The organism is Novosphingobium sp. (assembly GCF_040079535.1).
Lineage (GTDB): Bacteria > Pseudomonadota > Alphaproteobacteria > Sphingomonadales > Sphingomonadaceae > Novosphingobium.
This window is the reverse complement of the sequence record NZ_JBEBKB010000002.1, coordinates 57,672-112,379: the sequence shown is the minus strand read 5'-3', so window position 1 is coordinate 112,379 and position 54,708 is coordinate 57,672. Positions and strand designations below refer to the sequence as shown.

Below are 54,708 nucleotides of genomic sequence, written 5' to 3'. Positions count from 1 at the left end.
TACTTGGCCAACTTTGCCGATCAGCGCATGAAGATGTGACGCCTGCATAGTTGCTGGTCCGGTCAAAATTCTAACCCGAAGCCGCTTCGCCCATTGGCCGGACATAGACCCGCGTAACCACCGGAAACTGCCGGGCAACGGCAGCTTCGATATCGCGCACGGTCTGTTCCACGTCACGCGCAGTGATCGAGTCTTCAAAATCGGCGCTGATCACGCTGACCACCATTTCGGGCGCTTGATGCACGGTCAGCACTTCATGCACTTTGCGAACCCCGGCGTGGCTGGCTGCACAAGCGCGGATTGCCTCTACCAGCGCTGGATCAGCGCTTTCCCCAATCAGCAGCCCCTTGGCCTCAACAATCAGCACGATCGCAATCGCGGCCAGGATCAGCCCGATCATCACCGATGCCACCCCATCCCAGATCGGATTTCCGGTCCACTGCGCCAGCGCAATGCCCAGCGCCGCCACCAGCAGCCCAGCCAGCGCACCGGCATTTTCCAGCAGCACCACCAATGTTGGGGCATCCTTGGTATCCTTGAGCGCGCGGATCATGCTTTTATCGCCGCGGGTGGCATTGAACGCTCGCAGCGCTTCCCAGGTTGACCAGCTTTCTAAAGCTGCGGCCACGCCCAGCACGATAAACGCAATTCCTACCTCGCTGCTCGGCTCAGGGTGCAGCAAATGCAGTATGCCTTCATACAGCGATACTCCGGCGCCCAGCGCGAAAACCAGCACGGCTACTACGAAAGACCAGAAATACAGCTCGCGGCCATAGCCCAGCGGATGCAACCCATCGGCGCCCTTGTGGCTGCGCCTGGATCCGTAAAGCAGCAACACGTGATTGGTTGAATCGACCAGGCTGTGGACGCCTTCGGTTATCATCGCGGATGATCCGGTGATCCCGGCCGCGACGAATTTGGCGATCGCAATCCCGACGTTCGCCGCCAGCGCCGTGATGATTACCCGCGTGCCGCCATGCCCAGCCATGCAAAAATTCCTTAGAGCCACCCCATCCGGCGAAAGCGCAGGAACAAGCCCCCGCAGATCCCCAGAATTACCGCCCAGACCGCGGGATAGCCCCACTTGCTGTGTAATTCGGGCATGTAATCGAAATTCATCCCATAGATACCGGCAATCGCAGTGGGCACTGCAAGAATGGCTGCCCACGAAGCCAGCTGGCGGGTCATATCGCCTTGCCGGTGCTGCTCAAGCAGGCTGGCGGTTTCAACGATGCTGGCCAGCGTATCGCGCAGGCCTGCCATCCGGGCCAGACTGCGGCGGACATGGTCAAGCACATCGCGGAACCAGATCCGCGCGCCCTGATCGATCACCGGCAGTTCGGTTGCGGTCAGCCGTTCGCATACTTCCTCCATCGGCCCGACAATCCGGGCAAAACGGCGAAACTGCCGGCGCAGGCGGAAAATCCGGCGGATCGTGGAAGGCTCAGGAAACTGGTCGATCGCGTGTTCTTCCATGTCCTGCACGCTTTCCTCGTATTTCTCGAGGATCGGCTGATAGCCATCGACGATGAAATCAAGGATCGCATGGGCAACATAGTCTGGCCCTTCGATCAAACGCTCGCCATCGGACTCCAGCCGGCGGCGAAGGTTGGTGTGGGCCCGGGTCGATCCAATCCGCACGGTCACCACGAAATGCGGGCCAAGGAAGATCGCGGTCTGGCCATAGACGATGTTCTCCCCTGTTTCGAGCGCAGCAGTGCGCGCGATGATGAACAGTTGGTGCCCATAGCTCTCGATTTTGGGCATCTGGTTGGGATTAAGCGCATCTTCCACGGCCAGCGGGTGCAGCCCAAACTGGGTGCGAACCAGTTCCATCTCGTGATCGGTGGGATCGGCCAGTCCAACCCAGTCAAATTCGTGTCGGCCGGGTGCGGGCTGATCGTGGCCATCAAGCTCAAGGGCGTTTCCAAGGGGTTTGCCGCCTGAATATCGGCGGGCTGCTACGATTGTCATGCCTCTATTTGGCAAAGCAGGTTGACGCTGGCAATCCCGGCTTCATGATGTTAAGCGCACAGTTAATACTGACAGCAATGTCAATTGATGGGAGAACATGGCCATGAATGCGATGGCGCCGATCGAGCAATGCGTTGACATGATCATAGTCGGCGCCGGAATTTCCGGCATCGGCATGGCCGTGCATATGGCCAAGGACTGCCCGGGCAAAACCGTTGCCATCCTTGATCGCCGCGATCAGATCGGTGGAACCTGGGATCTGTTCCGTTATCCCGGCATCCGCAGCGATAGCGATATGCACACCCTGGGCTTTTCCTTCGCGCCGTGGAAACACGAAAAATCGATCGCCGATGCACCGGCAATTCTCGAATACCTCAATGACATCGCCGATCAGTATGGCCTGCGTGAAAAGATGCGCTTTGGCCAGAAAGTGGTCTCGGCCGATTGGGACAGCAAGACCGCCCGCTGGACGGTGGTGACCGAGGACGCAAATGGCCAGTCGCAGCGACTGCAGGGGCGGTTCCTGTTTCTGGGTTCCGGTTATTACGACTACGACGAACCCTTTGACGCCGGCTTCAAGGGCCGATCAAAATTCAAGGGCACGATCATCCATCCGCAGTTCTGGCCGAAGGACTTTGACTATCAGGGCAAAAAGGTGGTGGTGATCGGATCGGGCGCGACGGCGGTTACAATCCTCCCGGCAATGGCCCATTCTGGCGCAGCGCATGTTACCCAGTTGCAGCGGACACCAACTTATATGGTCAGCCGTCCCGCGCGCGATGGGATTGCCAATGGCCTGCGCAAGGTGCTGCCGGAAAAGCTGGCCTATGCGATCACCCGCTTCAAGAACATCACCATGCAGGACATGATGTTCAAGCGGGTCCGCAGCAACCCCGAAAAGGCCAAGGCATTCCTGCTGGCGGAAACCGCCAAGAACCTTGGCCCGAACTACAATGAGACCGATTTCGTTCCTCCCTACAATCCCTGGGAGCAACGGCTGTGCCTGGTGCCCGATGCCGATTTCTTCAGCGCAATCAATCAGGGCAAGGCCAGCGTGGTAACCGGCCACATCGACAGCTTTGATGCCGCCGGGATCAAGCTTAAATCGGGCGAACACATCGAAGCCGATGTGATCGTTACCGCAACCGGCCTTAAACTGGCGGTAGCCGGCAAGATCGCAATTGCAGTGGATGGCAAGCCGGTCGATTTCGGCAAGGCGTTCTATTACCGCAACTGCATGTTCTCAAATGTCCCCAACATGGCGGCGGTGTTCGGCTATATCAACGCCAGCTGGACTTTGCGGGTCGATATCATTGGTGAATACATTACCCGGCTGCTCAAGCAGATGGACACCTATGGCGCCGTTGCGGCCACCCCGGTGCTTGCTGCCGATTCCGGCCTTGAACCCGACGATGTCTTTTCAGGCTTCTCATCGGGCTATCTCGATCGCGGCAAGGACATGATGCCAAAGAATGCACCCAGCCTGCCTTGGCGGCTCAACCAGGATTACAAGCGCGACAGACAGGACATGCGCCAGGCACCGATTGATGATGGGGTGTTGCAGTTCACCCGGGCAAGGGAACTGGCCGATATCTGAACGGGATCTCGCAGTGATCTAGAAATTGCGCGGCACCGCTTTATCACCTAGCCTAACGGTATGACCGCACCGACCCGCATCTGGAAAGCCGCCCTGCTCGTCATTGGTGACGAAATTCTTTCGGGCCGAACGCAAGACAAGAACATCGCCCAGGTTGCAACCTGGCTGAATGTCCAGGGCATCAGACTGGGCGAAGTGCGCGTCGTGGCGGATAGTACCGATGCGATCGTTGAAGCCGTAAACACCTTGCGCAACCGCAATGATTATCTGTTCACCACCGGCGGGATCGGCCCCACCCATGATGACATCACCGTCGATGCTGTGGCGCAGGCGCTGGGCGTGGACGTGGTGATCCATCCTGAAGCCCGTGCGATCCTGGAACGCTATTATGAAACGCGCGGCGGATTGAACGAAGCGCGGCTGCGGATGGCCCGCGTACCCGATGGGGCAGCGTTGATACCCAACCGCATGTCTGGCGCGCCCGGGATCCAGATCGGCAACGTGTTCCTGATGGCCGGGGTTCCCTCGATCACCGCCGGCATGCTCGATGCGCTGACCGGCGAACTTGAAGGCGGCGCTGCGCTGCTCAGCGAAACTGTTGGCAGCTGGGTTGCGGAAAGCGAAGTGGCAGATTTGCTGCGCGAAACCGAGCGTTCGCACGAAGGCGTCGCGATCGGCAGCTACCCGTTCTTCCGCGAAGGCCGGGTGGGGGCGAACTTCGTGGTGCGATCCGTCGAACCGGCATTGCTCGATGCAGCCTGCGAAGCGCTGGTGGTGGGCCTGCGCGCGCTGGGGCGCGATGCTGTGCCGGGCGGCATTTAGCTGTTCCTGCACCAAAGCCCCACTGGCGCAGCGCTTGATTGGCGGCTATTGGCACACAGGGTTTGGCTGCCACGCTGGCAACGAATGACCAGATTCGGAACGCTTTTCATGACGCTCGCCGCTGCATCGCTATCAATCGCTGGCTGCGCGCATGCTCCTGTCAATCAGACCATCGCCGCGTTCGAGGCGAATCTGGCTGGCCACGCCAGCGCCACGGCTGCACTACAGCAATGGTGCGATCAGCGTGCAATTGCGCCAGGCGAAACGATCGCAGTCCAGTTCGTAACGGGCGCCGATGAAGCCCCGCCCGCCGATATCCGCACGATCCTTGGCCTTAGCCCGGATGCACCGCTGGGCTATCGGCATGTCCGGCTGGTTTGCGGCCCGCACGTGCTATCGGATGCACACAACTGGTTTGTACCTTCCCGGCTGACTGCGGATATGAACCGCCAGCTGGCCGAGACGCAGGTGCCGTTTGGGCGAATCGCTGCCAGCCTCAATTTCGCGCGGCTACCGCTGGACGCCGCGCGGCGGGGCGATCCGGGCTGCCCGGAAAATGCTATTTCTACCCACCGCGCGCGGCTGATCTTGCCTGATGGCCAGCCATTGGCCTTCGTGGTTGAATGCTACAGCGAAGCCAATCTGGGCCAGTCCGCTAGCGACTAAGGCACTTGCGCGGCGCGCCATCGGCGATGCTGCGCGCGGCTGCATTCTGCCCGGACTGGGGCCGCACCTGCGCAATCACGCATGCTTTTTTAAGATCGATCACCACCAACAGATGGGTCTGCTTGGCCGAATCTTCTGGATCTTCACTGATCTTGTTGCGGACGATCAGCATGGCCGGGTCAGACCCATCGGCACCCCCACGCGCGCGCCATTCAGCCGCATCGCCCAGCGTATTGAACCCGCCTGAACCAAGCGCGAATAGGTTCAGTTTGACCGGCGGCTTGCCCCGCCGCAGCAACACCAGATCGTCGCGGGCATCACCATAGTCAACTTGCAAGTCATAGCCGCCAATGCCTTTGCACCGGGAGATCGACCAGTCCTCGCCCTCGCCGCTTTCAACCAGCTTGCAATCCTTGAACGACGTGTAGGCTGACACCGGTCCGGCCAGCGGCGGCGCTTCGCTGCTCGCGGTTGCTGCGGGCTCGGCGCTGGCTGCAACGCCGGGCTTGGCGCTCGGCCCAGTCTGGGGATCTGGCTGCGCATCTTGTGAGCAGGCGGCCAGCAAGGCCAGCGACAAAACCAGGATCGGATTTCTCATCACGCAAACTTGCCACAAACGAAAAGGGCCGGAAAGCGCAATGCTTCCCGGCCCCTTGCTCGTTGCCGATGCGGGGTGCTTACGCGCCCTGCACTTCGCCCAGATCGATCTTCAGGCCGGGGCCCATCGATGAGGACAGGCCGACCTTCTGAAGATACTTGCCCTTGGCGCCGGCTGGCTTTGATTTGACCACCGCATCAACGAAGGCATCGAAATTGGCCTTCAAGGCTTCGTTCGAGAACGACAGCTTGCCGATCCCGCCGTGGATGATCCCGGCTTTTTCGACGCGGTATTCGATCTGGCCGCCCTTGGCAGCCTTGACCGCTTCGGCGACGTTCGGGGTAACCGTACCCAGCTTGGGGTTCGGCATCAGGCCCTTGGGGCCCAGCACCTTGCCGAGACGACCAACCACACCCATCATGTCGGGCGTCGCGATCACGCGGCCATAATCGAGGTTACCGGCCTGCATGTCTTCCAGCAGGTCTTCAGCGCCGACCTTGTCAGCACCGGCGGCGAGCGCCTTTTCGGCGTTTTCACCGCGCGCGAAGACCGCAACCTTGACATCCTTGCCGGTGCCCGAAGGCAGCACGACCATGCCGCGGACCATCTGGTCAGCGTGGCGCGGATCGACGCCCAGGTTCAGCGAAACCTCAAGGCTTTCGTCAAACTTGGTGGTCTTGAGGTCTTTCAGCAGCTGGATCGCGGCATCGACGCCGTAGATCTGCTGGTTATTGCCCAATTTCGCGGACAGGCTCTTCGCCTTCTTGGTCAACTTTGTCATGGACTTAGCCCTCCACCACTTCGAGACCCATCGAACGCGCAGAGCCTTCGATGATCTTGGTCGCCTGTTCGATCGTGTTGGCTGAAAGGTCAGCCATCTTCACCTGGGCAATTTCAGCCAGCTGCGAACGCGTGATCGTTCCGCCCGAAACCTTGCCCGGCTCTTTCGAACCAGACTTGAGGCCAGCGGCCTTCTTGATCAGGAACGAAGCCGGCGGGGTCTTGGTAACGAACGTAAAGCTGCGATCCGCATAGACCGTGATGATCGTGGGGATCGGCATCGACGCTTCAAGGTCCTGCGTCGCGGCGTTGAAAGCCTTGCAGAATTCCATGATGTTCACACCGCGCTGACCCAGCGCAGGGCCGATCGGCGGGGATGGAGTTGCCTTGCCGGCGGGCACCTGCAACTTGATATAGCCTTCAATCTTCTTGGCCACGATGGGCCTCCTTTCTTCCTGTTGCCGCCGCAGTGCGGAGGCTCAGAGTGAGCGGTCAAACAAAAGGCCTGAAAGCCTTCCTCCCGCACGGAATCGCCCAGCCAAAGCCAAACGAAGGCGCGCGACTAGGGCAAGCCGCGCGCAAATGCAAGCATTCTGGCGCCGGCTTACTTGACCAGTTCGACCTGTTCGAAGTCCAGCTCCACCGGGGTGGCCCGGCCAAAGATGCTGACCGATACCTTGACCCGGTTCTTGTCGAAATCGAGCTCTTCGACAATTCCGGTGAAGGTGTTGAACGGCCCATCGAGCACTTTGACAGCATCGCCGATTTCGTAATCGACGCTGATATGCTTCTTCGGTTCTGCGGCGGCCGCATCGCGCGCGCCAAAATAGCGGGCGGCCTCACGATCGGTGATCGGCTGCGGCTTGCCGCCGATTCCCAGGAACCCGGTAACCTTGGGCGTGTTCTTGACCAGGTGGTAAACATCGTCGTTCATGGTCAGCTGGGCCAGCACATAGCCCGGCATGGTCTTGCGTTCGACCTGAACCTTCTTGCCGCGCTTCACTTCGGTGACGGTTTCGTGCGGCACTTCGACCGCTGCAACCAGCGACGCCAGTCCAAGGCGCTCAGCCTCAGACAGGATCGCTTCCTTCACCTTGTTTTCAAAACCGGAATAGGCGTGGATGATATACCAACGAGCCATGATCAATGCGTCTCTATCGTTAGCGGGCCGGCCGATCAGGCCAGCGAGAGGAGGAACTGGACGACTTTGCCAAACAGCGAATCGATACCCAGAAAGAAAATGGCCAGGACCACCATCATGATCCCGACGAAAATCGCGGTAGTGGTGGTTTCCTGACGGCTGGGCCAGACCACCTTTTTTGCTTCGGCCTGAACCTGGCGCATGAATTCGCCGGGATTGATCTTTGCCATGGGGCCTGTCTTTCGCTTGTCAAACCATTCGCGCCTTCCACCTAGGCCTCATCGCCGCCCCGGCCGCGGTGGCCGGGAGGGGCGAATATGTACTCCTATGTCGGAAGACACTGCCGCACTTAGCTATCGTTGAAGACGATTGCAAGGGAGCGCAGGTTTGGCGCGGTTGCAAGTCGGCCAATTGGGCCATTGCGGTGCAACCGCGCCGGGTGGGTGCGATACGTCTCAGCTCCGCACGGCATTCGTGCTGGCTGGGACGACGCGGATCGCGGCAGCCTTGCGGTCAACCAGATAGCGCTTTGCCGCGGCCTGGATATCCGCCGGGGTGATCGAGCGCAGCACGGCTTCACGCTGGCGGCGGCGATCAAGCCGCTCGGGCCAGCTTTGGGCATAATTGACCAGCCCAGCCCAACCTTCATTCAGTACATTGCCCCGCGCATAGCCAGAAAGGACCGGTTCGCGCGCGCGGTTGAGCAGATCGGCACCGATCAGTCCGGCGCTCATTTCAGCGGCAATCTGGCGAAATGCCTGGTCAATCCGGTCCATATCACCCGGTGCGGAAGTTGCGAACAGCGTGATGTGCCCATAGCCTGGATAGATCGATTGAGTGAAAGAGACGCCTTTGGGGGTGTAAGTTGCTCCAAGTTTTTCGCGAACCAGATCAAGCGCTTTGAGGCTCATCGCCTGCGCCAGAAGTTCCCGGGTCAGCGAATCCTTTAGATCATGGTCATCGGTGGTTGGCCAGCTGATCGAAATGGCGCCCTGGTTGGCCTGACCGGTGTGGGTCAGGGTGGTGGTGCCGCTCGCCTTGAATGCCAGCGGATGACCGGTGTATGCGATATGCTTGCGCGGGGCACGACTGGGCAATGCCCCCAAAGTCCGGCCAACAGCGGCAACTACGGCTTCCTCATCGAAATCGCCAACCAACGCCAGCGAGACCGGACCGTTGGCTAGCTGCGGAGCAACCACCGCCTCCATGTCATCAAAAGTCAGCTTCGAGAGTGCCGCTGGCGTAGGTACGCCAAACCTGCCGTCCCCCCCGGTCAGCACATAGTTCTGCGCCATCGACCAGACCTGGATTGGCTGTGCGGACCATGCTTGACCAATCGTCTGTGCAGCCGGCCCCCATTGTGCAGCCGTCTCAGGCCGGAAGCCGGCTGCGCTAACTTGCGCAGCCAAAAGCTTGAGCTGAAGGTCAAGATCCTTGGCCGCCACCGCGCCACTGGCAGTGAGGGCATCATTGGTCACGCCAAGACCAAGCGACACCTGATGGCCAGCCACAATTTTGCGCAGCTCAGTTGCGTCATGTGCTTTGAGGCCATCCGCCGGCATCAGCAGATTGGCCGCGATAAACAGGCCGGGCTTATCGACCGGGAATGCCGTTGTCCCCTGACCGACATCCATCGAGAAAGAAACTTTGCCAGCCGCCCAGTCGGTCCGCTTGAGATTAAGCTGCAATCCATTCGCAAAGGTGACGGTGCGAATGCCCAGGTCGGCAATCCGTTTATCGGATACGACTGTGCCGGGTGTTCCGAAACTGTCATAGGCAAAGGCCTTGGTGACCGCTTCGGTGGGGGCGGTCACCGCGACTCGAGAACTTGCGTCAAGCAGCGTCGTGATCGCAGGTGCAGGATTGTCGATCGCCGACTTGGCGGAAACGTGTACCAAGGTTGGCCCGCCTTGCCAGGCTTCACGGAAGGCCGCAGTCACGGATTCGGAGTTAATCGATTGGACAATCGAATTGTAGGAGGCCAGATCGAAATCGGGCGAAGTAAAGACTGCGTTCTCGAAAGACTGAGCCGCCAGGGCTTCGGCAATTGATGCATTGCTGCGCCCCGCTTGCTGCGCGACTGCATTGGTCAGCAAAGATAGGTAGTTCGCCTTGATTTCATCAACTTCACTGGCGGTGAAACCGTGTTGATTCGCCCGGCGCATTTCCTGTTCGCCGATTGCCAGTGCCTCGCTCCAGTTCCCGTCGCGCGCGATCACATATAGCCCGAAAGTAGAAGCGTTGCGCGCGATGTCTTGGCGCTGGAATAGCGCGCCCAGGATCGGGCTTTTCGGGGTCTGTGCGATCGCTTGAAAGCGGTTGGAAATCGCAGCCCCTGCGATCGTTTCAAGCAGCTTCCTGCGTTCCTCATCAACACTATTGGCAGGCGCCGCATAGGCCCGGGCGCGCTCGAACATTACGATTTCAGCTATCGCCGGATCGGTGAAGCTTCCGATAATCGGACCCTTGGGCTGGGATACCGGCCCGCGATAATCGCGCCCGGCCTTGCCCATCGGCTTCCAGCCCCCGAAGGCGGCGGTGATTTTCCTCTGCATTTCGGCAGGGTCGACATCCCCAACGATCACCAGCGTAGAATTCTCTGGCCGGTAGAAGGCCTGGTAGAAGGCCCTCAGATCCTTCGCCGTGATCTTGCGGATCTGATCCGGGTCTGCCGGGACCGCACCCCCCAGCCGATTGCCGGGAAATTCGGTGTTCAGCACATTCGCCAAGCGCCGGCGGTTGGCATCATTGCGCACGCTCGCTTCCGACACCAGGATGCCGCGTTCGCGATCGACCGCGCCCGGTGCAATGGTCAATCGGCCCGCCACCTCGCGCATCATCAGCAATGCCGCATCAAGGGTTTCCACTTTCGCATTGGGCAGATCGAGCTTGTAGGTTGTGTGGTCAAAACCGGTTTCGGCATTGGTGTCTGCACCAAATGAAAGGCCGAGGCGTTCGAGCATCGGGACCAGCTTGCCTTCGGGAATGTTCCTCGAGCCGTTGAAGGCCATGTGCTCTACAAAGTGGGCCGCGCCGCGCTGGGCATCGGATTCGTCCTTGGTTCCGGCATCAATCCCGAACCGTACCGACACCGCGCCCTTGGGGCTTTGGTGACGTTTGATTGCATAGCGCATCCCGTTGGGCAGTGTGCCGAACACCACATCCGGATCGCCTGGCAGGTCCTTGCTGGCTATCCCCCAGCCCGGCACACCAGTGGTTGCCTGATTACCGATCCCGGTGCCTTCGACCGGCGAATTGGCAACGATCGGCGCGGATGAAAACAACAGGCTTGCCGCTGCAATCGCGACGAGTGAAGGGCAATATTTCAAAAATCGGGTCATGGGCAGGACTTCCCTTGGCGCAGGTATGAAGCTGATCCTGCAGCATCTCGCATTGGCGTGCAACACGTAAGGCAGTGCACTCTCAACAAATTTTCAGTAAATTCAGCGCGCCAGGTTCACGGCTCTTTTCGCCCCTACCGCGTCACCACCTCTGCCCCCAGCGGCGCAACCCGGTGTGCCAGGATCCAGTGGCGGCCGCGTTTTACTTCGACGAAGCCATAGGGCAGGCGTTCCGGATCTTGCTGGCCCATGTACCAGAACCAATCGGCATGGGTGGCGGGTTCATAGCTGTAGGTGTCAACCGGCTTGCCGGCAAAGCGGTTCAGCCGGTGGAACGGATCGCGAAAGAAATCACCGCCTTCCTGGATCGTCATCATGTGGATCCCGGGCAGCGCAAAGTTGCAGTTGATCAGCGCGTCAAGCCGCACCACGGCATAACCGCAGATGTGTTCCTGCGCATTATAGCCCCACTCGCCGCGTTCGGTGACCATGAAGCTGGCGATCCGGCTGCCGCGCGGAAGGTCATCCAGCGCGCGCAGCATCTCGGTGGTTTCGCGGGCATCGCGGCTCCAATCCATCGTGGTATAGCCCAGCCGCACCAGAAACAGCGAAGCTGAGGCCAGCACCAGCCAGCGCGGAGCCTTCCAGGCCAAAGTCAGGCAGCCCACCATCAGCCCGGCCGAAATCATCCGCGCATCAACCAGATCGCCGCCAAAGATGTGGCGCGGCATCACCAGCGACGCCGCCAGCATCATGCATGTGGCCCAGCCCAGCCGCCAATCCCAGCGTTTGAACCAGACCGCGCCAGCCAGCAGGGCAACGATGAACAACGCGCTGGCATAATCAAACCACTGCACCGTGCCGCGCATCGCCTGTTTCCAGATCGCCCATTTGTAGATTTCCGGACGCGGGCCATAAGAAGGCGGCTTGCCCACCGATCCGCCTGCAAGCAGCGCCAGCAGCGGGAAGAACAGCGGCCAAGGGGCCAGAAAAGCCCGCCAGGACTTATCCTTGTGCCATTCATAGCCGAACACCATCAGGCCCAGGATCCCCCAGCCCGAAACGTGCGCCAGCCACACCGCCAGCCCGATCGGAATAAACAGCGGCGCGCGCCAGCTTTTTCCGTCAAGCTTCACCCACAGCGCAAAGGCAAACAATGCTCCGGCCTGGGCGAGCCCGAAGTTCAGAAAGCCAAGGAACATCGATGGCGACCAGATCAGTGCAAATGCCAGCATAGATCCGATCCCGATTCGGCCCCGCAGGCTCCATTCCGCGGCAAGTATGCTCAGCCCGGTCAGAAATGGCAGCGATGCTGCGATGTACCAACCCGCGGTTTCCAGTGTCATCTTCGTGGAAAGCGGCTGGATCACCAGATCGGCCCCCAGATTGCCCATCCAGTGCCAGTTGAAGCCATAATATTGCTGCAGAAACGGGCTTTCGGCGCGGGTCAGCATGATGTGAAAGCGCGCCAGGTGTGCTGGGTAATCAACCATTTGCGGATAGCTGCTGGTCAGAAACGGCACGCAGGCCAATACGGAAAGCAGCACACCCAGCACCAGCATGCCCCATCTGCCCGGCTCCGCCTTAAGCCAGCGCAGCGCAGCGTAGCCGCGCGGTGGCGCGGCAGGCGGCTGGCTATCTGGGCGGATCGTATCCAAGCGCGGTCGGTTCCGGTGTTGGAGGGGAAAGCGGGCGAACTAGTGCTGCTTGCCCGTGCGATCAAGCCGAAGCAAGAGGCTGCCGGGTACGCGCGCAACAATCACCGCGCCTGCGGGCAACCCGGCCGGCTCTGCTTCACCCAGATACCATAGATATTCGGCCTGCTGCGCCGGGGCGAAAGCGGCAAGATCTGGCCGTTCCCCGGGGTTCAGCCGAACCCGTTGCGAAGGATCGGCAAAGCCGGTTTGGGCCGCGCGCAGTTTCAGCATGTGAATACCGTCCTGCACGAAATGCGAATTGACCAGGGCATCGCGCCGCAGCACGGCATAGCTTGGCGCATGTTCAAACGGGTTGCGCGCCCATTGGCCTTCGTCTCCGGCCACTGCGGCGGCCACGATTGCCCCGCGGGGCAGGGCATCCAGCACCCCAAGCCTGGCATCAAGCTGTTGCGATTCGGCTTGCCAGGCCAAAGTGGTTGCCGCCAGCCTGGCCAGAAACAGGCTGGACACGCCCAGCAGCAACCAGCGCGGCGCTGCCCAATCAATCGCCAATACACCGATCATCAGCGCGGCGGCGATCAGCCGCAGATCGGCATAGTCTCCGCCAGCCAAATGGCGCGGCACCAGCAGCGTCAAGAGCGTCAGGGCCAGGCCTGCCCAACCCAGCCGCGGATCGATCCGCCGGTGCCGCACAGCCAAACCAATCGCTGCGATCAGCAGCAGCAGTGCCAGGAAATCCAGCATGAATACCCGGTCGCGCAGCGCCTCGATCCAGATCCCCACTTTGTAGTTCAGCAGCGGCGTTCCATAACTGGCTATCCCGCTGCCCCCACCGTTGCCCAGCACAATCGGCACCAATGGCAAGGCCAGTGGCCAGCCCGCCAACAGCGATTGTAGGCTTTTTTTGTGGCTCCATTGATAGCCAGCCACCAATAGCCCCAGCACGCCCCAACCGGCCAGATGGCACAGCCAGGTCAGCCCGCCCCAGACCAGCATCGCCGCCCAGCGCCAGCGCTTTCCCGTCAGGCGGATCCACGCCGCCAGACCGAACAGGGCCATAGCCAGTGCCAGGCAGAAATTGGCAAAACCCATCGACAGTGCCGGTGACCAGATCGTGGCCATGGCCAACACCGCGCCGATCCCGATACGCCGCCGCAGGGTCCATTCAACCGCAACAATGCCCAGCCCGGTCAGCGTGGGTATCATCGCGGAAAGCAGCCACGCGGCGCGTTCCAGTCCCAATACCGGGGCAAGCATGGCGATCAGCAGGTCGATCCCCAGATTGCCTCCCAGGCGCCATTCAAACAGATAGTGGCGGGCCAGATCGGCGCTGCGCCCGGCATCCAGCATCACGTGGTAGCGCGCCAGATGCGATGCGAAATCGCCTTGCTGGGGATAGTGCGAGACAAAAAACGGCAACGCGGAAAGCGCAGCCAGAACCAGGCCGAAAATCAGGCTCTGACGCGGTGCGATTGCGATCACTTCGGGGAAAGTGCTGGCAGGAGTGGAGGGACTCGAACCCACGGCCCTCGGTTTTGGAGACCGATGCTCTACCAACTGAGCTACACTCCTGCAGGCAGCGCGTGCCCATAAGGCCAAGACTGCCGGATGACAAGCGGTCTGGGACGGTTCATACAAGAAACACCGTGCATGCACCAGTCACGCCTTCGCCGCTAGACCCACAGCAGCTTTTGCTGGCCTATCGCAGCGGGATTTTCCCGATGGCGGATGCGCGTGATGATGCAGAGGTGTTTTGGGTTGAGCCGCGGCGGCGCGCGATCCTGCCACTAGACGGGTTTCACTGTTCCCATTCGCTGGCCAAAGTGCTGCGCAACGATCGCTTTGAGGTGACCTGCAATCGCGCCTTTTCTGCCGTCATCGCGCATTGCGCCGGCCCGCGACGCGACGCCGATGATACCTGGATCAGCCACCGGATCGAGGCAACCTATGCCCGGCTCTACGAAATGGGCCAGGCCCATTCGATCGAATGCTGGCTGGAGGGCGATCTGGTTGGCGGCCTATACGGGGTTGGGTTTGACCGGGTGTTTTGCGGCGAATCGATGTTCAGCTGTAAGACCGATGCTTCGAAAGTTGCCATGGCCTGGCTGGTCGCCGCGCTGCGCCGGGGTGGCTGCCAGCTGCTCGATTGCCAGTTCCTGACTAGCCATCTTGCCTCGATGGGGGCCGTGGAAATCAGCCAGAGCGAATATCTGGCGCTGCTCCGCGCTGCTCAGATTTCGACGGAGGGGGCCACGGCAGCAGATGGTTTTGGTGCAGGTTTGGGCGCTGGTGCTGCGCCGGGACTGCCGGCCGGGTTTGCCGCGCTGCTGGCAGATGCGGCCGGTGCGGGTGCACTTTCCTCACCGGGAAACTTCATCGCGCAATCCTTCACCCAAACATCGTAGATCGGATGCTCAACAACATTGAGCGACGGTGAATTCTTGAACAGCCAACCTGAGAAAACCTTGCGCCAGGTCAGCGGCTGATCGGCGCGCTCGCGCTCTTCCACGAAAACCTGGATGAACGCCCCCACTTCAGGCGGACGCTCCCACGGCAACGATCGCTCGCAACTGGCCAGTTTGACCATGACATTACCGACCCGCTTGACCTCTCCGGTCCTGAGCACAAGATCCTGGCTGAGGTTGTTGCGCTTGTTAAGCAAGCCAATCGTGGCCACCCGGTCCTTGACCGGGGTGCCATATTCGCTTTCGACCACTGCCGCAGTGGCATTTCCGGTTACGCCCTTGGGCACTTCGGTTGCGTTTGCTTCGGCCGCATCATCCCCGCCCTTGCAAGCAGCCAGCGCAAGCAGCGCCATCGCCAGGGCAGTCCGCCGCATCGAATCAGCCCTCCAGCGAGCCTTGACGAATGTCGTCATCCGGCGACCATGCCTCATAACCTGCTGCCGGCGCCGCCTTGGCCCGGGCCGGGCGATAGGCCTGCGCCGTACCGGTTGCGTTGGGGCTGTAATCGGCTTCCCAAACCTTGGGCGCGGGAAGGTTCGATTCTGGGAGCGAATCAAACGATCCGTGCAACCAGCCGTGCCATTCTGCCGGAACCCGGCTGGCATCGTTGGCACCGTTATAGATCACCCAGCGGCGTTCCTGCCCGGCACGCGGGTGGCCTTTGGGATATGGTTTTTTGGCACGGAAATAGCGGTTGCCCAAGGCATCACTGCCCAGTTCATCGCCGGTCATCGCCGAATTGAACATGGTTGAGAAGGTCGCGCCGTCCCACCAGGTGAAGATCTTGCCGAAGAAACCCATCGCCAGCGCCTAGCGGAATTGGGTGGCAGGCGGCAAGAGGATTGCTAGGGATTGAATATGGAATTGACCCACCGCCTGGCAACTGAGGCCGATCTCGCTGTGCTTGACGCCTTGATGGCCCGCGCGATCGGCCAATTGCAGCACGGTCTGATCAGCCCGCAGCAGATCGCGGTCAGCCACAAGACCATGGGGCTAGACCGGCAATTGGTGGCCGATCGCACCTATTTCATCGCGCTGGCGGATGGGCAGATTGCCGGATGTGGCGGATGGTCGTGGCGGGGCACGCTGTTTGGCGGAGATGACAGCATCGTCCGGCGCGATCCGCGCCCGCTGGATCCGGCAACCGATGCCGCCAAAGTTCGCGCGATGTATACCGATCCCGCTTTTGCCCAGCGCGGGGTCGGAGCTTTTGTGCTGCGCCTGTGCGAAAATGCCGCGCGGGCCGCTGGATTCAAACGGGTAGAACTGATGGCCTCGCTTTCTGGTGCGCGGCTCTACCGCAAGGCCGGCTACATTGTGGCTGAAGAGACCGCCAGCCCGGCAGTAGATGGCATTACCGTGCCGTTGCTGCGGATGGAAAAGGCTTTATAGGGCCGCCAATGCACAGTTACCCCGCCCCCGCCCGCCTGCTGGTCGAAAACATGGCCGCTGCCGCCGCCCAGGATCCAGCGCGCGCAGTGGCGTTTCAGGGTGCACCCGGGTGCAACGGGCACAGGGCCGCGTTGGAGGCTGATCCCGCCTGCCTGCCGCTGCCCTGTTTCAGTTTTGAAGATGCGCTGGATGCGGTCAAGGAAGGCCAGGCCGCCCGCGCAATCATCCCGATCGAAAATTCGCAGCACGGGCGGGTTGCCGATATCCACTTTCTGCTGCCCGAAAGTGGACTGCACATAGTTGGCGAGCATTTCATGGCGATCCACCACGCGCTGATGGCGCTGGGCAATGGGCCGTTCACGGCCGCATATTCGCATCCGCAGGCGCTGGGCCAATCGCGGCGTTATCTGCGGGCCCGGGCGATTGTGCCGATGTCCTATGCCGATACCGCAGGCGCCGCCGCGCTGGTGGCCGAGATGCGCGACCCGCAGGCCTGCGCGGTGGCCCCAGCAATCGCGGCCGGGCTGTATGGCCTGAAGATCATTGATGAGCGCGTTGAAGACGCGGCTGATAATATGACCCGCTTTGTCATGTTGGCGCGCGAGCCGCTGGATCCTGCCAGCATCGGCGATGCCCCCGCGATGACCACATTTGTGTTCGAAGTGAAGAATATCCCCGCCGCGCTGTACAAGGCGATGGGCGGCTTTGCCACCAACGGCGTCAACATGACCAAGCTTGAAAGCTATCAACGCGGCGCCAGCTTTTCGGCAACCACGTTCTATGCCGATATCCTGGGCGCGCCGGGTGATCCAGCAGTGGACCGCGCCCTTGAAGAGCTGGCTTTCCACTGCAAGGAACTGCGCATTTTGGGTACATATCGCCAGGAACGTGTGCGCGGCTGATCTGTTTCTGGCAATTTTCTGCCGGAATTACTTACGCATACTTGCCCGGTGACTTGCGCCGTGCCACCACTGCCAGCGTGAGCGCGACAGAGCCAGCCATCAAGGGAGCACAAGCTGCAACGGATGCCGCACAGGCCTGGAAAGAGGTGCGCGGCGATCCGGGCATCCAGTTCGGTCCGCTGGATATCGATCTACCCCCGCCCAGCCCGATACCGGAGGTCAGCGGCAGCGGGCCCGGTGGGCCGGCTGCACCGCCCGAACCCAGCCAAGCCAACGAATGGCTGCGTTCTATTTTCGAACCAATCGGCAAAGCGCTGGGGATCGCCTGGCCGGTGATGCAATGGGTGCTGGTCGGCCTGGCGGTACTGATCATTCTTTACGGGGTCTGGCGCCTTATCCAGCCGTGGCTTCAGCAGCGCGAAACGGCCCGCGCCGAAGCCGAAGCCGAGGCGGCTGCCTGGGTGCCTGACCGGGAGCAGGCCGAGGCGCTGATGGATGAGGCCGATGCTTTGGCCGCCGCCGGAAAATTTGCCGAAGCCACCCATTTGCTGCTGATGCGCAGTGTCGATCACATCGCCGCAGCCCGCCCTGAATGGATCCATCCAGCCAGCACGACGCGCGAAATTTCGGCCATCGCGGGCCTGTCCGATCACGCCCGCGGCGCCTTTGCCGGTATTGCCCAACGGGTTGAACGCAGCCTGTTCGCCTTGCGTATCCTGGATCAAACCGATTGGCTGGCCGCGCGCGCCGCCTATTCCGATTTTGCGCTGGCTCCGTTGGCTGGGGAGGCGAGCGGGTGAGCAGCCGCAGCGCCAGTCCGTTCAGCCGCGGCGCCGGGGCATTGTTGGCCTTGGCCGGGATCATCGGCTTTGTGCTGGTGCTGTGGGCCATGGGCCATGCGATGGACCAGCCGCCCACCACCACCCAGGAAGCAACATCGCGGGGCCGCGGGTTCGATGGCTATGCCGCGATGGCCCAGTATCTGGAAAAACGCGGCTTCAAAGTGGATCCGCTGCAAGACGATGCAATGGTCGGCGAAAGCGGCCTGCTGGTGCTGACCCCGCCGCATCAGGCCGATCTCAAGCTGTTGGAACGGATGGTATCGCGCCACCGCTCGGTTGGACCAACCCTGGTGATCACGCCAAAATGGAAACTGATGGGCACACCGCAAGTGGTGCCCAAGGGCAAGTACAAGGGGCAGCTGGTCGAAACGCTTGATGCCAAGGTCCCGCAATGGCCCGGCTGGTATGATGAGCTGACACTTGATCTTTATCCGCTCAGCGAAGGGCCCAAACCGGGCGGCTGGCAAGGGTTTGGTGTTTCGGGCAGTGTTCCGGTGACAGAGTGGGTGATTTCGGCCGAAGGTGATGGGCTGATCCCGCTGGTGCGCGATCCCTATACCGACCGTGTCCTGGCCGGGTACATCGCCGATGGCGGTGATTATCCGGCGCTGCACGAGGCGGCGGGTGACTTTGGCTATGATGCGGATACGGACAAGGGCGTAGAGCTATACCCGCTGGTGATCGTGTTTGAACCAGACCTGCTCAACAATTACGGCTTTGCCAAGCGTGACAGTGCGGTGCTGACCGAACGGCTGGTGCGCGCGATGCTGGGGCCCAATAACAAGCGGATCATGTTTGATCTTATGCTCAACGGTTATGGCGCCCCGCCCAAGGGGCCCAGCCTGATCAAGCAGGCCTTCAAGCCGCCATTCCTGGCCGCCACGATCTGTTTGATCCTGGCAGTGATGGTGGCGTTCTGGCGGGCCTTGCACCGCTTTGGCCCAGCACTGCTGGCCTCACGTTCGATTGCGTTCGGCAAGCGCGCGCTGGTTGCCAATGCAGCCGGGCTGATCCAGCGGGCGCGGCGGCTCCACTTGCTGGGCCCGCCCTATGCCGATGCCGCGCGTGAACGGCTGATCCGGGCGCTGGCATTGCCGGCGCGGCTTGATCCGCACGAAGCGGAACTGGCGATTGACCGGGCGCTGGCAGTGCGTGCACCCGCGCTTGAGCCTTTTTCCAACGTGGCCGCACGCTTGCGCGGCGCCCGCCGTCCGGCCGATCTGATCGCTGCCGCGCGGCAACTTCATTCGCTTGAAAGGACCCTGATGCGATGACTGCGAAACCCATGACACTGGCCGAAGTCAATCATCTGGCCGCGCAGATCAGAGGCCAGGTTGCCAAGGCTGTGATCGGTCAGACTGCGACGGTCGACGCGCTGCTGATTGCCTTGCTGGCACAAGGGCACATCCTGCTGGAAGGTCCGCCGGGCACCGCCAAGACATTTCTGGCGCAGACTTTTGCGGCCACGCTGGGCCTCGATTTCGGGCGGATCCAGTTTACCCCAGATCTGATGCCGGGTGATATTCTGGGTTCTAACCTGTTCAATTTTCAGACCAGCAAATTCACCCTGACCCAGGGTCCGATTTTCTGCGAATTGTTGCTGGCGGATGAAATCAATCGCACCCCGCCCAAGACCCAGGCCGCGCTGCTTGAAGCGATGCAGGAACGCCGGGTTACGCTGGATGGAACGGCGCACCCCTTGCCGGCCAACTTCATGGTGGTGGCAACCCAGAATCCGATTGAGAACCAGGGGGTATATCCGCTGCCCGAGGCTCAGCTGGACCGGTTTTTGTTCAAGCTGTTGGTGCCCTATCCCGATCCCGCCGAAGAGGCCCGGATCATCACCACTTTCGGCCAACGTTCGGGCCCGCAAACCCCGGCCAGCCTGGGGGTCGAACAAGTGACTGATGCCGCCGGGATCACTGCCGCAGCGGCAGCTGTGAAGACCATTACGCTGGCCGAAAGTGTGGTCGATTACATCGTTCGGCTGATCCGGGCGACCCGCGAAAGCGCCGATCTGGCATCGGGTGCCAGCCCGCGCGCCGGGGTTCTGCTGGCCAATGCGGCGCGCGCACGCGCCGCATTGGAAGCGCGCGATTATGTGTTGCCAGATGATGTCAAGGCGCTGGCCACCCCGGTGCTGCGCCACCGCCTGCTGCTGTCGCCTGCTGCCGAGATTGAGGGCAAGCAGGTTGAAGCGCTGGTCGGTGAACTGGTTGAGGCGACCGAGGCACCCCGGTAACCTTGATGAGCACCCGTTCCGCCTTGGTCCCAACCGGACGCGCCGCCCTGCTGGTCGCGGCGGCAGCTCCGGTCGCCTTGCTGGTGGCAGTCATGGTCCCGGCGCTGTGGGCCATGGCGCCGCTGATCGGCACCTTGGTGATCGCGATGGTAGTGATTGATGCACTGGCCGCCGGTTCGCTGAGATCGGTCAGGGTCAGCATGGCCGATGATTTCGAAGTTGGCGCAGCCGGCCCGATTGATCTGACGGCAGAATTTTCTAGCGGACTGCGCGGCCATGTTGAAGCCGCTTTGGCCAGCGATGCCCGGCTGTTTCCGGCCGGCCGGGCGCTGGCCGATCTGGCAAAGCAAAGCGCCCGCAGTTGGACGGGCCGCATTACCCTTACCCCGCAGCGCCGCGGCACTGGCGAGATTGAGCAGGTCTGGCTGCGCTGGACCGGACCGCTGGGGCTGGGCGCGCGTCAGGCGCAGCAGCCGGTTGCCCGCGCAGTGCGGGTCTGGCCCAATCTTTCGCCGGTTCGTTCGCCCGCGATGCAGGCCTTTTTGCGCAACTTCGAAGTGGGCCTGATCGCGCGGCGGATCCGCGGCGAGGGCACCATGTTTGAAGCCCTGGCCGAATACCAGCCTGGTATGGACAAACGCCGGATCGACTGGAAATCGAGCGCGCGCCATGCCCATCTATATGCCAAGGAGTTTGAGGCTGAGCGCAACAACCAGATCGTTTTCGCGTTTGATTGCGGGCAGGCGATGTGCGAGCCGGTTGGCGGTCAGAACGATGCCATGCCGCGGATTGATCGCGCCGTCACCGCGGCGCTGACCACCGCCTATGCCGCGCTGAAAAGCGGCGACAAGGTGGCGCTCTTTGGCTTTGCCGCGCGGCCGCAGCTGTTCACTCCGTTCGCATCGGATGCGCGCGAATTTTACCGCCTCCAGGTGGCTGCTGCCGGGCTGGACTATATGCCGCAAGAGCCAAATTTCACGCTGGCCTTGGCCACCCTGGCCGGGCAGCTAAAGCGGCGCAGCATGATCGTGGTCTTTTCCGATTTCACGGATCCAACCAGCGCAGAGCTGATGATCGAGAGCATCAGCCGGCTGACAGCGCGGCATCTGGTCCTGTTCGTGACGATGCACGACGAGGAACTGGCCGAGATCGCCAGTGCTGCGCCAAATGAAGTAGGCACGCTGGCGATGGCGGTCAGCGCCGATGGCCTGCTGCGCCAGCGCGCGCTGGTGCTGGGCAAGCTGCGCGCGATCGGAGTGCAGGTGGTTGAGGCGCCCTATGCCCAGATCGGCACCCGCCTGCTCGATCGCTACCTTTCAATCAAGCGGCGCGGAGCGATCGGGTGAAGGGGAACAGACCATGAGCGTGGTTGCTGGCCGAAACGATGCCGCGATTGCCGCTGCTGCCTTGCGCTCAGATCGGTTTCGGATCGAGCGAGAGGCCGATTGGAAGCGGCTGGAAGATATCCTTGACCGGATGGAGCGCGGACGCATTTCGCGGTTGGCCGATGAAGATCTACTGGAACTTCCCGTGTTGTACCGCACGGTTGCATCCAGCCTGTCGGTCGCGCGGGAGACTTCGCTGGATGCAGCAACGCTGGCCTATCTTGAAACACTGGTCCAGCGCGCCTGGTTTCTGGTCTATGGCCCGCGCACCAGCCTGCTGGGTTGGCTCCGGCGCTTTTTTGGCGGCGAATGGAGCCGCAGTGTCCGGGCGATCTGGCCAGAAATACTGGTGGCGCTGATCTTGATGGTGGCGGGCACGGCAGTTGGCTGGCTGCTTTGCGCCGCAGACCCGCAATGGTACTATTCGCTGGTTCCCGGCCAATTTCTGGACGTTCGCCAGCCCGGCGCAAGCCGTGAGGTTTTGCTGGGCACACTGTTTGGCAATCAGGACCAACCGCAATTGTCGGTGATGGCGGCCTATTTGTTCAACAACAATGCCGGGGTTGCGATCACCTGCTTCGCGCTGGGCTTTGCCTTTGGCGTGCCGCCAATACTGCTGCTGATCCAGAACACCACCCCGCTGGGGGCGATGCTATGGCTTTACAACGGTCAGGGTCTGACGCTTGATCTGATCGGCTGGATTTCAATCCATGGCACCACCGAGCTGTTCGCAATTCTGCTGGCGGGCGCTTCCGGGCTGCACATCGGCCGTTCGATGGCCTTTCCCGGCGATCTTTCGGTGCTGGATGCCGCGGCCAAGGCCGGTCAGCGCGCCTCGGTGGTGATGGCCGGTGTGCTGATCATGATGGCGATTGCCGGCTTGCTTGAAGGCTTTGCTCGGCAGCTGATTGATAACACCCCGGCCCGGCTAGCGGTAGGATATGGGATTCTGGCTTTCTGGGTGGTCTATTTCTTCCTGTTCCGCCGCGTGCCGCCGGCCAGCGAGGCAATATGAGCCAGCCCCGCCCCGATCGGCGCGATCGGCGCCGCACCATGATCACCCCCGAAGGCATTGCGCTCCCGATCACGCTCGCCAGTCGCGGATCGCGGTTTGGCGCGCTGATGATCGATCTGATAGTGATGACACTGGGTTTCACCGCATTCAACCTGCTACTGGGTTTGATTGCAGCTCTGCTGGATCTGGCTGACGGCAAGGGCCCGTCCAAATCGCCCAAGAGCGATCCGTTGTTCGATTTCCTGAATGTCGCGGCTTTCATGCTGCTGTTCCTGTTTCGCCATGGCTATTTCCTGATTTTCGAGCTGGGCCCGCGCGGATCGACGCCGGGCAAGCGTATGCTGGGGATCCGCGTGGCCGCGCGCGACGGCGGGCGGCTTACCACGGAGATGGTGCTGGCCCGCAATCTGCTGCGCGATATTGAACTGTTCCTGCCAATCGGCGCGCTGGCCAGTCTGGCAGGCGGGGGGACCGGCAATGCAGTTATTCTGCTGTGGCTGTTGCTGTTCGCACTGCTGCCATTCATCAACCGCGACCGGCTGCGAGCGGGCGATCTGGTCGCGGGCAGCTGGGTGGTTGAGCGGCCCAGGCAAAAGCTGGAAGCCGTGATGAGCTCTGGCCAGACCGCAGCCACCGGCACCAGCCAGACGACCGGGGCCAGCTATCGCTTTTCCGATGCGGAACTGGCGATTTACGGCGAGCTTGAATTGCAGACGCTCGAACGCGTGCTGCGCGAAAATCGGCACGAAGCAATGATCGCGGTGCACGAGGCGATCTGCCGCAAGATCGGCTGGAACCCGGGCGCCGGCGATGAACGTGCCTTCCTTGAAGTCTACTACACCCAGCTTCGGAACCGGCTGGAATCCGGCATGCGGATGGGCAAACGCAAGGCCAGCAAGCATGAATGATGCGCCGCCATACAAGATCAGGGAGGACGATCTGACCGAGCCTGAAATTGCCGCGCTGTTGCGGCTGCATCTGGCTGAAATGCAATCGTGGTCTCCGCCCGAAAGCGTCCATGCCATGCCGATTGACCGACTTCGGCAAAGCGACGTCACCTTCTTTTCGGCATGGGATGGCGCAAAACTGGCCGCTTGCGGCGCAATCAAACAGCTGGATGCGGGCCATGGCGAGCTCAAATCGATGCGCGCCGATCCGGCCTGGCGCGGGCGCGGTGCGGGCAAGGCGGTGCTGCACCATTTGCTGCAGGTGGCGCGCGATCGAGGCTATGACCGCGTCAGCCTTGAAACTGGTAAGCCAGACATGTTCCTGCCCGCACGCCAGCTATACGAAAGCCACGGCTTTGCTAAATGCCTTCCGTTCGGCAAATACGTCGAAGATGATTTCAGCCTCTGCATGACATTGGAACTATGACCCAGATCACCCTGCGCCCCGCCGTTCCTGCCGATGTTCCAGCGCTATCAGCACTGGCCATCGCTGCGTTCAAGGCCAAGTTCGCGCAGCTTTACAGCGCGCGGGATTTGGCCGCCTTTCTTGACGAGAACCTTGCCGAAGGCCCGATTGCAAAGGGCCTGGCCGATCCCGCCAGCCTCTATCGCCTGGCCGAAGCGGACGGGCGGCTGATCGGCTTTGCCAAGGTTGGCCTGACCTGCGGTTTTCCCGGCCACGCCCGCGGACAAACCGTGATGGAACTGAAACAGCTTTACACCGCCGCCGACGCCACTGGAATGGGCATCGGGCGCCAGTTGATGGACTGGGCCATGGACCAGTTCGCACAGCGCGGCGCAGATGAAGTGCAGCTTTCGGTCTACAGCGAAAACCACGGCGCGCACCGCTTTTACGAACGCTATGGCTTTGCCAAAGTGGCCGACATCACTTTCAAGGTTGGCGAGCAGTACGATCCCGAATTTTTGATGGCGAAAATGCTCTGAAACAATTGCATTTACCCAATTTTAGCGTGCTGCTGGCAATTTGCGCAGAATGGATAACACTTCGCCCACCCCGCTGCAGGTTGTCCTGCAGCCCCCATCCGGTTGGGCCGGAGACGATGGGCTAACCCCGATCGACCGCATTCTTGATGCGGTTCGCAGCCATCTTGGGATGGAAATTGCCTTTGCCTCGCGGATTCACGATGGCCTTCGCGAATTTACCCACATAAGGGCCGATTGCCCGGTTCCGGTTGCACCCGGTGTAGCCGAGCCGCTGGAACAAACACTGTGCCAGGCGGTGCTGGATGGGCGTTTGCCAGCCTTGATCCACGATGCCAGCCAGCACGAAGCCGCATTGCCCTTGCCGATCACCAAAGCGTTGCCTGTCGGCTCGCACCTCAATGTCCCGATAACCCTCAGCGACGGTCAGATATACGGCACCTTTTGCTGTGTCAGCCGGATCCCCGATCTTAGCCTGACCGAGCGTGATATGGCCACATTGCGGGCCTTTGCGCAGCTGGCCTCGCAGCAGATCGAAGGCGATCTGCACCAACAGCGCAGCCGATCCAGCACAACCGCGCGGATTGCAGCGGTTATCGCGACCGATACGCTGACCATCCTGCATCAGCCGATCCATGAGCTGCGCAGTGGCCGGCCCGTTGGCGTAGAATGCCTTGCCCGTTTTGCCGATGCAGCAGAGCGCGGCCCGGACCGCTGGTTTGCGGAAGCCGCGCAAGTTGGCCTTGGGCAAGAGCTTGAATTGCTGGCAGTGCGAGCCGCGCTTAAAACCCTGCCGCATGTGCCATCAGATTGCTATGTTGCGGTCAACGTTTCGCCTGAAACCGTGATCGGCGGGGCGCTGCGCGAACTGGTCAGCTGCGCCAGCCGCGACCGGTTGGTGATCGAAGTTACCGAACATGACGCCGTTGGTGATTATTCCGCGCTTGGCGCCGAGCTGGACTGGCTGCGCGGCTATGCCCGGATCGCGGTCGACGATGTTGGATCGGGCTACGCGGGGCTTCGCCATATTGTTGAACTGAAGCCCGATATCCTCAAACTGGACATGAGCCTGACCCGCCAGATCGATACCGATCCGGCCCGGCGCGCCTTGGCCCATGCCCTGGTTTGTTTTGCCCGTGAAATCGGCTGCAAACTGGTTGCCGAAGGCATTGAAACCGAAGCCGAGCGCGCGGCGCTGGCCCGGCTCGAAGTGCCGCTGGCGCAAGGTTATCTGTTCAGCCGTCCGATGCCCGTAGTCGCCGCGCAGCAATTGCTGCTGGGCGAACGCGAACCTGCGCCGCTGGCCCGGTTGACCGATCCGCAAACTGGCCAAAGGCATCAACGGCGCGCCTGAACCGGCGTTTGCGCTGCCCAAGCCCTGCCCCTATACAGGCACCATGTCATCGATCAGACCCTGGCGCGATATCGCGCGGCGCACGTCCCGGCAGATCATGGTTGGCCGCGTGCCGGTGGGCGGCGATGCACCGATCACGGTGCAGACCATGACCAACACGCTGACCAGCGATGCCGCAGCAACCATCGCCCAGATCAAGCGCTGCGAAGATGCCGGGGCCGATCTGATCCGGGTTTCCTGCCCGGATGAAGCCAGCACCGCAGCGCTGCGGCAGATTGTTCGCGCTGCTGAAGTGCCGATCGTCGCCGATATCCATTTTCACTACAAACGCGCCCTGGAAGCAGCCGATGCCGGCGCGGCCTGCTTGCGGATCAATCCCGGCAATATCGGATCTTCCCAGCGCGTCGCCGAAGTGGTCCGTGCCGCCCGCGCCAATGGCTGTGCAATCCGGATCGGGGTCAATGCCGGCAGTCTTGAAAAGGACCTGCTTGAAAAATACGGTGAGCCCTGCCCCGAAGCCCTGGTTGAAAGCGCGCTTGATCATATCAAGCTGCTGCAAGATCACGATTTTCATGAATTCAAGGTCGCGGTAAAGGCCAGCGACGTGTTTCTGGCTGTAGCCGCCTATATGCAATTGGCCGATGCCGTTGATTGCCCGCTCCACCTGGGGATTACCGAGGCCGGCGGGCTGATTGGCGGAACGGTGAAATCGAGCATCGGGATCGGCAACATGTTGTGGGCCGGGATCGGCGATACGATCCGGGTTTCACTATCGGCAGAGCCCGAAGAGGAAGTGCGGGTTGGCTATGAAATACTCAAAAGCCTGGGCCTGCGCACCCGCGGGGTAAGGGTGGTTTCATGCCCCAGTTGCGCACGCCAGGGTTTTGATGTGATCCGCACGGTTGAAAAGCTTGAAGACGCCTTGCAACACATCAAGACCCCGATGAGCCTTTCGGTGCTGGGCTGCGTGGTCAACGGTCCGGGCGAAGCGCGCGAAACCGATATTGGCATCACTGGCGGCGGCAACGGCAAACATATGGTCTATCTTTCAGGCGTGACCGACCATCATGTTCAGGACGCCGATATGATCGCGCATATTGTGGGGTTGGTTGAAGCCAAAGCGGCCGAGATCGAGGCCGGAAAATCGGTGAGCATGGACGTGACCCACGGCAAGGCGGCTTAATGGTGGCAGTAGTCCAATGGCTGAAGGATCTGTGGCAGGCCCTTCTCCAAACCGCGATCGACTGCAGGCGGATCTGGCGGATGGCACCTTGGATTCCGCTGTTGGTGGTGGTCCCGGAATTCATCCAGCACTGTGTTGAAATCAACATCGGAATGTTTGCCAGCAGGGATGCGGCGCGCGCGCTGGGCGCTGATCCGCAGCGCTTGCTGTTCGGATATGTCAAAGTGGCAGGACTGGTGGCGGCGACATTGGCTGCGGCAGGATTTTGGGCCAGACACCAGGGCGGCAAGGTCCTCTGGCGCGCTGCGGCAATTGCCGTGGCCTTGAATGTTGCTGCTACTGGGGTGATGGCCGGATTGGAATTTGCCGTGCCGGATTGGACCAGCCTGGACATTGCGCTGTCGATTGCCACTTTGCCGTTGCTGGTCCTGCTGGTCGGCGCACTGTTTGGAGACCGCGCGATGACCTTGCCCCAGGCCTATCGCAGCGGCTGGCTGATCGCGGTGCGGTTGCTTGTTCTGGTAGCGGCTGGCTGGATACCGCTTTCGCAATTGCACCGGTTCAACCACCTGTGGGCAATGGGGCAAGCGCAGCCATTGGTCTGGGGATTGATGGTGTTTGATGCGCTGGTTGTGGGCCTGATGGCCTGCTGGGTCGGCACCGCCGTTTACCGCGGCTATGGGCCGACCAGGGCTGAATAATCTTTCAGTAACCCTCGCCCATTACCATTTGGGCCATGTTGAATCGGCTTCATGTCATTTCGCTGGGCGCGGTTGGCTCGATGAGCCTGGCTGCGGCAATGCTCACGCCTTATGCGCAAAAGGCCCCGGCCAAAGCTGTGGCGGTGCCCACTGAAAAAGCCCAAATGGCGGTCGGTGATGGCCGCGAAGTGGTGCTCAAAGCCGATGCCGCCGGGCAGTTCCAGATCGAATCACTGATCAATGGCGCGCCGGTCGGCTTTCTAATCGATACCGGCGCCAACATGGTTGCCCTGACCGAAGCGCAGGCTGCCGATCTAGGCCTGATGGTGATGCCAGACGATTTCCAGCCCAACATGCAAACCGCATCGGGAACCGGCTACAGCGCGTCAGTCCATCTCGACCGGCTTGAAATTGCCGGGATCGAATTGCACGATGTGGAGGCCGTGGTGGTGCGCGATCTGCCGATCAACCTGATGGGCCAATCGGTGCTCAAACAGCTTGGCTCGGTCGAGATGAAGGGCGATACGATGGTGCTGCGCCCCAAAACCTAAAGTTTCGGCAGCGTAACCCCGCGTTGCCCCATGTATTTGCCCGCGCGGTCACCATAGGAAACCTCGCACGGTTCATTCCCTTTCAGAAACAGGAACTGGCAAGCGCCCTCGTTGGCATAGATCTTGGCGGGCAAGGGCGTGGTGTTGGAAAATTCCAGCGTCACGTGGCCTTCCCACTCAGGCTCCAGCGGCGTGACGTTGACGATGATTCCGCACCGGGCATAGGTGCTCTTGCCCAGGCAAATCACCAGCACATCGCGCGGGATCCGGAAATATTCGATCGTGCGGGCCAAGGCAAAGCTGTTGGGCGGAATGATGCAGCAGTCGGTCTTCATATCGACAAAGCTGTTTTCAGAGAAGTTCTTCGGATCGACCACTGCCGAATGGACATTGGTGAACACCTTGAACTCATCCGCCACCCGCGCATCATAGCCATAGCTGGACAGGCCATAGGAGATGCACCCATCGCGCTGCTGCCGCTCCACGAAGGGTTCGATCATACCTGCGCGGCGGGCTTCACCGCGGATCCATTTATCTGAGAGAATCGCCATGCCACGGTGATCGCTCATGGCGCGATCAGCATCAAGGGCTAGACCCCGTGGTATCCCCGGTACCACGCAACAAAGCCCGGGACACCCACCTCGATGCTCGTCGTCGGGGCATAGCCCAGGTCGGATTGAATCGCGCTGATATCGGCATAGGTCGCGGCGACATCGCCGGGCTGCATTGGTTGGAAGTCGATCTCAGCCTTCTTGCCGCAGCATTCCTCGATCAGGCCGACCACTTTCATCAGTTGTTCGCACTTGTTGTTGCCGATGTTGTAGAGCCGGTGCGGCTTGATCGATCCGCCGGCCTTTTCCAGCCCGTCGTCGGGCGTGGGATTGTCGAGGCAGGCGATCACCCCGGCGATGATATCGTCGATATAGGTGAAATCGCGGCTCATCTCGCCATTGTTGAACACCGGGATCGGCTGGCCCGCCAGAATCGCCTTGGTGAAGATCCACATCATCATGTCGGGGCGGCCCCACGGGCCATAGACGGTGAAGAACCGCAGGCCCGTAAGCGGCAGGCGGAACAGGTGGGCATAGGTTTCACTCATCAGTTCATCCGCGCGCTTGGTAGCGGCATAGAGCGATACCGGATGATCGGTGCGATCCTCCACCGCGAACGGCAACTTGGTGTTCCCGCCATAAACCGAGCTTGAGCTGGCATAGACCATGTGCTGCACTTGCCGGTGGCGGGCAAGCTCCAGCAGGTTGACGTGGCCTGCCAGGTTCGATTGGACATAGGCCTGCGGGTTTTCAAGGCTGTAACGAACCCCGGCCTGCGCGCCCAGATGCGCGATCCGGTCAATCTCTTGCCCCTCAAGCGCCGCGTTCAGCGCGGCCATGTCTGAAAAGTCGATCTCGTGGAACGTAAACCGGTTGCCGCCAGCCTTGGCCAGCGCCGCCAACCGATCTCGCTTAAGCGAGACCTGATAGTAATCATTGACGCAATCGATCCCGATCACAACGTCGCCACGCGCCAGCAACGCTCGCGTAAGGGCATATCCGATGAACCCGGCCGCGCCGGTAACTAGCACTCGCATGGATCACTCCTAGCCTGCGGCTCTTATTTCATGGTTAACACGTCGGTGTTAGGGGAAATCGTATGAATGATCCTGCCAAAATCCTGATAGTGTTCGGCACCCGGCCCGAAGCGATCAAACTGTTCCCCGTGGTCGCCGCGCTGCAGGCCGATCCGCGCTTTGCCCCGGTGGTCTGCGTTTCGGCCCAGCATCGCCAGATGCTGGACCAGGTGCTGGAGATTGCAGGAATCGTGCCGGACCATGATCTTGATCTGATGAAGCCAGACCAGACGCTTGATGGCCTGACCGCAGCGCTGCTGACCGGGCTGGGCAAGGTCATGGATCAGGTTCAGCCGGCCCGCGTGATCGTGCAAGGCGATACCGCCACCGCAATGGCGGGAGCACTCGCCGCCTATTACCGCAAGGTTCCGGTCGATCATGTTGAAGCGGGCCTGCGCAGCTACAACATCTATCACCCCTGGCCTGAAGAGGTGAACCGCAAGATCATCGGCACCATCGCGAGCCTGCATTTCGCGCCGACCGATGTTTCAGCCAAGGCCCTGACCGACGAACAGATCGATCCGGCGCGGGTCCATGTCACCGGCAATACCGTGATCGATGCGCTGCACTGGGTTTCTGCCAGGATCGCCGCCGATCCCGCACTGGCCGCGGGCCTTGCCGAACTGGAAGCGCGCTTCGCCGGAAAACGGATCATCGGCGTGACCAGCCATCGCCGCGAGAATTTTGGCGGGGGCATGGAAAGCATCGCCGAGGCGGTCCGCCAGATCGCGGCCCGGCCCGATGTTGCGGTGATCTTTCCAGTCCACCTTAACCCCAATGTCCGTGCGGTGATGAACGGCGCGCTGGCGGGGCTGGATAACGTCGCGCTGATCGAACCACTGGATTACCCGCACTTTGCCAGGCTGCTTTCGATTGCTGAGGTGATGCTGACCGATAGCGGCGGGGTGCAGGAAGAAGCCCCTGCGCTGGGCAAGCCAGTATTGGTGATGCGCGAAACCACCGAGCGGCCCGAAGGCGTAACCGCTGGAACCGCCAGGCTGGTTGGTACCGAAACATCGGTTATCGTTACCGAATTGTTCAATCTTCTCGACGATAAGGCTGCCTACGAACAGATGGCGCGGGCGCACAATCCCTTTGGGGATGGGCAGACCGCGCGCCGAATCGTGGAGCTTATCGGGAATGAAATCGGACACTAAACCAGACGTTTGTGTTGTAGGTTTGGGCTATATCGGGCTGCCGACTGCGGCGATTGTCGCGCGTTCGGGCTGCCTGGTTCGCGGCATCGATGTGACGCAAAGCGTGGTCGATACAATCAACCGCGGTGAAATTCATATCGAGGAAGTCGATCTTGACGGTTTGGTGCAGGGCGTTGTGGCCCGCGGGCTGCTGAAAGCATCAACCGAAATGGCCCCGGCCGACGTTTTTGTGATCGCCGTGCCAACCCCGTTCGATGCCAACCACGCACCCGATATTTCCTATGTCCTCGCCGCAGGCGAAGCCGTCGCCAAGGTGTTGAAGATCGGCGATACGGTGATCCTCGAATCGACATCGCCAGTCGGCACCACAGAGGCTCTGCGCGATCTGATCGCAGCGCGCCGGCCAGACCTTAAGTGTCCGGGGCTGACGAGTGAAACGCCCGACCTATCGATCGCCTATTGTCCTGAGCGCGTACTGCCGGGCAAGATTCTGGAAGAGCTGACCAACAACGATCGTTCGATCGGCGGGATCACTCCGCGCTGCGCCCGCAAGGCGCTGACTTTCTATAAGCTGTTCGTGCGCGGAGAATGCATTGTCACCGATGCCCGCAGCGCCGAGATGACCAAGCTGGTCGAAAACGCCTACCGCGACGTCAACATCGCATTTGCCAACGAGCTTTCAATCGTGGCCGATACGATGGGGCTCGATGTGTGGGAAGTGATCCGCCTCGCCAATCGCCATCCGCGCGTCAACATCCTCACCCCCGGTCCCGGCGTGGGCGGGCATTGTATCGCGGTCGATCCGTGGTTCATCGTTCACGGCGCTCCCGAACAAACCCCGCTAATCCGCACGGCGCGCGGCGTCAATGACGGCAAGATCCATCATGTGATTGCCCGCGCTGAAGAATTGATCGCAGCAAACCCGCAGGCCAAAATCGCCTGCTTGGGACTAGCGTTCAAGGCCAATATCGACGATTTCCGCGAAAGCCCGGCGCGTTTGGTGGCCGTTACCCTGGCCCGCAAATTTGGTGACCGGGTCAAAGTGGTTGAGCCCTATGCCAGCGAGCTGCCCAAAGAGTTTGCCGGAACATCGGCTGAATTGATCGACATTGATACGGCGCTTGAACAAGCACAGATCCTGATCGTGCTGGTCGATCATGATCAGTTCAAGGCGGTCCCCGTGGCCGAACGCGCCCGCCATCTGGTCTATGATACCCGCGGGATCTGGCTGGATCAGCCAAAACCCGCTGGCGTCCCGGCCGAAGGATTGCGGCTGGCCAGTTAGGAGAGCCGCGATGGAAGCCGCCATCGTCTATCTGTGTATCGCCTTCATAATCACGACTTTGGCGCTGGTGCTGCGCAGCGATCTGCCACGCTGGCGCGGATTGAACCGGGAGACGCTGGCCGAAGTGATCGGTCATCGCAGCTCATTTCACAACAACGCCAAGTCGTTTGCCGCAATCTATCGTTTTACCGCCGAGGGCGGGATCCACGAAGTAATCGACCAGGTCTATTCGGGCACGCCGCACCCGCCGCTGGGTACAATTGTGCCGCTGGGCTACCCGTTCGGCCGCCCCGATCTGGCGCGCCCACCGCGGCCACTGTTGTGGCTGTTCATCTATGCCGTACTGGTGTTTCTGCTGGCCATGCTGGTGGCCAAGGCGATCGGTTGGCTGGACTAGGGTCAGGACCGGGAGAGCATTGCAGCTGCCGCGCAAGCATGGCACGATGCGGGCGGTCGCACGCTGCGGCCCTTAGGAGAGCCTACGATGAGCAATGAATTGCCGCCTGCCCAGCAGAGCGGGTTCGATCTGAACCACCCGACGATCATTTCACTGCTTTATCTCAGCTCGTTCCTGCTGGGAATCACAGCGATTATCGGGGTTGTGTTGGCCTTTGTCTGGCGCGGTGAGACGCATGAGGCATGGGAAGATTCGCATTATCAGTACCTGATAAACACCTTCTGGATCGGGCTGATCGGTTCGATCGTCGGCTTTATTCTGCTGTTCGTGCTGATCGGGGTGTTCGTTCTGCTGGGCGTAATGGCACTGATGATCGTGCGCTGCGTGCTTTCGCTAGTTCGCGCACAAAAGCGTGAGCCGATGCCCAATCCAGCCACCTGGCTGGCCTAGCCCGCCCTGGGTCCCCGCAGCAGGAATAGCAAAAACAGGGCGGTGAACAGACCGTCGCCGATCAGGATCCAGCCGGTGCCGGGCAGTGCCCGCCCGGCCTGGACCTCTGGCAGCATCAGCGCAACCACGCCCAGCTTGCCAAGCACCCCGGCCCACAGCACCTGCCCAAGCTTCGCCGGTGCGCGGGCGACCATCGCATAGACCAGCCCGAAACAGCCGACCAACAGCGCCACGATCCGATCGGTCACCCCGGCACCGGGCAGGAAGAACGATGGCACCGCAACCAGCAGGTTAAAACCGGCCGCAGCCCACAGCACACCTTTCCAGTATCGCACCACGATCAACCCGGATTGGTTTCAAAGGCGGGAACTGCGCCGGTATCGAACCATGGCTGTTTCGACTTGGTCCAGATATGCGCGGCCGGCGCAAACCAGCTGCTGTCATCCAGCGTGCCGGTCTTGACCCAGACCATCCCTGGCGAAACCTCGACCTTGCTGAACAGCGGCGATCCGCAAGTTTCACAAAACTGGCGTTCCACCGCTTTGCCGCTTTCCCCATGATCGACGTAGCTGCGAGGCGCCCCCTTGATGATGGCGACGGCACCATCTGGCACCCCGATGATCGTCGAAAACGCGCTGCCGGCCTGCTTTTGGCAATGGCTGCAATGGCACACCAGCTGCATCGCAGGATCGCCGGCAATCTCGTATCGCACCGCCCCGCACAGACAGCCGCCTGTCATGGTCATAGTGAAGCTCCCTTTTCGGTCATATTTGGCTATGTTCTGGCCGGATCGAAGAATGGCCGATCACCCTTGATCGTCACCCGCTCCATAGAACGCCGCGCCGGGAAATAATCCGAAGCGGCATAATGCTGGCTCGCGCGGTTGTCCCAAAAGGCAATGCTTCCTGGCTCCCAACGGAACCGGCACTGATATTCAGGCATCCTTGCCTGAGCATAGAGATGTTCAAGCAGCCATCTGCTTTCCTTGCCTGATAGCCCGACGATATGGCTGGTGAAGCCTGTGTTGACATAGATCCCGCGCCGTCCGGTCTCGGGATGGGTCCGCACCACTGGGTGTTCCTGCGGAGGATATTTCGCGTGAAGTTCCTCAGCTTCGCGGCCAAGTCGTTTAGCAAAGACGCGGGCAATGTCATGCACCGCAGTAAGCCCGCAAATCCATTCCTGCAGCGCCGGCGAGAGCCCGGCATAGGCTGCTTCCATATCGGCAAATAGCGTGTCCCCGCCCAGATCGGGCAGCTCGATCGCCCGCAGGATCGAACCCAAGCTCGGTTCGGTTCGCCAGGTTACATCGGAATGCCAATGGTTTTCCTGACCCCTGCGCTTGTCGTTGTAGGTGATGCGCAACACTTCGGGATCAGACTGATCAGCCGGCGTGGCGGGGTGGATTTCCAGCTCACCAAAGCGCCGGCCAAAGGCGATATGCTGTTCGCGGGTGATCTGCTGATCGCGAAAGAACACAACCTTGTGATCAAGCAACGCGCCGCGGATCGCCGCGATAACCTGATCCGGCTGGTCCTGGGCCAGATCGACCCCTTGGATTTCCGCGCCGATGCTGGGGGTTAGGCGGTGAATTTTCATAGCGCTGGCTGCTTTCCTGCGACTGCTCGATCCGGGATGGTGCGCCCGACCAGCCATAGGGTCAAGCACCCGCCGGCCGCGCCTTCAATCAAGCAAGGTCAGGCTTACCCGCGCTGTTCCGCTGCGGGTCAGGCCGATTGCCTTGGCTGCGGCATAAGACAGATCAATGATCCGCCCCTTTGTCCATGGGCCGCGATCGTTGATACGCACCACAACTTCGCGCCCGCTGGCCAAGTGGCGCACCCTGATCCGGCTGCCAAACGGCGCGCTGCGATGTGCAGCGGTCAGGGCGGCAGCGCGATAGCGTTCGCCGCTGGCGGTCCGCCGTCCGGCAAATTCCGAGCCGTAGTAGCTGGCAATCCCGCTTCCCAGCAGCTTGCCGCCTTTGCCCTCGCCGCCAGATACGGCCGAAAGCGGCAGGATCAGGCACGTTGCGGCAACCAGGGCCAGTCGCAGCTTCATCGCGGTTCTCCTTTGCTTCGGTGCGGCCTAAATAAGCTGCGCCAGTTCGCTTACCTCGATCGTCCCGTCGAGCTTGTGCCAGATTTTCATTATCCAGCGCGTCCCATCCCTTAGGCGCACCACCAGCCGGTAATTGGTCCCTGCCACGACCTGGCTTTCTGCTCGCTCAATCTTTGCCAGCCGCGGCTTTTTGCGCGAAATTTTGGGCAGTGCCCTGATCGCCAGTTTGCGCAGCGCCTGATCGGCATTGGGATTAGGAACCGGCTGCCAGCCGCCCACGCTGGGCGCTTCAACGATTGTCAGGATACTTTGCGTGGTCAGCGTGATCCCGGCAACCGTGTCGGTAGTCCGCACGATCACTTTGTAGGGGCCAAGCGGCTCTCCAGCTTCGACGCGGATGCCCAGCGATGCCCGTCCCATCCCGATGTTGCCAGGCGGAGGCGGCCGGCCATCGATCAAGGCGGCACCTTCCGTAACAGCATAGCTTTTGCCCGAAGGATCAAACACCTCAAACCGCGCAGCCAGGTGGCAGGCACCCTTGGCATCGACCTTGCAGCCGCGAAACGCGATGAATGTGAAAATCGGCTGATTGCGGGCGGTAGTGCGGTGGGTCTGGATCTCTACCCCGGCGGTAGCCTGCGCCCAGGCGTCCCACATGGCTTGCGGATCGGTGGTTGCGAACTGCATCACGCCGAATTCACCCTGGTTGGCGATAGAATCATCGTGCACCGCCGCCTTGCCGGCCGCGTCGGTGGCCTGCAATTGCGCGCCCAGCGGGGCGGCCAGCATGGCCAAGGCAAAGGCGCCGATCGTGACCAATCTCACCGCCACAGGTCCTAACTCCTTGCCCCAAAACCGAAGCCCCAGCCTAGGCGCGGCCCCTGCGCTGTCAATGCTTGCCCGATCAAGCCCATTGCCCTCTCCCGGCCAAAGCCATATGCCGCGGCGATGGCCCAGCCTGCGTTCCGTTCGCGCTTGCGCGCTATTGCGGCGGTGCGCTGACCCTGATGGTCTGGGGCTGGATTCTGGCCGACAAGATGCTGTGAAAGGTTTGGCATGAGCGACGACGATTATGTGTACGACGAGGAAAGCGGCGAGTGGATGGCGGCCAGCGACCTGGCAGCCAAGCGCGCCGCCGAAAGCGCGGTTGAAGTGCGCGATGCGGTGGGCAATGTGCTGGCCGATGGCGATTCCGTCACCCTCATCAAGGATCTTACCGTCAAGGGCGCGGGGCAGACGTTGAAGCAAGGCACAGTCATCCCTTCGATCCGGTTGACCGGCGATGCCCAGGAAATTGATTGCCGGTATCCGGGGATCAAGGGCCTGGTCCTGCGCGCGGAGTTTGTGAGGAAGCGCTGAAAAACCTGCGCGTTCTGGTCGATGGCGATGCCTGCCCGGTCAAGGAGGAGATCTACAGGATCGCCTACCGGACCGGCGCGGGCGTGGCCGTTGTCAGCAATATGCGGCTGCGTGTTCCCGATTATCCGCTGATCGAGCGGGTGGTGGTCAGCGACGCTTTCGATGCCGCGGATGACTGGATTGCCGAGGCCGCCGGCCCCCGCACCGTGGTGATTACTGCCGATATCCTGCTGGCCGACCGCTGCCTAAAGGCCGGAGCCACGGTCATCTCCCCCACCGGCAAGCCCTTTACACTGGCCAGCATCGGCGGCGCGATCGCCACCCGCGCAATCATGGCCGATCTGCGCGCCGGGGGCGATGCGATCGGCGGCCCAGCGCCGTTCCGCAAGGAAGACCGTTCGCGCTTTCTCCAGGCGCTTGATACCGCGCTGGTCAAACTGGCCAGGGCTTAACCGGCTATCAATCGCGCCTTGTCCCGGTGGAACCAGTGCCCGGCGAGGAAAAATGCCGGTAAGGCCAGCATCGATACCAGCGACATGATCAGCGCCGCATTGGTGTAGGGCTGCGGATCGCCATGGGAACGGAACAAATCTACCAGCCACCCGGTGCCGGTAATCCCGATCCCCAGCCCGATTGCATTGACGCACAGGATGTTGAACGCCACCACCGTCGCCCGTGAGGACGGCGGGGAAAGCTCCTGAATGGTAGAAACCGATGGGCCATAGAACGCACAGAGCAGGAATATCCCCGCACCAATACCCGGCACGAACAGCCACGAATCTGCCGGGACAATCCGGAACGCGAGGGTCAACGGAGCCAGCGCCAGGAACATCCAGAACAGCAGCATCGCCCGGCCCGATTTGCGCGTACGGTACCACCAATCTCCGGCGAACCCGCCAAACAGGCTGCCCGCGATCCCGGCTACCACAGTGATGAACCCGGTCAACTTGGCAACCTCGGCGCGATCAAATCCGCGTTCCTGCACGAACCACAGCTGATCAAACGCCGCCGCGCCCACCGCCACATGCAGGGCTATCCCGCCCAGGATGATCGCACACAGCGCCGGCGATTGGCGCAGCGCCGCAGCCAGCACCCGGGTATGCCCGCGCCAGCCGGGGCCATGGGCATGGGTCTGCGCTGCCACCAACCGGCCATCGCGCACCAGCCACATCATGACCGCCAGCAACAGGCCCAGTCCGCCCAGCAGATAGAAACAATTGCGCCAGCCGATTGTCGGCCCCAGATAGCCCGCGACCAGCAGGCTGGCCCCCGCACCAACCGGCACGCCGAGATAGTAAAGCGCCATCGCCAGCCCCAGCTGCGTCGGCTTGAACCGGTCTGCCACCAAGGAGGCCGCCGCCGGGGTAAGCGCGCTTTCACCCACACCGATCAACGCGCGCGGCAAGGCCATCGAGGTAAATCCCCGCGCCGCACCGCTGGCCGCAGTCAGCAAAGACCACAGCGCAATCGCTACCGCGATCAACCGCCCGCGGTGCATCCGATCAGCCAGCACCCCCATGAACAGCCCAGCCAGGGCATAGAAGATGATGAAGAACAGGCCGGTCAGCAGGCCATACTGGGTATCGGTAAGGCCCAGTTCGGGCTTGATGAAATTGGCAAAGCTGGGCAGCAAATTGCGATCGACGAAGTTGAGCACATTGATCAAGGTGAGGAGCGCCAGCAGCCCCCAGCGCGAGGCAGTGCTGTCGTTCGCCTGGTCCGGTGATGGTGCATTCATGCCTTGATCGCTCCCAATTCGTTTTGCGCAAGGTGCGGCAGTGGGCGGCCATTGCCAAGCGCCAATCGCCGCGCGCGCAGGTTACGCTTGCCATGTCGGGTGCGTTCCCTAGGCTTGGCCGCATGTTCAATCCCCCCATCTCCGCCGTTTTCATCGCCGCCGCTGCTTGCGCACTGGCCGGATGCATTTCCGCCCCCGATGCAGCGCAAACCCCGCAACAGGCGTTCATGGCCCGGCTGGGCGCGCTGTGCGGCAAGGCTTTTGCCGGACGTGTGGTGGCAAGCGAGCCAGCCGGGGCCGATGCCGATATGGCCGCCAAGGCGCTGGTCATGCATGTCCGCAGCTGCAGCAAAGACCGGATCGAGATCCCCTTTCACGTCGGCGATGATCGTTCGCGCACCTGGGTGATCACCCGCACAGCAGCAGGCCTGCGCCTGCAACACGATCACCGTTACCAGGACGGAACCAGCGATGCCGTAACGATGTACGGTGGCAACAGCGCGGATGCGGGCAGCGCCGGGCGGCAGGCCTTCCCGGTCGATGCCGAAAGCGTGGCCAGCTTCCGCGCGAACGGCCTTGATCGCTCGATCACCAACACCTGGGTGATCGAAGTGGACGATCCGGCCGCCAGCCAAGCCCGCCTTAGCTATGAACTTGTCCGTCCGGCCGGACCGAATGCGCGGCGCTTTCGCGTGGAGTTTGATCTGACCGAAACGGTTCCCACCCCGCCCGCGCCATGGGGCTGGTAAAGCGCGGGAACGCGGCCCGTCAGGCCCGGTCAAAAGGTTACACCCTGTCCGGGGAATTCTGGCTGCAAAACCAGTGGTTTGAGCGGGAAAAGGTGACAGATGCGGCATTCTGGGAGCTACCGATCATGCCCGGCCTGGTTGTCTGGTGCCGGGTCTGAACCAAATTCGGCTTCAAGTGCTTCGATCTCAGCGCGCCATTCCTCGGCCTTGTTGGGCATCGGCTGGCCAGAGCGGACCCGAACCAACAAATCGGCGAAATAGCCGGCCCATTCGCGCCGCGCATCTGTGCTCTGGCGCTCGAACGGCACGAAATGACGGTTGCGCGCCGATAGCAGGAATATCGTCAGCCGCTCGTCAAATTGCCGCCGCGTGCCGATCAACTCGCCCTTGTGGTGGACCGGCACCTCAACCCCGTTAAGCGCCCGGTCAAGCGCGGCCTGGTGCAGCGCATCATAGCCCGATTGCACCGCCGCCTCCCAGGCCAGATCAAACGGCTCATCGCGCAGCCGCGCTTTTAGCCGATAGGCCGATTGCCGGCTCATCCCCACCACCCGCGCCGCAGCCGAAACAGAATGGGTTGCAGCAAGCTCGCCAAGAAACCGCGCCATCTTGGCCCGCGACCAGTGCGTCGGACTGGCCTGTGCGATCAGGCGGGAGGGTGCGGCGACGAGCGGAGGACAGGATGGTTCGGTCATGCACGATAAATAACCGATTTGGTTTGTGTAGGAAAATTTGGAATTTGCTGCAACTGGCACCAGCCTCTGGGGTTCAAGCCGCTTCTTTGAACCCCAAATTACGGTGCTGGTGCTCTTGGGTCAGGACCTCAATCCCGCTCCCGATCGCCTGCGCCCATATACAATTCCCGCCCGGTCTCGTCATAGACCTTGCTCATTTCCGCCATGCCCGCCTCGGCCTCTTCAGCCGCCACAAAGGTATCGGCGTTCTGGTTTTGCAGCCGGGCAAATTCGCGCACTTCCTGGCTGATTTTCATGCTGCAGAACTTTGGCCCGCACATGGAGCAGAAGTGGGCGGTTTTGGCGCCTTCGGCTGGCAACGTCTGGTCGTGGTATTGCTCGGCGGTGTCCGGATCCAAGGACAGGTTGAACTGGTCGCGCCAGCGGAATTCGAAGCGGGCTTTGCTAAGCGCATCGTCGCGCACTTTGGCCGCTGGGTGCCCCTTGGCCAAATCGGCTGCATGGGCGGCCAGCTTGTAGGTAACCACGCCAACTTTCACGTCATCCCGATCTGGCAGGCCGAGGTGCTCCTTTGGCGTGACGTAGCAGAGCATCGCGGTGCCGAACCAGCCGATCATTGCCGCGCCGATCCCGCTGGTGATGTGATCATAGCCCGGCGCGATATCGGTGACGAGCGGCCCGAGCGTGTAGAAGGGTGCCTCGCCGCAAACTTCGAGCTGCTTGTCCATGTTCTCCTTGATCTTGTGCATCGGCACGTGGCCGGGGCCTTCGATCATCACCTGGACGTCCTGGGCCCAGGCACGCTTGGTCAGCTCGCCCAACGTGTAAAGCTCGGCGAACTGGGCCTCGTCGTTGGCGTCGGCGATCGATCCGGGGCGCAGGCCATCGCCCAGTGAATAGGCGATGTCATAGGCCTTCATGATCTCGGTAATTTCGTCAAAGCGTTCGTAGAGGAAACTTTCCTTGTGGTGCGCCAGGCACCATTTGGCCATGATGCTGCCGCCGCGGCTGACGATCCCGGTGACCCGCTTGGCCGCCAGTGGCACATAGGGCAGCCGCACCCCGGCGTGGATCGTGAAGTAGTCTACGCCCTGTTCGGCCTGCTCGATCAGGGTATCGCGGAACACTTCCCAGGTGAGATCCTCGGCCACGCCGCCCACTTTTTCAAGCGCCTGATAGATCGGCACGGTGCCGATCGGCACGGGGCTGTTACGGATGATCCATTCGCGGGTGTCATGGATGTTGCGGCCGGTCGAAAGGTCCATCACCGTGTCCGCGCCCCAGCGGATCGACCAGACCATTTTATCAACCTCGGATGCGACATCGCTGGCCACCGCGCTGTTGCCGATGTTGGCGTTGATCTTGACCAGAAAGTTGCGGCCGATCGCCATCGGTTCGCATTCAGGGTGGTTGACGTTGCTGGGGATGATCGCGCGGCCGCGGGCCACTTCATCGCGGACGAATTCCGGCGTGACATAATCCGGGATCGCTGCGCCATGGCTTTCGCCGTCGCGGGTGTATTGGGCAAGCCGTTCACGGCCCAGGTTTTCGCGGGTGGCGACATATTCCATTTCAGGCGTGATGATCCCGCGGCGGGCGTAATACATCTGGCTGAGGTTCGCGCCCGGTTTGCCGCGCAAGACCGTTTTGCGGACATTGGGGAACGCAGGCACCCCGCCGCTGCGATCGGGGCCAAGCTGGCCGTTATCCTCTGGCTGCACTTCGCGCTGGGTGACTTCTTCAACATCGCCGCGCGCAAGTTGCCAGCTGCGGCGCAGCTCTGGCAGGCCGGCGGCAATGTCGATCTGCATGGCAGGATCGCTGTAAGGGCCGCTGGTATCATAAACCCGCACCGGCAGTTCGCCGCTTGACGGCTCAAGATGAATCTCACGCATGGCAACGCCCAGGGGACCGACATGGACCTTCTTTGAGCCGCGGATCGGCCCGGTGGTTACGCCAATCTCGAGCCCTGGGGCTTGCGGCTTAGCAGCCCCCGATTCCTGGGCTTGCGGCTTAGCAGCCCCCGATTTCTGGGCTTGCGGCTTAGCAGCCCCCGATTCCAATGTGCTGTTGATATCGGCCATGGTGCGCTTGTCCTTCAAAGGACGGCAGGGGGGCGCATTGACAGACCCTCCCTCCGCCCGTGCTAACGGGTTCAGGTTCAACGGGTCGGGCTGCGCTAGGGTCCCATGAAAGTAATACTTCCATGGGTGCCCGTAACCAGCCCCTCTCAGTCACAGGACTCCCCGGGGATGGGCCAGCAATAGGCTCGTCCCCCGGCGCAGTCCAGCCCAGTGCTATACCTTACCCGGAGCCAGGACCGCAGCCGATCCTGGTGCCGGCTTTGCGGCGGGAGCCGCCGGGGCATTTTCAGCCGTCAGGCGCTTGATCGCGTCCTGAATTCGCCCGCGCAGATTCTCATCTGGATCAAACGTCAGGGCCTTGCGGTAGAGTGCCAGCGCCTTGGTTTTATCCGCGCCCACGCCTTCGCCCAGCTCGTACAGGTTGGCCAGGTTCTTGCAGCCAAGCGCCAGTTCGTTGTCGCAGGCTTCGCGATAGAGATCGGCGGCGCGGGCGTTGTCTTCGCTGATGCCTTCACCGTCATCGTACATCGCGCCCAGATTGTTGCAGGCCAGTGGCTCTCCAAGCTTGCAGGCCTGCTGATACAGTTGCAGCGCCTTGGCATCATCGATCGGCACACCCAGACCGCGATCATGGATCAGTGCCAGATTGTGGCAGCCCAAAGCCTCTGCGCCATCGCAGCCTTGCTGATACAGCACGCGGGCGCGGGCCAGGTCTTTGGTCACGCCTTGGCCCTGCTCATAAAGATAGCCCAGGTTGACACAGCCCAGCAGCTCCTTGCCCTCGCAGCTCTGCCGGTAAAAGCTGACGGCCTCAGCATAGTCCTGCTTCACCCCCAGCCCGCGTTCGTACAGCGTACCCAGATTGACGCAGCCGCTCATTTCGCCGCCATCGCAGGCCTGGCGGTAAAGCTTTGCAGCGCGGGCATCATCCTGGCCAACCCCGGTGCCGCTGCGATAGAGCAAGGCCAGGTTATAACAGCCCAACGCAAAATCCCGATCACAGGCGCGGCGATAGAACGATGCGGCGCGGGCGGGATCTTTCGATACGCCATCGCCGTCCTCATACAGCAGGCCCAGGCTGATGCAGCCGCTCATCGATCCGCCATCGCAGCCGCGCCGGTAAAAGCGTGCGGCGCGGGTCGTGTCCTTTTCCATCCCGGCGCCTTCTTGATACAGCCCGCCCAGGCTGGAACAGGATCGGTAATGCTTGCCATCGCAGGCCACCTGATACAGCTCTGCCGCGCGGGCCGGATCCTTGCCCACGCCTTTGCCCAGCTCATAAAGCGTGCCCAGATTGCCGCAGCCGGCATATTCGCCGCCGTCACAGCCCCGGCGATAGAGCCCGGCGGCGCGGGCCGGCTCGGCCGAAACCCCGGTGCCTTCTTCGTAAAGCACGCCAAGCGCGTTGCAGGCTGATTGCTCGCCGCCGTCGCAGCCCTTGCGATAAAGCCCGGCGGCACGGGCCGGATCGGCGGTCCGGCCTTTGCCCAGTTCAAACAGCAGGCCCAGATTATAGCACCCGGTGGCATTGCCCAGATCGCAGCCGCGCACATAAAATTCGCCGGCCTTGGTAATATCAAGATCGACCCCTTCACCCTTCTGGAATGAATAGCCCATCGAAGTGCAGGCGATCGGATCGCCCAGCGTGCAGCCCCGGCCATAAAAAGCCGCACCGCGCTTCATGTCCTTGTCGACCGGGCCTTCGGTCAGGATATCGCCGGCCCGGCGGCAGCTTCGGCCTTCGCCGGCCTCGCAGCCTTTGGCCCAGATTTCGGAGGCCTTGTCATATTCCTCCCGCTCAAACGCGATCGTTCCGGCGCTATAGGCATCCTCGGCCGGGATTTGCGCAGGGGCCGGCCCGGCAAAGACCAGCGCGGCAATCAACCCCAGCATCACGCGCAGCCCTGCCATCGCAATCTCCTGTCCAATCAGCGCGCTATGTTACGAAAGCCAGGGCGCGGCTGCAAGCTGTGTTGGCAGGTACTATGATCTGCATCACGCCCGTGGCATTGCTGCGGTTCCTTATGACCCCGCTCTATCGTCTTGATCCACCCGCCGCGCAGATCGCCGCGCACTTCGGCGCCGCAGTGGGAGACGATCCGTGGGCTGGCGGCGCGGTATCGCAAGGCCAATTTGCCCCGGCCGTCACCGCCGGGCGCGAGGCGATTGCCGGGCCCCGCCAGCCGGGCCAGCCACGCCGGATGATCCCCCGCCTGTGGGGCGTGCCGCCGCCGCCTGCCGCCTACGATCAGCGACCCAGCATTTACAGTGTGCGCAATCCGGGCAGTCCGTTCTGGATCGGCAACTTGCGCAACAGCGAGTTCCGCTGCCTGATCCCGGCCACCAGCTTTATGATCTGGGGCAAAGGTATGGACCGCGAAGGCAAGCGGATCCGCCACTGGATCCATTGCACCGATCAGCCGCTGTTGGCCTTTGCCGCAGTATGGAAAGATGCCGAAATTCCCGGCTTTGCCCTGCTTACCTGCGAGCCGAACGCTTTCATGCGCGATCTGGGCGCTGAACGGATGCCGGCAATCCTGCCGGGCCACGGCGAAGCGTGGCGGCTGTGGCTGAACGGCGGCTGGGACCGCGCGGAAGCACTGGTCCAGCCCTATTCATCATCCCAGATGCAGGCTTCCCAGCACCGTCAGCCCTAACCCCAGCAGCACCGTGCTCAGCGCCCAGCCGCGATGCATGTGGGTCAGGCTGCGCAGCCAGAACTGGCTGTAGACATCAACAAAGCCCAGAATCACGAGCGCTTCGGCCATCATCAGACCGCCCATTGCCTTCATCACGCAGGCCAGCAGATCGGATGGCAACCAAGGGTTGGCCAGGTACACGCCCGCGCCGATCACCAGTTCCATCAGCCCGCAAAGAAATTGCAACGCCGGGCTGGATTCCACTTCATCCAGCATGGTTCGCCAGGCGCCAGGTTTGCGCAGCGCGCCGATCCCGGCAAACATCGCGGTCAGCCCCAGCAGCATCGCCGACCAGGCGGTAACGTCAATCGATCCCATGGTGTCCCTCCAGACCTGTTTGGTTCTCCCCGGGGGGTGTTCTGTTATTGGGGTCAAGATGCGCGGCGCATGTTCGATTGTCCAGCGCGTTGGCTACCGGACCCACATTTCCTTCTGGCGGAATTCGCCAAGTCACCCGCCGATTTCGCGCATATCGCGGCCAAAGGTGTTGCAGCTATGTCGCGCTGTTGCGGAATCGGCGGGGATGCTGGATAAGCCTGCGATGTTCGCTTGATCGGCTGCGCCGAACTGTGCATATTCAGCGATGAATTGATTTGGAGTGACGGCAATGGCATTTTCGGTCGGCAAGCTGACAACGCTGCGCAAGCTTGGGCGGCGCAAGCTGGGCTTCGCATTGGCCTTTGGCGGATCGCTAAGTTCGGCGGCGGCATTGCTGGCTGCCGCGCCGCAGGCAATCACTCCGGCGCCGGCACCCACTGCCGCGCCGCCCGCCCCTGCGCCAACCGTTGCGGCTCCACTGCCGGTTGTTGAACCGGTAATTTCCTGGACCGTCGCCGATGCCAGTGCCCTTTTGGGCACGATCAAGGGGATTGACGCAGATGGCCTGATCCCGGCCGATTACCAGCCTGAAAAACTGCGCGCCACAATCGATGGCGGGGCCGGGGCAGCACTTGATGCCCAGGCCAGCAAATCGTTCGCCTGGTTGATCGAAGACATGCGCGATGGCCGCACCCGGATGGATTCGCGCGAACAGTGGTTCGTGGTCGATTCCGATGTTGAAGCCAACCCCACTGCGGCGGTGATGGCCCGGGCGCTGGCCAGCCACGATGTACCCGGCGCGATTGCCAGCCTCGCCCCGACTGCGCCCGATTATGGCGCGCTGAAAGCGGTCCTGGCGGTAACCACAAAGGCCGAAGCCGCCAAACGCAAGCTGATCCAGATCAACCTTGATCGCTGGCGCTGGCTTCCGCGTGAACTGGGCAAGTATTATCTGCTGACCAATGTTCCAGAATTCCAGCTGCGCCTGACTGTCGATAACTCGGTTGTGCGGTCCTATCGCACGATCGTCGGCAAGGTTGGCAAGACCGCGACGCCGCAGCTTTCCGCAGTGGTCCGGGGCGTGGTTTTCAATCCCACCTGGACCGTGCCGCAATCAATCGTTGTGGGCGAAGGCCTGGGCCAGAGGTTGATCGGCAACCCGGCATCGGCGCTGCGCCAGGGTTATAAGGCAACCAAGGCCAAGAACGGCACGATCACCGTGGTCCAGCAGCCCGGGCCAAACAATTCGCTGGGGCTTATGAAGCTGGATATGCCCAATCCGCACGCGATCTTCATCCATGACACGCCATCGCGCAGCCTGTTTGGCCAGGCCTACCGCGCGCTCAGCCACGGCTGCGTGCGGACCGAGCGCGCGACCGAACTTGGCATGACCATGGCGATCCTGGGGGCCGGCAAAAGCCCCGATGAACTGGTCGCGATTTCCACTTCGGGCAAGTACACGCTGGTCCCGATGACCAAGACTTTCCCGGTCTATATCATGTACTTCACCATGGCGAGTGACATCAACGGCAAGATGGGAACCTTCAAGGATCTCTACAGCCGCGATGCCAAGGTGCTGGCCAGCTTTGCCGCCCCGCGCAAGCTGTGGGATGGCAAGCGCCAGACCACCGAACGGGTTATCAAGCTGGATAACCCGATTTAAGCGGAACCGGGAGCAGGCCGGTGGCGACCTGTTTCAGTTTGACTGCGGCAGACTCTGATCAGGCCGGCTTCAGGCAGGTTTGAATCTGCATCTGCGCTGGAGCCCCCAACGCCTGGCCTTGCGGCAGCCATGCCTGAACCAGCCGGAATTGGCCGCGATCTTCAACCTTGATCGCCAGGTCGCTGGCGGCATCGGTATAGGTATCGTTGCTGGCAACTGCCAGGTTCAATGCGCCAGGGCGTTTGATCAGACACAGTACCAGATCTTTTTGCAGACGCTGGCTGCGATCCGCGAAGATCAATGCCTTGCCGCTGGTTGCCTGATTATCGACCACACTGCGCAGAACATAGGGCGCCGCCATGGCCGCCAGCGCAGCCAGACCGATCACGATCAGTATGCGTCTGGAACGGTTCAAGCGTCGCCAATGCGATCTGCGTATAGCAGGCGCCCGCCCGAAAGGTTCCACAGCGCCTCGTTGAACTGGCTCGGGCTCATCGCAAAGCAACCTTCGCTGCGACCCAGCTTGCCATAACGGGCGATATGATCGGTGCTGGCGTAGCTGGCCGGATGCATCACGATGGCCCGCTGAAGCGCGGTTGAATTATCAGGATCAAGCCCCAGCAGGCGGATCGAAGTGCCGTATTTGCCCTTGTACCATTCCGCCGTGATATAGGCCCCGCGCGATGTCGCTTCGCTGCCCGGAATGCCCGAAAACTGCTGCAAAAATCCCGAATGATCGGGATCAGAGCCGCGCCCGTGCGAGACGTAGAACGAACGGATCGTGCCATTTTCCAGGTTGGCGAAATGCAGCCGGGGCAGTGTGGAGGGCCGGGCGAAGTCAGCAACGCCGACAATATCGGTGCGCCACAATTTCGATCCGGCGCGATCGCGTTCGCGCGCGGCAATCGTCAGAACGCGGCGGTCATAGTCTGGATTGACCGGGACAACAGTTGGCAAAGCAGGCTCAACCGGGATCGGCACAGCGGCTTGCGGCTGCGCAAGGATGCCAAATGTGCTATCGAATTCGGCGGTCAAACCGCCGCCTTGCGCAAGCGCACGGGCAGGCAGGGCGAGAGCAGCACTCGCAGCCAGGCCACCTACCAAAAGGTCGCGACGTTTCATGACCCCCGTCATAGCCACTGTGGATAACTGCAGGCTTAACGATTCGCCAGCCCCGCGCGGCAGATCAACGCGTAACTGCGCCGAGCCGTTCCAAAGCGGCACCATCAAGCCGCATAACAGTCCAATCATCCATCAGCTGCGCGCCAAGTTTTTTGTAGAATCCGATCGCCGGCTCGTTCCAATCGAGCACCGACCATTCCAGCCGGGCACAATCACGCTCTGCCGCCAGTGCCGCAAGATGCGCAAGCAAGGCTTTGCCCAGGCCAGATCCGCGCGCATCGCTCTGCACGAACAGATCTTCAAGGTAGATCCCCGGCTTACCCTCAAAGGTAGAAAAGTTGTGAAAGAACAGCGCAAAACCCTGCGCCACGCCGTCCAGTTCACCGATCACCACTTCGGCATAGGGGCGCGTGCCAAACAGCTTTGCACCCAGCACCGCTTCATCAAACCGCACTTCGTGGGCAAGGCGTTCATACGCGGCCAGATCGCGGATCAGCTGGGCGATCAAAGGCAGGTCGGCGGGCAGCGCAAGGCGGATCGAAATAGACATGGCAGGTCCCATGCCAAAACCAGTTCGACATTGCTACCGATCCCGTGCAGTTCTGCCGCAACAATCGCGCGGCAGGATTCGCGCTGAAGGAGAGCGCGATGACCGACGCAAAAGTTGACAAGGCAAACCGGCCCTACGATTTGGTAGTCTATGGCGCGACCGGATATACCGGGCGGCTGGTGGCCGAATATCTGGTCAGCCACTATCAAGGGGCACAGGCCGTGGGCGCGCCGAAATGGGCGATGGCCGGGCGCAGCGCCGATAAATTGGCCGAAGTGCGCGATCTGATCGGGGCGCCAGCTGATACGCCGCTGATCGTTGCCAATTCAGATGATCCGGCCAGCATGCAGGCGCTGGCGGAAAGCGCGCGCGTAATCGTGACCACCGTTGGGCCCTATCAGCTTTATGGCGAACCATTGCTGGCGGCCTGCGTTGCGGCCGGCACGGACTATGCCGATCTGTGCGGCGAACCGGCCTGGATGCGCCAGATGATCGACAAGTATCACGCCGCTGCGCAGGGCTCTGGCGCGCGGATCGCTTTTTCCAGCGGGTTCGATTCGATCCCGTTCGATCTGGGCGTGCTGATGTTGCAAAAGGAGGCCGTCAGGCTTCACGGCAGCCCGGCCCCGCGCGTGAAGGGCCGGGTGCGCAGCATGGCAGGCGGCGCTTCGGGCGGAACCGTGGCCAGCCTGACCGAGACGCTCAAGGCACTGGCCAAGGATCCTTCGCTGGTCCCCTACATGACCAGCTCTTTCGGGCTAACTCCGGGTTTCGAAGGCCCGTCGCAGCCGCTGGGTCTGGTCCCTGAATTTGAGGAAAGCGTTGGCAAATGGGCCGCCCCGTTCATCATGGCGACGATCAACACCAAGAACGTCCACCGCACCAATTTCCTGCTTGGCCACGCTTATGGTGCCGATTTCCGGTATGACGAAATGATGCTGACCAGCGCCGGCGAACTGGGCGAAAAGGCCGCCCACGCGATTGGCGAAATGCTGAAGAACCCGTTTGGCGCAAAGCCGCCCAAACCAGGTGAAGGCCCCACCCCTGAAGAACGGGAGAACGGTTTCTACGATGTGCTGTTCATCGGCGAATGGCCCGATGGCAAGCAGATCCGTTATGGCGTGAAGGGCCGGTATGATCCGGGCTATGGTTCAACCAGCCGGATGATCGCCGAAACCGGGATCGCACTGCTTTCCTGCAAGGCCGATGGTGCGGTGGCAACGCCCGGCGCGCTGCTGGGCGAAGCCCTGGTTGCGCGGCTTCAGCAGCATGCCGAGATAAGCTTTACCCTGGAAAGCTAAGCCAGAATGAAACTGGCGCTGCCCGCGGTTCCGGGCGAATTTCGCGATGGCTGGAAAATAATCGTTGGCTGTTCGCTGGGGATCGCCAGCGGCGTGGCGCTGCTGTTTCTAAGCTTTTCGATCTTCGTCATTCCCCTGACCCGTGAACTGCAGGTCAGCCGGGGCGATCTCAGCACGGTCCAGGCGCTGATCCTTACCGCTGCGATCGGATCGCCATTGGTTGGCCGGTTGGCCGACATCTATGGGGTCAAGCGGGTCTATGTTGCCTGTGCCTTGCTGGTGGCCGTCATCCACCTGGCTGCTGCCTTGTTTGCGACCAGCCTGGTTCACCTGGGGCTGACCATCGCCCTGATCGGATTGGTCGGCGCGGGGACCGGGTCGGTGGTGCTGAGCCGGCCGATCACCGCCCATTTTCGCGAGCGGCGCGGAACCGCACTGGGGCTGATGGCGGTGGGCATTTCGGTGCTGGCAATATTTGCGCCGCCGCTGATCAATCTGGTGATCGAACAGTGGGGCTGGCGCGGGGCCTTTGCCGCCATGGCGATGCTGATGATCTTTGGCGGAATCCCTTCAGTGCTGTTGCTGGTGCCCGATGGCGGACGGGCCGGAAGCAGTCTGGGCGCGGTCACCGCCGCCCCGCATTCCGGCCAAGACCGCAGCTTTCTGCGTGAGCGTGATTTCTGGTTGTTGACCCTGTCGCTGATCACCATGAGCCTAGCGACCGCCGGGGCTGGCAGCCAGCTGGCCCCGATGGTTGTGGATACCGGCCTGGGCCCGGCCGGCGGCGCACTGGCGCTTTCGTTCTTTTCGGCGGGCACTTTCGCCGGGCGGCTGGGTGGCGGCTGGCTGCTTGACCGGATCGAGCCGCGCCGCGCCGCCTTTCTGCTGACCTTGCTGCCCGCAATCGGGTTTGTCGTTCTGCTGTTCGCCGATGGCATGGCCCCTGCGATCATGCTGGCGGTGATGATTATCGGGATTCAGCAGGGCGCGGAAATCGATATTTTCGCGTATCTCGTCGCGCGCCGGTTTGAACTGGCGCGTTACAGTGCGGTCTATGGCGCGCTGGTTGGGCTGGGCTGGATTGGCAATGTTGGCGGGCTGCTTGGCATGGGCAAATCGCATGATTATTTTGGCAGCTATGCCCCGGCCCAGACCGCGGCGATCGGCGCGCTGGCAGTTTCAGCGGTATTGCTGCTGATGGTCAGGCTGCCGTCCCGGCCCAGGGAAATAGCGGCATGAGCCTGCCCCCCCAAAGCGAATGGAAAGCCGGCTGGCGGATCGTGGCTGCCAGTGCGATTGCCAACGCCACCGGAATTTCACTGTTCTTCTATACCTTCAACATGTTCCTGCTGCCGATGGCGGCTGACTTCGGGCTTTCGCGCGGTCAGGCAGGCGCAGTGCAATCGCTGGTGATCCTGGCCGCGCTGGGTGCGCCGTTGATTGGTTGGCTGGCCGATCGGCTGGGTTTTCGCGTGGTATTTCTGGCTTGCTCGCTGCTACTGGGAGCGATGGAAATCTCGCTGGCCCGCTGGGGAACAGGATTCATGGCCATGGCGCTGGCCACCGCAGGCATCGGCTTCATTGGCGGCGGTGCATCGGGGGTGCTGATAACCCGTCCGGTCTCAGCCCATTTTAGCCGTTCCCGCGGGACCGCACTCGGGCTGGTTGGGGTTGGCATTTCGATCACGACCATGCTGGTCCCGCCCTGGCTGGAGGGGGTGATTGCGAAGCAAGGTTGGCAACAGGGCTACTATGCGCTGGCCGCCATCGCATTGGGCATCGGCCTGCCGCTGGCCTTGCTGCTGATGCCAGCCAGCGCTTCGGTGCGCGGCAAGCCAGGCAGCGCGGGCGATTGGGCGTTCCTCAAGTCCTGGCACTTCTGGCAGCTTACGCTGGCCAGCCTGTGCGTCTCGATGGCGGCATCGGGCGTAATCGGACACCTCTCGCCAATGCTCCAGGCCAGCGGGCTCAGCGCCAAGACAGCCGCGTTGGGAATTTCAACTTTCGCTGCGGGCCAGCTCATCGGGAAACTGGGCGGCGGCTGGCTGCTTGATCGCGTCAACCCCCGGATCATAGCTGTGATGGTCAACGCGGTGCCATCGCTAGCCTTTGTCTTGCTGCTGACCGCAGGATCGAACAGCGCGCTGCTGCTGCTCGCGACGGGCCTGCTGGGTCTGATGCAGGGCGCCAATATCAGCGTGTTCGCCTATCTGGTGGCCCACCGCTTTGCGATCGTTCAATTCGGCACGGTGCTGGGCTCGCTGCACGGCTTAAGCTGGATCGGCACGGCTATCGGGCTGGTTGGTTTTGGCATCAGCTTCGATGCCCTGGGCAGCTATGTGCTGGTCCAGATACTATCGATTGGTGCACTGCTGATCGCAGCACTGTTGCTGCTAACCTTGCGTCTGCCTGCTAGAGACTAAGGAACAAGCCCGCCAGGGCCGCGCTCATCAGGTTGGAAAGCGCGCCTGCCGCCAGCGCCTTCATCCCCAGCCGCGCGATCACCGGACGCTGGTTTGGCGCAAGGCTGCCGGTAACAGCCATCTGGATCGCGATCGAGCTGAAATTGGCGAACCCGCATAGTGCAAAGGTGACTATTCCGATGGTCTGCTGCGAAAGCTGCTTGGCCGCGCCCAGATCGATGAAGGCAACGAATTCATTCAGCACCAGCTTGGTCCCGAACATACCGCCGGCCACCATCGCTTCGTCCCAATTGGGCGCGCCCAGCAGGCGGAATACCGGCGCGAAGACATAGCCGAGCATCGCCTGGAACGTAGCCTCAGGGTATCCGATCCAGCCGCCGATCATGCCAACAAGGCCATTGGCCAATGCCACCAGCGCCACAAACGCCAGGACCATCGCGCCAACCATCACCGCCAGCTTGACCCCCGTTTGCGCGCCTTGGCTGGCGGCCATGATGACGTTGGCGGGGCGCTCTTCCTCGTCGGGGATCTTGATCTCGTCAGGCTCGGCCAGTGTCTCGCCTGTGGGATCGGGCATGATGATCTTGGCCATCATGATCCCGCCTGGGGCCGACATGAACGCTGCGGCGACAAGATAATCGATCCGGATTCCCATCGAAGCATAGGCCGCCAGGATTGTGCCCGCCACGCCAGCCATCCCCACGCTCATCAGGCAGAACAGCTGGCTGGGGGTCAGCGCGGCCAGATAGGGCCGGATCACCAGCGGGCTTTCCGATTGACCAACGAAGATGTTCGAGGCGGCCGAGAGGCTTTCCACCTTTGAAATACCAGTGATCTTTTCCAGCCCGCCGCCAACCCAGCGGATCACCAGCTGCATGATCCCCAGGTAATAAAGCACCGAGATCAGCGCCGCGAAGAAGATGATCACCGGCAGCGCCTGGATCGCAAAATTCTGCCCCAGCTTGTCAGATGCCAGAGCGCCAAACAGAAATTCGGTGCCTTTTCCGGCATAACCCAGCAGCGATGAAACCCCGCTGGCTATCGCCTGAAGCACGGCATTTCCCCACGGCACATAAAGCACCACCGCGGCAAAGCCGGCCTGCAGCGCAAAGGCCGCGCCAACCACGCGGGGCCGGATCGCGCCCCGATCGCTCGAAAGCATCAAGGCAGCGCCAATGATCAGGGCGATGCCCACAAGGCTCATCAGATATTGCATGGCTGGTTTGCGTTCCTCGGATCTGGGTTCGGCCAATGAGGTAGCCAGTTTACCGGTACAGTCAAATCCGGGGCCACTTCCCCTTGCGCAAAACCACCGCTAGACCGTGGTGGATGACCAGCCCAGCCCCCGCGATCCCGCGCTCACTCTTTGTCTTTTCGCTGCTTTATGGTGGCTTTGTGGTTTTGGCCGGGGTGATGGGGGTAAAGCTGGCATCACTTGGTCATTGGCCGATGCTGGGCGATCTGGCGGTTGAAAGCGGGATTTTTGCGTTTCTGCTGCTGGTGGTTCTATCCAGCGCTGTGGCTGAACAGCATGGTCAGCAGATCGCCAACACCCTGGTGCGCTATGGCTTCATTCCGCTGATTGCATCGATGATTATGCTGACTGTGGTGATCCGGCTGGTTCCTCCGGCGCCGTTCTGGCCCGATCAGGAACCGTTCGCCAAGTTGCTGGGCCAAGGCGCGCGGATGCAGTTTGCCGGGCTGATTTCCTATGGCACATCGCAGATGCTCAACGTCTATATCTTCTCACGATTGGCGGGCTCGGGCGGGGTTGGCCGGCTGGTGGCGGTGCGGGCCTGGGTGGCCAGCATGGTTTCGCAAGTGGTCGATACTCTGCTGTTCATCACGATCAGCTTTTACGGCAGCAGCCTGCCAATCTGGCAGATCATGGAAGGGCAAATCATCTCCAAGCTGGTCCTTTCCACGATCATGGTGCCCGTGCTGGTGGTCGTTTTCGTGAGGCTGGGCCGCAGGCTTGATCGCCGTCCTGCCTAAAAACGCTTCAATTCCCGGCAAAGCGGGGTAAAGCCGCCCCACTATGCCCCATTCGTTCGAACCTGCAATGCTGGCCAAGGCCGAAACCCTGATTGAGGCGCTGCCTTATCTGCAGCGCTATGAAGGGCGTACCTTTGTGGTCAAATACGGCGGCCACGCGATGGGCGATCCGGATGCTGCGCGCGATTTTGCGGAAGACGTGGTGCTGCTGAAGGCAGTGGGGATCAACCCGGTGGTGGTCCACGGCGGCGGCCCGCAGATCGGCGCGATGCTCAAAAAGCTGGGGGTGGAAAGCACCTTCGTTGACGGCCTGCGGGTTACCGACAAGGCCACCGCCGAAGTGGCTGAGATGGTGTTATCGGGCGCGATCAACAAGGAACTGGTCGGCTGGATTGCCCAGGCCGGCGGCAAGGCGCTGGGTATTTCAGGCAAGGACGGCGGGCTAGTCATCGCCACCAAAGTCACCCGCACCGCCAAGGATCCTGGCAGCCAGATCGAACAGGCGGTTGACCTGGGCTTTGTGGGTGAGCCAACCAA

At 61.6% G+C, this 54,708-nt stretch carries 61 protein-coding genes, 1 tRNA gene, 1 pseudogene and 1 riboswitch (2 of these 64 running past the window's edge); of the genes and pseudogenes, 34 read left to right on the top strand and 29 right to left on the bottom strand.

The window, feature by feature from the left end; genetic code table 11:
- Positions 1-31, top strand: partial view of an alanine racemase gene (locus ABL914_RS01565; protein ID WP_391561389.1) — the final stretch only. It extends 1,220 nt beyond the left edge of the window; only the last 31 of its 1,251 coding nucleotides appear in the window; its start codon lies off the left edge, out of view; it ends in the stop codon at positions 29-31.
- A gap of 39 nt (positions 32-70) precedes the next feature.
- Here the strand turns inward: ABL914_RS01565 and ABL914_RS01560 are convergent, their stop codons facing one another.
- Both ABL914_RS01560 and ABL914_RS01555 read right to left on the bottom strand, forming a co-directional pair.
- Complete coding sequence (locus ABL914_RS01560; RefSeq protein ID WP_391561388.1) at positions 71-988, bottom strand: cation diffusion facilitator family transporter; 918 nt, start codon at positions 986-988, stop codon at positions 71-73.
- A gap of 11 nt (positions 989-999) precedes the next feature.
- Complete coding sequence (locus ABL914_RS01555; RefSeq protein ID WP_391561387.1) at positions 1,000-1,974, bottom strand: magnesium and cobalt transport protein CorA; 975 nt, start codon at positions 1,972-1,974, stop codon at positions 1,000-1,002.
- A 97-nt stretch (positions 1,975-2,071) separates the two neighbouring features.
- Here ABL914_RS01555 and ABL914_RS01550 point away from each other — a divergent pair, with 97 nt between their 5' ends.
- The 3 genes from ABL914_RS01550 (at position 2,072) to ABL914_RS01540 (ending at position 5,059) form a co-directional block, all read left to right on the top strand.
- Positions 2,072-3,571, top strand: coding sequence for a flavin-containing monooxygenase (locus ABL914_RS01550; protein ID WP_391561386.1), 1,500 nt, complete (start codon positions 2,072-2,074; stop codon positions 3,569-3,571).
- Between the two features lie 60 nt (positions 3,572-3,631).
- Positions 3,632-4,393 (top strand): competence/damage-inducible protein A, encoded by a 762-nt coding sequence (locus tag ABL914_RS01545; protein WP_391561385.1) that lies wholly within the window; start codon positions 3,632-3,634, stop codon positions 4,391-4,393.
- 84 nt (positions 4,394-4,477) lie between these two features.
- A complete protein-coding gene (locus tag ABL914_RS01540; protein ID WP_391561384.1) occupies positions 4,478-5,059 on the top strand; it encodes a chorismate--pyruvate lyase family protein in 582 nt (193 codons plus the stop codon).
- Here ABL914_RS01540 and ABL914_RS01535 read toward each other — a convergent pair.
- The 9 genes from ABL914_RS01535 to ABL914_RS01495 form a co-directional block, all read right to left on the bottom strand.
- The gene (locus tag ABL914_RS01535; RefSeq protein ID WP_391561383.1) at positions 5,049-5,657 is read right to left on the bottom strand and encodes a hypothetical protein; all 609 of its coding nucleotides are present in this window, start codon (positions 5,655-5,657) and stop codon (positions 5,049-5,051) included. The genes ABL914_RS01540 and ABL914_RS01535 overlap by 11 nt on opposite strands.
- A gap of 79 nt (positions 5,658-5,736) precedes the next feature.
- Positions 5,737-6,438 (bottom strand): 50S ribosomal protein L1, encoded by a 702-nt coding sequence (rplA, locus tag ABL914_RS01530; RefSeq protein ID WP_391561382.1) that lies wholly within the window; start codon positions 6,436-6,438, stop codon positions 5,737-5,739.
- Between the two features lie 4 nt (positions 6,439-6,442).
- Complete coding sequence (gene rplK, locus ABL914_RS01525; protein ID WP_391561381.1) at positions 6,443-6,874, bottom strand: 50S ribosomal protein L11; 432 nt, start codon at positions 6,872-6,874, stop codon at positions 6,443-6,445.
- 167 nt (positions 6,875-7,041) lie between these two features.
- A complete protein-coding gene (gene nusG, locus ABL914_RS01520; protein ID WP_391561380.1) occupies positions 7,042-7,578 on the bottom strand; it encodes a transcription termination/antitermination protein NusG in 537 nt (178 codons plus the stop codon).
- A 35-nt stretch (positions 7,579-7,613) separates the two neighbouring features.
- The gene (gene secE / locus ABL914_RS01515) at positions 7,614-7,808 is read right to left on the bottom strand and encodes a preprotein translocase subunit SecE (protein ID WP_391561379.1); all 195 of its coding nucleotides are present in this window, start codon (positions 7,806-7,808) and stop codon (positions 7,614-7,616) included.
- A gap of 225 nt (positions 7,809-8,033) precedes the next feature.
- Positions 8,034-10,919, bottom strand: coding sequence for a M16 family metallopeptidase (locus ABL914_RS01510; protein ID WP_391561378.1), 2,886 nt, complete (start codon positions 10,917-10,919; stop codon positions 8,034-8,036).
- A gap of 134 nt (positions 10,920-11,053) precedes the next feature.
- Positions 11,054-12,577 (bottom strand): hypothetical protein, encoded by a 1,524-nt coding sequence (locus tag ABL914_RS01505; RefSeq protein WP_391561377.1) that lies wholly within the window; start codon positions 12,575-12,577, stop codon positions 11,054-11,056.
- 39 nt (positions 12,578-12,616) lie between these two features.
- A complete protein-coding gene (locus ABL914_RS01500; RefSeq protein WP_391561376.1) occupies positions 12,617-14,101 on the bottom strand; it encodes a hypothetical protein in 1,485 nt (494 codons plus the stop codon).
- A tRNA-Trp gene (locus ABL914_RS01495) sits at positions 14,074-14,149 on the bottom strand. Before ABL914_RS01495 ends, ABL914_RS01500 begins: the two co-directional genes overlap by 28 nt.
- Before the next feature lie 11 nt (positions 14,150-14,160).
- Between ABL914_RS01495 and aat the strand changes: the two are divergent.
- Positions 14,161-14,763, top strand: a pseudogene (aat, locus tag ABL914_RS01490) (leucyl/phenylalanyl-tRNA--protein transferase); the annotation flags it as partial.
- Positions 14,764-14,807: 44 nt separating this feature from the next.
- On the opposite strand, the gene ABL914_RS01485 reads toward aat, so the two are convergent.
- Together ABL914_RS01485 and ABL914_RS01480 are read right to left on the bottom strand one after the other, a co-directional pair.
- On the bottom strand, positions 14,808-15,416 hold the full coding sequence (locus ABL914_RS01485; protein ID WP_391561375.1) for a DUF2155 domain-containing protein: 609 nt from the start codon (positions 15,414-15,416) through the stop codon (positions 14,808-14,810).
- A 4-nt stretch (positions 15,417-15,420) separates the two neighbouring features.
- Complete coding sequence (locus ABL914_RS01480) at positions 15,421-15,843, bottom strand: NADH:ubiquinone oxidoreductase subunit NDUFA12 (RefSeq protein ID WP_391561374.1); 423 nt, start codon at positions 15,841-15,843, stop codon at positions 15,421-15,423.
- Between the two features lie 57 nt (positions 15,844-15,900).
- On the opposite strand from ABL914_RS01480, the gene ABL914_RS01475 reads away from it, so the two are divergent.
- The 14 genes from ABL914_RS01475 (at position 15,901) to ABL914_RS01410 (ending at position 28,498) form a co-directional block, all read left to right on the top strand.
- Positions 15,901-16,434, top strand: a complete 534-nt coding sequence (locus ABL914_RS01475; protein ID WP_391561373.1) for a GNAT family N-acetyltransferase — start codon at positions 15,901-15,903, stop codon at positions 16,432-16,434.
- A gap of 8 nt (positions 16,435-16,442) precedes the next feature.
- On the top strand, positions 16,443-17,336 hold the full coding sequence (locus tag ABL914_RS01470; RefSeq protein ID WP_391561372.1) for a prephenate dehydratase: 894 nt from the start codon (positions 16,443-16,445) through the stop codon (positions 17,334-17,336).
- A gap of 77 nt (positions 17,337-17,413) precedes the next feature.
- A complete protein-coding gene (locus ABL914_RS01465; RefSeq protein ID WP_391561371.1) occupies positions 17,414-18,136 on the top strand; it encodes a hypothetical protein in 723 nt (240 codons plus the stop codon).
- Positions 18,133-19,452, top strand: coding sequence for a DUF4350 domain-containing protein (locus ABL914_RS01460; RefSeq protein ID WP_391561370.1), 1,320 nt, complete (start codon positions 18,133-18,135; stop codon positions 19,450-19,452). Before ABL914_RS01465 ends, ABL914_RS01460 begins: the two co-directional genes overlap by 4 nt.
- Positions 19,453-19,463: 11 nt before the next feature.
- Positions 19,464-20,420, top strand: coding sequence for an AAA family ATPase (locus tag ABL914_RS01455; protein WP_391561409.1), 957 nt, complete (start codon positions 19,464-19,466; stop codon positions 20,418-20,420).
- A 5-nt stretch (positions 20,421-20,425) separates the two neighbouring features.
- Positions 20,426-21,766, top strand: a complete 1,341-nt coding sequence (locus ABL914_RS01450; protein ID WP_391561369.1) for a DUF58 domain-containing protein — start codon at positions 20,426-20,428, stop codon at positions 21,764-21,766.
- Between the two features lie 13 nt (positions 21,767-21,779).
- Positions 21,780-22,820, top strand: a complete 1,041-nt coding sequence (locus tag ABL914_RS01445; protein ID WP_391561368.1) for a stage II sporulation protein M — start codon at positions 21,780-21,782, stop codon at positions 22,818-22,820.
- Positions 22,817-23,728 carry an RDD family protein gene (locus ABL914_RS01440; protein ID WP_391561367.1) on the top strand — a complete coding sequence of 304 codons (912 nt, stop codon included), beginning with the start codon at positions 22,817-22,819 and terminating at the stop codon, positions 23,726-23,728. Before ABL914_RS01445 ends, ABL914_RS01440 begins: the two co-directional genes overlap by 4 nt.
- Positions 23,721-24,194, top strand: coding sequence for a GNAT family N-acetyltransferase (locus tag ABL914_RS01435; protein WP_391561366.1), 474 nt, complete (start codon positions 23,721-23,723; stop codon positions 24,192-24,194). Before ABL914_RS01440 ends, ABL914_RS01435 begins: the two co-directional genes overlap by 8 nt.
- Complete coding sequence (locus tag ABL914_RS01430; RefSeq protein WP_391561365.1) at positions 24,191-24,712, top strand: GNAT family N-acetyltransferase; 522 nt, start codon at positions 24,191-24,193, stop codon at positions 24,710-24,712. Before ABL914_RS01435 ends, ABL914_RS01430 begins: the two co-directional genes overlap by 4 nt.
- A 49-nt stretch (positions 24,713-24,761) precedes the next feature.
- On the top strand, positions 24,762-26,063 hold the full coding sequence (locus tag ABL914_RS01425) for an EAL domain-containing protein (RefSeq protein WP_391561364.1): 1,302 nt from the start codon (positions 24,762-24,764) through the stop codon (positions 26,061-26,063).
- A gap of 43 nt (positions 26,064-26,106) precedes the next feature.
- Positions 26,107-27,246 carry a flavodoxin-dependent (E)-4-hydroxy-3-methylbut-2-enyl-diphosphate synthase gene (gene ispG / locus ABL914_RS01420; RefSeq protein WP_391561363.1) on the top strand — a complete coding sequence of 380 codons (1,140 nt, stop codon included), beginning with the start codon at positions 26,107-26,109 and terminating at the stop codon, positions 27,244-27,246.
- Between the two features lie 80 nt (positions 27,247-27,326).
- A complete protein-coding gene (locus ABL914_RS01415) occupies positions 27,327-27,947 on the top strand; it encodes a hypothetical protein (protein WP_391561362.1) in 621 nt (206 codons plus the stop codon).
- A 35-nt stretch (positions 27,948-27,982) separates the two neighbouring features.
- Entirely contained in the window at positions 27,983-28,498 is a 516-nt protein-coding gene (locus ABL914_RS01410) for a TIGR02281 family clan AA aspartic protease (protein ID WP_391561361.1), read from the top strand.
- Here the strand turns inward: ABL914_RS01410 and dcd are convergent.
- Together dcd and ABL914_RS01400 are read right to left on the bottom strand one after the other, a co-directional pair.
- Positions 28,495-29,049 carry a dCTP deaminase gene (dcd, locus tag ABL914_RS01405; protein WP_391561360.1) on the bottom strand — a complete coding sequence of 185 codons (555 nt, stop codon included), beginning with the start codon at positions 29,047-29,049 and terminating at the stop codon, positions 28,495-28,497. The two genes, ABL914_RS01410 and dcd, sit on opposite strands and share 4 nt — an antisense overlap.
- 38 nt (positions 29,050-29,087) lie before the next feature.
- Positions 29,088-30,086, bottom strand: a complete 999-nt coding sequence (locus ABL914_RS01400) for a GDP-mannose 4,6-dehydratase (protein WP_391561359.1) — start codon at positions 30,084-30,086, stop codon at positions 29,088-29,090.
- Between the two features lie 62 nt (positions 30,087-30,148).
- On the opposite strand from ABL914_RS01400, the gene wecB reads away from it, so the two are divergent.
- The 4 genes from wecB (at position 30,149) to ABL914_RS01380 (ending at position 33,414) form a co-directional block, all read left to right on the top strand.
- On the top strand, positions 30,149-31,282 hold the full coding sequence (gene wecB, locus ABL914_RS01395; protein ID WP_391561358.1) for a non-hydrolyzing UDP-N-acetylglucosamine 2-epimerase: 1,134 nt from the start codon (positions 30,149-30,151) through the stop codon (positions 31,280-31,282).
- Positions 31,266-32,567, top strand: a complete 1,302-nt coding sequence (wecC, locus tag ABL914_RS01390; RefSeq protein ID WP_391561357.1) for a UDP-N-acetyl-D-mannosamine dehydrogenase — start codon at positions 31,266-31,268, stop codon at positions 32,565-32,567. Before wecB ends, wecC begins: the two co-directional genes overlap by 17 nt.
- Positions 32,568-32,577: 10 nt before the next feature.
- Complete coding sequence (locus tag ABL914_RS01385; protein WP_391561356.1) at positions 32,578-32,964, top strand: hypothetical protein; 387 nt, start codon at positions 32,578-32,580, stop codon at positions 32,962-32,964.
- Positions 32,965-33,051: 87 nt separating this feature from the next.
- Positions 33,052-33,414 (top strand): DUF4870 family protein, encoded by a 363-nt coding sequence (locus tag ABL914_RS01380; protein ID WP_391561355.1) that lies wholly within the window; start codon positions 33,052-33,054, stop codon positions 33,412-33,414.
- On the opposite strand, the gene ABL914_RS01375 is transcribed toward ABL914_RS01380, so the two are convergent.
- From ABL914_RS01375 to ABL914_RS01355, 5 genes are all read right to left on the bottom strand, one after another.
- The gene (locus ABL914_RS01375) at positions 33,411-33,749 is read right to left on the bottom strand and encodes a hypothetical protein (protein WP_391561354.1); all 339 of its coding nucleotides are present in this window, start codon (positions 33,747-33,749) and stop codon (positions 33,411-33,413) included. The genes ABL914_RS01380 and ABL914_RS01375 overlap by 4 nt on opposite strands.
- A gap of 5 nt (positions 33,750-33,754) precedes the next feature.
- Complete coding sequence (locus ABL914_RS01370) at positions 33,755-34,159, bottom strand: GFA family protein (RefSeq protein WP_391561353.1); 405 nt, start codon at positions 34,157-34,159, stop codon at positions 33,755-33,757.
- A gap of 29 nt (positions 34,160-34,188) precedes the next feature.
- Positions 34,189-35,013 carry a TauD/TfdA dioxygenase family protein gene (locus ABL914_RS01365; RefSeq protein WP_391561352.1) on the bottom strand — a complete coding sequence of 275 codons (825 nt, stop codon included), beginning with the start codon at positions 35,011-35,013 and terminating at the stop codon, positions 34,189-34,191.
- A gap of 84 nt (positions 35,014-35,097) precedes the next feature.
- Entirely contained in the window at positions 35,098-35,475 is a 378-nt protein-coding gene (locus ABL914_RS01360; protein ID WP_391561351.1) for a septal ring lytic transglycosylase RlpA family protein, read from the bottom strand.
- 27 nt (positions 35,476-35,502) lie between these two features.
- Positions 35,503-36,306, bottom strand: a complete 804-nt coding sequence (locus tag ABL914_RS01355; protein ID WP_391561350.1) for a cystatin domain-containing protein — start codon at positions 36,304-36,306, stop codon at positions 35,503-35,505.
- Between the two features lie 65 nt (positions 36,307-36,371).
- On the opposite strand from ABL914_RS01355, the gene ABL914_RS01350 reads away from it, so the two are divergent.
- Genes ABL914_RS01350 through ABL914_RS01340 form a run of 3 tightly spaced genes read left to right on the top strand, consistent with a single transcriptional unit; the run spans position 36,372 to position 37,286 of the window.
- Positions 36,372-36,521: a hypothetical protein gene (locus tag ABL914_RS01350; RefSeq protein WP_391561349.1), complete on the top strand. Its 150-nt coding sequence runs from the start codon at positions 36,372-36,374 to the stop codon at positions 36,519-36,521.
- A gap of 10 nt (positions 36,522-36,531) precedes the next feature.
- Positions 36,532-36,834, top strand: a complete 303-nt coding sequence (locus ABL914_RS01345; protein ID WP_391561348.1) for an alkylphosphonate utilization protein — start codon at positions 36,532-36,534, stop codon at positions 36,832-36,834.
- A gap of 5 nt (positions 36,835-36,839) precedes the next feature.
- Positions 36,840-37,286 carry a YaiI/YqxD family protein gene (locus ABL914_RS01340; protein ID WP_391561408.1) on the top strand — a complete coding sequence of 149 codons (447 nt, stop codon included), beginning with the start codon at positions 36,840-36,842 and terminating at the stop codon, positions 37,284-37,286.
- Here the strand turns inward: ABL914_RS01340 and ABL914_RS01335 are convergent.
- Entirely contained in the window at positions 37,283-38,572 is a 1,290-nt protein-coding gene (locus ABL914_RS01335; protein WP_391561347.1) for a spinster family MFS transporter, read from the bottom strand. The genes ABL914_RS01340 and ABL914_RS01335 overlap by 4 nt on opposite strands.
- Before the next feature lie 122 nt (positions 38,573-38,694).
- Here ABL914_RS01335 and ABL914_RS01330 point away from each other — a divergent pair, with 122 nt between their 5' ends.
- Complete coding sequence (locus tag ABL914_RS01330) at positions 38,695-39,321, top strand: hypothetical protein (RefSeq protein WP_391561346.1); 627 nt, start codon at positions 38,695-38,697, stop codon at positions 39,319-39,321.
- A 116-nt stretch (positions 39,322-39,437) separates the two neighbouring features.
- Here the strand turns inward: ABL914_RS01330 and ABL914_RS01325 are convergent, their stop codons facing one another.
- The 3 genes from ABL914_RS01325 to ABL914_RS01315 form a co-directional block, all read right to left on the bottom strand.
- The gene (locus tag ABL914_RS01325) at positions 39,438-40,016 is read right to left on the bottom strand and encodes a hypothetical protein (protein ID WP_391561345.1); all 579 of its coding nucleotides are present in this window, start codon (positions 40,014-40,016) and stop codon (positions 39,438-39,440) included.
- A gap of 128 nt (positions 40,017-40,144) precedes the next feature.
- Complete coding sequence (gene thiC / locus ABL914_RS01320) at positions 40,145-42,100, bottom strand: phosphomethylpyrimidine synthase ThiC (protein WP_391561344.1); 1,956 nt, start codon at positions 42,098-42,100, stop codon at positions 40,145-40,147.
- Between the two features lie 31 nt (positions 42,101-42,131).
- Positions 42,132-42,275: riboswitch (TPP riboswitch) on the bottom strand.
- Between the two features lie 38 nt (positions 42,276-42,313).
- Positions 42,314-44,011 (bottom strand): hypothetical protein, encoded by a 1,698-nt coding sequence (locus ABL914_RS01315; RefSeq protein WP_391561343.1) that lies wholly within the window; start codon positions 44,009-44,011, stop codon positions 42,314-42,316.
- 113 nt (positions 44,012-44,124) lie between these two features.
- On the opposite strand from ABL914_RS01315, the gene ABL914_RS01310 reads away from it, so the two are divergent.
- Positions 44,125-44,757 carry an SOS response-associated peptidase family protein gene (locus tag ABL914_RS01310; RefSeq protein WP_391561342.1) on the top strand — a complete coding sequence of 211 codons (633 nt, stop codon included), beginning with the start codon at positions 44,125-44,127 and terminating at the stop codon, positions 44,755-44,757.
- On the opposite strand, the gene ABL914_RS01305 is transcribed toward ABL914_RS01310, so the two are convergent.
- Entirely contained in the window at positions 44,719-45,117 is a 399-nt protein-coding gene (locus ABL914_RS01305) for a hypothetical protein (protein ID WP_391561341.1), read from the bottom strand. The two genes, ABL914_RS01310 and ABL914_RS01305, sit on opposite strands and share 39 nt — an antisense overlap.
- A 289-nt stretch (positions 45,118-45,406) precedes the next feature.
- On the opposite strand from ABL914_RS01305, the gene ABL914_RS01300 reads away from it, so the two are divergent.
- Positions 45,407-46,780 carry a L,D-transpeptidase family protein gene (locus ABL914_RS01300; protein ID WP_391561340.1) on the top strand — a complete coding sequence of 458 codons (1,374 nt, stop codon included), beginning with the start codon at positions 45,407-45,409 and terminating at the stop codon, positions 46,778-46,780.
- Between the two features lie 58 nt (positions 46,781-46,838).
- Here the strand turns inward: ABL914_RS01300 and ABL914_RS01295 are convergent, their stop codons facing one another.
- The 3 genes from ABL914_RS01295 to ABL914_RS01285 all read right to left on the bottom strand — a co-directional run bounded on the left by ABL914_RS01295 (position 46,839) and on the right by ABL914_RS01285 (position 48,452).
- Entirely contained in the window at positions 46,839-47,195 is a 357-nt protein-coding gene (locus ABL914_RS01295) for a hypothetical protein (protein WP_391561339.1), read from the bottom strand.
- On the bottom strand, positions 47,192-47,902 hold the full coding sequence (locus ABL914_RS01290) for a murein L,D-transpeptidase catalytic domain-containing protein (RefSeq protein ID WP_391561338.1): 711 nt from the start codon (positions 47,900-47,902) through the stop codon (positions 47,192-47,194). The genes ABL914_RS01295 and ABL914_RS01290 overlap by 4 nt, the downstream gene beginning before the upstream one ends.
- A gap of 64 nt (positions 47,903-47,966) precedes the next feature.
- Positions 47,967-48,452 (bottom strand): GNAT family N-acetyltransferase, encoded by a 486-nt coding sequence (locus ABL914_RS01285; protein WP_391561337.1) that lies wholly within the window; start codon positions 48,450-48,452, stop codon positions 47,967-47,969.
- Between the two features lie 98 nt (positions 48,453-48,550).
- On the opposite strand from ABL914_RS01285, the gene ABL914_RS01280 reads away from it, so the two are divergent.
- The 3 genes from ABL914_RS01280 to ABL914_RS01270 are packed head-to-tail and all read left to right on the top strand — an operon-like array spanning position 48,551 to position 52,176.
- Positions 48,551-49,753, top strand: coding sequence for a saccharopine dehydrogenase family protein (locus tag ABL914_RS01280; RefSeq protein ID WP_391561336.1), 1,203 nt, complete (start codon positions 48,551-48,553; stop codon positions 49,751-49,753).
- A gap of 6 nt (positions 49,754-49,759) precedes the next feature.
- Positions 49,760-50,992 (top strand): MFS transporter, encoded by a 1,233-nt coding sequence (locus ABL914_RS01275; protein ID WP_391561335.1) that lies wholly within the window; start codon positions 49,760-49,762, stop codon positions 50,990-50,992.
- On the top strand, positions 50,989-52,176 hold the full coding sequence (locus ABL914_RS01270) for an MFS transporter (protein WP_391561334.1): 1,188 nt from the start codon (positions 50,989-50,991) through the stop codon (positions 52,174-52,176). Before ABL914_RS01275 ends, ABL914_RS01270 begins: the two co-directional genes overlap by 4 nt.
- Here ABL914_RS01270 and ABL914_RS01265 read toward each other — a convergent pair.
- A complete protein-coding gene (locus ABL914_RS01265) occupies positions 52,166-53,392 on the bottom strand; it encodes a NupC/NupG family nucleoside CNT transporter (RefSeq protein ID WP_391561333.1) in 1,227 nt (408 codons plus the stop codon). The two genes, ABL914_RS01270 and ABL914_RS01265, sit on opposite strands and share 11 nt — an antisense overlap.
- A gap of 113 nt (positions 53,393-53,505) precedes the next feature.
- On the opposite strand from ABL914_RS01265, the gene ABL914_RS01260 reads away from it, so the two are divergent.
- Together ABL914_RS01260 and argB are read left to right on the top strand one after the other, a co-directional pair.
- Positions 53,506-54,171, top strand: a complete 666-nt coding sequence (locus ABL914_RS01260) for a queuosine precursor transporter (protein WP_391561332.1) — start codon at positions 53,506-53,508, stop codon at positions 54,169-54,171.
- A gap of 43 nt (positions 54,172-54,214) precedes the next feature.
- A protein-coding gene (gene argB / locus ABL914_RS01255; RefSeq protein WP_391561331.1) for an acetylglutamate kinase crosses the window boundary here: on the top strand, positions 54,215-54,708 show its 5' portion. 403 nt of this gene lie beyond the right edge of the window; only the first 494 of its 897 coding nucleotides appear in the window; it begins with the start codon at positions 54,215-54,217; its stop codon lies beyond the right edge, outside the window.

Excerpts from the sequence above, each read along its gene's own strand:
- ABL914_RS01560 (WP_391561388.1), bottom strand. The coding sequence starts at position 988 with ATGGCTGGGCATGGCGGCACGCGGGTAATCATCACGGCGCTGGCGGCG.
- ABL914_RS01555 (WP_391561387.1), bottom strand. The coding sequence starts at position 1,974 with ATGACAATCGTAGCAGCCCGCCGATATTCAGGCGGCAAACCCCTTGGA.
- ABL914_RS01550 (WP_391561386.1), top strand. The coding sequence starts at position 2,072 with ATGGCCATGAATGCGATGGCGCCGATCGAGCAATGCGTTGACATGATC.
- ABL914_RS01545 (WP_391561385.1), top strand. The coding sequence starts at position 3,632 with ATGACCGCACCGACCCGCATCTGGAAAGCCGCCCTGCTCGTCATTGGT.
- ABL914_RS01540 (WP_391561384.1), top strand. The coding sequence starts at position 4,478 with ATGACCAGATTCGGAACGCTTTTCATGACGCTCGCCGCTGCATCGCTA.
- ABL914_RS01535 (WP_391561383.1), bottom strand. The coding sequence starts at position 5,657 with ATGAGAAATCCGATCCTGGTTTTGTCGCTGGCCTTGCTGGCCGCCTGC.
- rplA (WP_391561382.1), bottom strand. The coding sequence starts at position 6,438 with ATGACAAAGTTGACCAAGAAGGCGAAGAGCCTGTCCGCGAAATTGGGC.
- nusG (WP_391561380.1), bottom strand. The coding sequence starts at position 7,578 with ATGGCTCGTTGGTATATCATCCACGCCTATTCCGGTTTTGAAAACAAG.
- secE (WP_391561379.1), bottom strand. The coding sequence starts at position 7,808 with ATGGCAAAGATCAATCCCGGCGAATTCATGCGCCAGGTTCAGGCCGAA.
- ABL914_RS01510 (WP_391561378.1), bottom strand. The coding sequence starts at position 10,919 with ATGACCCGATTTTTGAAATATTGCCCTTCACTCGTCGCGATTGCAGCG.
- ABL914_RS01485 (WP_391561375.1), bottom strand. The coding sequence starts at position 15,416 with ATGCGGCGGACTGCCCTGGCGATGGCGCTGCTTGCGCTGGCTGCTTGC.
- ABL914_RS01480 (WP_391561374.1), bottom strand. The coding sequence starts at position 15,843 with ATGGGTTTCTTCGGCAAGATCTTCACCTGGTGGGACGGCGCGACCTTC.
- ABL914_RS01475 (WP_391561373.1), top strand. The coding sequence starts at position 15,901 with ATGGAATTGACCCACCGCCTGGCAACTGAGGCCGATCTCGCTGTGCTT.
- ABL914_RS01470 (WP_391561372.1), top strand. The coding sequence starts at position 16,443 with ATGCACAGTTACCCCGCCCCCGCCCGCCTGCTGGTCGAAAACATGGCC.
- ABL914_RS01455 (WP_391561409.1), top strand. The coding sequence starts at position 19,464 with ATGACACTGGCCGAAGTCAATCATCTGGCCGCGCAGATCAGAGGCCAG.
- ABL914_RS01450 (WP_391561369.1), top strand. The coding sequence starts at position 20,426 with ATGAGCACCCGTTCCGCCTTGGTCCCAACCGGACGCGCCGCCCTGCTG.
- ABL914_RS01445 (WP_391561368.1), top strand. The coding sequence starts at position 21,780 with ATGAGCGTGGTTGCTGGCCGAAACGATGCCGCGATTGCCGCTGCTGCC.
- ABL914_RS01440 (WP_391561367.1), top strand. The coding sequence starts at position 22,817 with ATGAGCCAGCCCCGCCCCGATCGGCGCGATCGGCGCCGCACCATGATC.
- ABL914_RS01435 (WP_391561366.1), top strand. The coding sequence starts at position 23,721 with ATGAATGATGCGCCGCCATACAAGATCAGGGAGGACGATCTGACCGAG.
- ABL914_RS01430 (WP_391561365.1), top strand. The coding sequence starts at position 24,191 with ATGACCCAGATCACCCTGCGCCCCGCCGTTCCTGCCGATGTTCCAGCG.
- ABL914_RS01425 (WP_391561364.1), top strand. The coding sequence starts at position 24,762 with ATGGATAACACTTCGCCCACCCCGCTGCAGGTTGTCCTGCAGCCCCCA.
- ispG (WP_391561363.1), top strand. The coding sequence starts at position 26,107 with ATGTCATCGATCAGACCCTGGCGCGATATCGCGCGGCGCACGTCCCGG.
- ABL914_RS01415 (WP_391561362.1), top strand. The coding sequence starts at position 27,327 with ATGGCACCTTGGATTCCGCTGTTGGTGGTGGTCCCGGAATTCATCCAG.
- ABL914_RS01410 (WP_391561361.1), top strand. The coding sequence starts at position 27,983 with ATGTTGAATCGGCTTCATGTCATTTCGCTGGGCGCGGTTGGCTCGATG.
- dcd (WP_391561360.1), bottom strand. The coding sequence starts at position 29,049 with ATGGCGATTCTCTCAGATAAATGGATCCGCGGTGAAGCCCGCCGCGCA.
- ABL914_RS01400 (WP_391561359.1), bottom strand. The coding sequence starts at position 30,086 with ATGCGAGTGCTAGTTACCGGCGCGGCCGGGTTCATCGGATATGCCCTT.
- wecB (WP_391561358.1), top strand. The coding sequence starts at position 30,149 with ATGAATGATCCTGCCAAAATCCTGATAGTGTTCGGCACCCGGCCCGAA.
- wecC (WP_391561357.1), top strand. The coding sequence starts at position 31,266 with ATGAAATCGGACACTAAACCAGACGTTTGTGTTGTAGGTTTGGGCTAT.
- ABL914_RS01385 (WP_391561356.1), top strand. The coding sequence starts at position 32,578 with ATGGAAGCCGCCATCGTCTATCTGTGTATCGCCTTCATAATCACGACT.
- ABL914_RS01380 (WP_391561355.1), top strand. The coding sequence starts at position 33,052 with ATGAGCAATGAATTGCCGCCTGCCCAGCAGAGCGGGTTCGATCTGAAC.
- ABL914_RS01370 (WP_391561353.1), bottom strand. The coding sequence starts at position 34,159 with ATGACCATGACAGGCGGCTGTCTGTGCGGGGCGGTGCGATACGAGATT.
- ABL914_RS01365 (WP_391561352.1), bottom strand. The coding sequence starts at position 35,013 with ATGAAAATTCACCGCCTAACCCCCAGCATCGGCGCGGAAATCCAAGGG.
- ABL914_RS01360 (WP_391561351.1), bottom strand. The coding sequence starts at position 35,475 with ATGAAGCTGCGACTGGCCCTGGTTGCCGCAACGTGCCTGATCCTGCCG.
- ABL914_RS01345 (WP_391561348.1), top strand. The coding sequence starts at position 36,532 with ATGAGCGACGACGATTATGTGTACGACGAGGAAAGCGGCGAGTGGATG.
- ABL914_RS01335 (WP_391561347.1), bottom strand. The coding sequence starts at position 38,572 with ATGAATGCACCATCACCGGACCAGGCGAACGACAGCACTGCCTCGCGC.
- ABL914_RS01330 (WP_391561346.1), top strand. The coding sequence starts at position 38,695 with ATGTTCAATCCCCCCATCTCCGCCGTTTTCATCGCCGCCGCTGCTTGC.
- ABL914_RS01325 (WP_391561345.1), bottom strand. The coding sequence starts at position 40,016 with ATGACCGAACCATCCTGTCCTCCGCTCGTCGCCGCACCCTCCCGCCTG.
- thiC (WP_391561344.1), bottom strand. The coding sequence starts at position 42,100 with ATGGCCGATATCAACAGCACATTGGAATCGGGGGCTGCTAAGCCGCAA.
- ABL914_RS01315 (WP_391561343.1), bottom strand. The coding sequence starts at position 44,011 with ATGGCAGGGCTGCGCGTGATGCTGGGGTTGATTGCCGCGCTGGTCTTT.
- ABL914_RS01310 (WP_391561342.1), top strand. The coding sequence starts at position 44,125 with ATGACCCCGCTCTATCGTCTTGATCCACCCGCCGCGCAGATCGCCGCG.
- ABL914_RS01305 (WP_391561341.1), bottom strand. The coding sequence starts at position 45,117 with ATGGGATCGATTGACGTTACCGCCTGGTCGGCGATGCTGCTGGGGCTG.
- ABL914_RS01300 (WP_391561340.1), top strand. The coding sequence starts at position 45,407 with ATGGCATTTTCGGTCGGCAAGCTGACAACGCTGCGCAAGCTTGGGCGG.
- ABL914_RS01290 (WP_391561338.1), bottom strand. The coding sequence starts at position 47,902 with ATGAAACGTCGCGACCTTTTGGTAGGTGGCCTGGCTGCGAGTGCTGCT.
- ABL914_RS01285 (WP_391561337.1), bottom strand. The coding sequence starts at position 48,452 with ATGTCTATTTCGATCCGCCTTGCGCTGCCCGCCGACCTGCCTTTGATC.
- ABL914_RS01280 (WP_391561336.1), top strand. The coding sequence starts at position 48,551 with ATGACCGACGCAAAAGTTGACAAGGCAAACCGGCCCTACGATTTGGTA.
- ABL914_RS01275 (WP_391561335.1), top strand. The coding sequence starts at position 49,760 with ATGAAACTGGCGCTGCCCGCGGTTCCGGGCGAATTTCGCGATGGCTGG.
- ABL914_RS01270 (WP_391561334.1), top strand. The coding sequence starts at position 50,989 with ATGAGCCTGCCCCCCCAAAGCGAATGGAAAGCCGGCTGGCGGATCGTG.
- ABL914_RS01265 (WP_391561333.1), bottom strand. The coding sequence starts at position 53,392 with ATGCAATATCTGATGAGCCTTGTGGGCATCGCCCTGATCATTGGCGCT.
- ABL914_RS01260 (WP_391561332.1), top strand. The coding sequence starts at position 53,506 with ATGACCAGCCCAGCCCCCGCGATCCCGCGCTCACTCTTTGTCTTTTCG.